Annotated in this window: 55 protein-coding genes (1 of these 55 running past the window's edge); 15 read left to right on the forward strand and 40 right to left on the reverse strand. The window is 57.4% G+C overall.

Annotation, left to right across the window (positions count from 1 at the left end; all coding sequences use genetic code 11):
- Window positions 1-105: 105 nt before the first annotated feature.
- Complete coding sequence (pssA, locus tag QC816_RS17360) at window positions 106-993, reverse strand: CDP-diacylglycerol--serine O-phosphatidyltransferase (protein ID WP_085920146.1); 888 nt, start codon at window positions 991-993, stop codon at window positions 106-108.
- A 178-nt stretch (window positions 994-1171) separates the two neighbouring features.
- Window positions 1172-2188: a ketol-acid reductoisomerase gene (gene ilvC, locus QC816_RS17365; RefSeq protein WP_085920145.1), complete on the reverse strand. Its 1017-nt coding sequence runs from the start codon at window positions 2186-2188 to the stop codon at window positions 1172-1174.
- 197 nt (window positions 2189-2385) lie between these two features.
- Between ilvC and ilvY the strand changes: the two genes are divergently transcribed.
- Window positions 2386-3273 carry an HTH-type transcriptional activator IlvY gene (gene ilvY, locus QC816_RS17370; protein ID WP_085920144.1) on the forward strand — a complete coding sequence of 296 codons (888 nt, stop codon included), beginning with the start codon at window positions 2386-2388 and terminating at the stop codon, window positions 3271-3273.
- A 73-nt stretch (window positions 3274-3346) separates the two neighbouring features.
- On the opposite strand, the gene ilvN is transcribed toward ilvY, so the two are convergent.
- The 5 genes from ilvN to rluD all read right to left on the reverse strand — a co-directional run bounded on the left by ilvN (window position 3347) and on the right by rluD (window position 10427).
- Window positions 3347-3838, reverse strand: coding sequence for an acetolactate synthase small subunit (ilvN, locus tag QC816_RS17375; protein ID WP_066316765.1), 492 nt, complete (start codon window positions 3836-3838; stop codon window positions 3347-3349).
- Entirely contained in the window at window positions 3838-5562 is a 1725-nt protein-coding gene (locus QC816_RS17380) for an acetolactate synthase 3 large subunit (protein WP_085920143.1), read from the reverse strand. The genes ilvN and QC816_RS17380 overlap by 1 nt, the downstream gene beginning before the upstream one ends.
- 414 nt (window positions 5563-5976) lie before the next feature.
- Complete coding sequence (gene clpB / locus QC816_RS17385) at window positions 5977-8571, reverse strand: ATP-dependent chaperone ClpB (protein WP_309783668.1); 2595 nt, start codon at window positions 8569-8571, stop codon at window positions 5977-5979.
- A gap of 144 nt (window positions 8572-8715) precedes the next feature.
- The gene (gene pgeF, locus QC816_RS17390; protein WP_309783670.1) at window positions 8716-9471 is read right to left on the reverse strand and encodes a peptidoglycan editing factor PgeF; all 756 of its coding nucleotides are present in this window, start codon (window positions 9469-9471) and stop codon (window positions 8716-8718) included.
- On the reverse strand, window positions 9468-10427 hold the full coding sequence (gene rluD / locus QC816_RS17395; RefSeq protein ID WP_264824846.1) for a 23S rRNA pseudouridine(1911/1915/1917) synthase RluD: 960 nt from the start codon (window positions 10425-10427) through the stop codon (window positions 9468-9470). The genes pgeF and rluD overlap by 4 nt, the downstream gene beginning before the upstream one ends.
- Window positions 10428-10586: 159 nt before the next feature.
- Between rluD and QC816_RS17400 the strand changes: the two genes are divergently transcribed.
- From QC816_RS17400 to QC816_RS17410, 3 genes are all read left to right on the forward strand, one after another.
- Entirely contained in the window at window positions 10587-11399 is an 813-nt protein-coding gene (locus tag QC816_RS17400; RefSeq protein ID WP_085920139.1) for an outer membrane protein assembly factor BamD, read from the forward strand.
- A 249-nt stretch (window positions 11400-11648) separates the two neighbouring features.
- A complete protein-coding gene (locus tag QC816_RS17405; protein ID WP_309783674.1) occupies window positions 11649-13364 on the forward strand; it encodes a methyl-accepting chemotaxis protein in 1716 nt (571 codons plus the stop codon).
- Between the two features lie 104 nt (window positions 13365-13468).
- Complete coding sequence (locus QC816_RS17410; RefSeq protein WP_309783676.1) at window positions 13469-15625, forward strand: putative bifunctional diguanylate cyclase/phosphodiesterase; 2157 nt, start codon at window positions 13469-13471, stop codon at window positions 15623-15625.
- A gap of 16 nt (window positions 15626-15641) precedes the next feature.
- Here the strand turns inward: QC816_RS17410 and QC816_RS17415 are convergent, their stop codons facing one another.
- Window positions 15642-17276: an NAD+ synthase gene (locus tag QC816_RS17415; protein WP_199284001.1), complete on the reverse strand. Its 1635-nt coding sequence runs from the start codon at window positions 17274-17276 to the stop codon at window positions 15642-15644.
- 120 nt (window positions 17277-17396) lie between these two features.
- Between QC816_RS17415 and QC816_RS17420 the strand changes: the two genes are divergently transcribed.
- Complete coding sequence (locus QC816_RS17420) at window positions 17397-17675, forward strand: PP0621 family protein (protein WP_085920135.1); 279 nt, start codon at window positions 17397-17399, stop codon at window positions 17673-17675.
- A gap of 1 nt (window position 17676) precedes the next feature.
- Here QC816_RS17420 and thiO read toward each other — a convergent pair whose 3' ends face one another.
- A complete protein-coding gene (gene thiO, locus QC816_RS17425; RefSeq protein ID WP_085920134.1) occupies window positions 17677-18777 on the reverse strand; it encodes a glycine oxidase ThiO in 1101 nt (366 codons plus the stop codon).
- A gap of 124 nt (window positions 18778-18901) precedes the next feature.
- Between thiO and QC816_RS17430 the strand changes: the two genes are divergently transcribed.
- The gene (locus tag QC816_RS17430) at window positions 18902-19450 is read left to right on the forward strand and encodes a GspH/FimT family pseudopilin (protein WP_309783680.1); all 549 of its coding nucleotides are present in this window, start codon (window positions 18902-18904) and stop codon (window positions 19448-19450) included.
- Window positions 19451-19468: 18 nt separating this feature from the next.
- On the opposite strand, the gene trxB is transcribed toward QC816_RS17430, so the two are convergent.
- Window positions 19469-20422 carry a thioredoxin-disulfide reductase gene (gene trxB / locus QC816_RS17435; protein ID WP_085920132.1) on the reverse strand — a complete coding sequence of 318 codons (954 nt, stop codon included), beginning with the start codon at window positions 20420-20422 and terminating at the stop codon, window positions 19469-19471.
- A gap of 282 nt (window positions 20423-20704) precedes the next feature.
- Between trxB and acnA the strand changes: the two genes are divergently transcribed.
- On the forward strand, window positions 20705-23437 hold the full coding sequence (gene acnA, locus QC816_RS17440) for an aconitate hydratase AcnA (protein WP_085920131.1): 2733 nt from the start codon (window positions 20705-20707) through the stop codon (window positions 23435-23437).
- Window positions 23438-23499: 62 nt separating this feature from the next.
- Here acnA and QC816_RS17445 read toward each other — a convergent pair whose 3' ends face one another.
- Window positions 23500-25179, reverse strand: a complete 1680-nt coding sequence (locus tag QC816_RS17445) for an NAD-dependent malic enzyme (RefSeq protein WP_309783683.1) — start codon at window positions 25177-25179, stop codon at window positions 23500-23502.
- A 191-nt stretch (window positions 25180-25370) separates the two neighbouring features.
- Window positions 25371-26582 carry a YeeE/YedE family protein gene (locus QC816_RS17450; RefSeq protein ID WP_309783685.1) on the reverse strand — a complete coding sequence of 404 codons (1212 nt, stop codon included), beginning with the start codon at window positions 26580-26582 and terminating at the stop codon, window positions 25371-25373.
- Between the two features lie 252 nt (window positions 26583-26834).
- On the opposite strand from QC816_RS17450, the gene QC816_RS17455 reads away from it, so the two are divergent.
- Window positions 26835-27779 (forward strand): co-chaperone YbbN, encoded by a 945-nt coding sequence (locus QC816_RS17455; RefSeq protein ID WP_309783687.1) that lies wholly within the window; start codon window positions 26835-26837, stop codon window positions 27777-27779.
- Between the two features lie 4 nt (window positions 27780-27783).
- On the opposite strand, the gene QC816_RS17460 is transcribed toward QC816_RS17455, so the two are convergent.
- Entirely contained in the window at window positions 27784-28947 is a 1164-nt protein-coding gene (locus QC816_RS17460; protein ID WP_309783689.1) for a MalY/PatB family protein, read from the reverse strand.
- A 38-nt stretch (window positions 28948-28985) separates the two neighbouring features.
- Between QC816_RS17460 and QC816_RS17465 the strand changes: the two genes are divergently transcribed.
- From QC816_RS17465 to QC816_RS17485, 5 genes are all read left to right on the forward strand, one after another.
- Window positions 28986-29417, forward strand: a complete 432-nt coding sequence (locus tag QC816_RS17465) for a hypothetical protein (protein WP_309783691.1) — start codon at window positions 28986-28988, stop codon at window positions 29415-29417.
- Window positions 29418-29536: 119 nt separating this feature from the next.
- Window positions 29537-29944 carry an acyl-CoA thioesterase gene (locus QC816_RS17470; RefSeq protein ID WP_186253834.1) on the forward strand — a complete coding sequence of 136 codons (408 nt, stop codon included), beginning with the start codon at window positions 29537-29539 and terminating at the stop codon, window positions 29942-29944.
- Between the two features lie 39 nt (window positions 29945-29983).
- Window positions 29984-30277: a hypothetical protein gene (locus QC816_RS17475; protein WP_085920125.1), complete on the forward strand. Its 294-nt coding sequence runs from the start codon at window positions 29984-29986 to the stop codon at window positions 30275-30277.
- Window positions 30278-30332: 55 nt separating this feature from the next.
- Entirely contained in the window at window positions 30333-30854 is a 522-nt protein-coding gene (locus tag QC816_RS17480) for a DUF501 domain-containing protein (protein WP_309783694.1), read from the forward strand.
- 37 nt (window positions 30855-30891) lie between these two features.
- A complete protein-coding gene (locus tag QC816_RS17485) occupies window positions 30892-31428 on the forward strand; it encodes an LOG family protein (protein ID WP_085920123.1) in 537 nt (178 codons plus the stop codon).
- Window positions 31429-31454: 26 nt separating this feature from the next.
- Here the strand turns inward: QC816_RS17485 and QC816_RS17490 are convergent, their stop codons facing one another.
- Both QC816_RS17490 and QC816_RS17495 read right to left on the reverse strand, forming a co-directional pair.
- A complete protein-coding gene (locus QC816_RS17490) occupies window positions 31455-31955 on the reverse strand; it encodes a hypothetical protein (RefSeq protein ID WP_199284008.1) in 501 nt (166 codons plus the stop codon).
- Window positions 31956-31989: 34 nt separating this feature from the next.
- A complete protein-coding gene (locus tag QC816_RS17495) occupies window positions 31990-32478 on the reverse strand; it encodes a tetratricopeptide repeat protein (protein ID WP_085920121.1) in 489 nt (162 codons plus the stop codon).
- A 249-nt stretch (window positions 32479-32727) separates the two neighbouring features.
- On the opposite strand from QC816_RS17495, the gene QC816_RS17500 reads away from it, so the two are divergent.
- Together QC816_RS17500 and yaaA are read left to right on the forward strand one after the other, a co-directional pair.
- Window positions 32728-33759: an NADP(H)-dependent aldo-keto reductase gene (locus tag QC816_RS17500; RefSeq protein WP_264824837.1), complete on the forward strand. Its 1032-nt coding sequence runs from the start codon at window positions 32728-32730 to the stop codon at window positions 33757-33759.
- Window positions 33760-33852: 93 nt separating this feature from the next.
- Window positions 33853-34632, forward strand: coding sequence for a peroxide stress protein YaaA (yaaA, locus tag QC816_RS17505; RefSeq protein WP_264824836.1), 780 nt, complete (start codon window positions 33853-33855; stop codon window positions 34630-34632).
- A gap of 9 nt (window positions 34633-34641) precedes the next feature.
- On the opposite strand, the gene QC816_RS17510 is transcribed toward yaaA, so the two are convergent.
- The 25 genes from QC816_RS17510 to QC816_RS17630 form a co-directional block, all read right to left on the reverse strand.
- Window positions 34642-35217, reverse strand: a complete 576-nt coding sequence (locus QC816_RS17510; protein ID WP_264824835.1) for an isochorismatase family protein — start codon at window positions 35215-35217, stop codon at window positions 34642-34644.
- Between the two features lie 14 nt (window positions 35218-35231).
- Window positions 35232-36254: a tryptophan--tRNA ligase gene (locus tag QC816_RS17515; RefSeq protein WP_309783697.1), complete on the reverse strand. Its 1023-nt coding sequence runs from the start codon at window positions 36252-36254 to the stop codon at window positions 35232-35234.
- A 148-nt stretch (window positions 36255-36402) separates the two neighbouring features.
- Window positions 36403-36834: a pilus assembly PilX family protein gene (locus tag QC816_RS17520; protein ID WP_309783698.1), complete on the reverse strand. Its 432-nt coding sequence runs from the start codon at window positions 36832-36834 to the stop codon at window positions 36403-36405.
- A complete protein-coding gene (locus tag QC816_RS17525; protein ID WP_309783700.1) occupies window positions 36831-37952 on the reverse strand; it encodes a PilW family protein in 1122 nt (373 codons plus the stop codon). Before QC816_RS17525 ends, QC816_RS17520 begins: the two co-directional genes overlap by 4 nt.
- Window positions 37952-38377, reverse strand: coding sequence for a type IV pilus modification PilV family protein (locus QC816_RS17530; RefSeq protein ID WP_309783703.1), 426 nt, complete (start codon window positions 38375-38377; stop codon window positions 37952-37954). Before QC816_RS17530 ends, QC816_RS17525 begins: the two co-directional genes overlap by 1 nt.
- Window positions 38374-38880 carry a GspH/FimT family pseudopilin gene (locus tag QC816_RS17535; RefSeq protein ID WP_309783706.1) on the reverse strand — a complete coding sequence of 169 codons (507 nt, stop codon included), beginning with the start codon at window positions 38878-38880 and terminating at the stop codon, window positions 38374-38376. Before QC816_RS17535 ends, QC816_RS17530 begins: the two co-directional genes overlap by 4 nt.
- Window positions 38881-38884: 4 nt before the next feature.
- Window positions 38885-39286, reverse strand: coding sequence for a type IV pilin protein (locus QC816_RS17540; protein WP_303393820.1), 402 nt, complete (start codon window positions 39284-39286; stop codon window positions 38885-38887).
- A gap of 95 nt (window positions 39287-39381) precedes the next feature.
- Complete coding sequence (gene ispH / locus QC816_RS17545) at window positions 39382-40362, reverse strand: 4-hydroxy-3-methylbut-2-enyl diphosphate reductase (protein ID WP_085920112.1); 981 nt, start codon at window positions 40360-40362, stop codon at window positions 39382-39384.
- 62 nt (window positions 40363-40424) lie between these two features.
- Window positions 40425-40871: an FKBP-type peptidyl-prolyl cis-trans isomerase gene (gene fkpB / locus QC816_RS17550; protein WP_085920111.1), complete on the reverse strand. Its 447-nt coding sequence runs from the start codon at window positions 40869-40871 to the stop codon at window positions 40425-40427.
- A 25-nt stretch (window positions 40872-40896) separates the two neighbouring features.
- Entirely contained in the window at window positions 40897-41427 is a 531-nt protein-coding gene (lspA, locus tag QC816_RS17555; protein ID WP_085920110.1) for a signal peptidase II, read from the reverse strand.
- Window positions 41420-44251 (reverse strand): isoleucine--tRNA ligase, encoded by a 2832-nt coding sequence (gene ileS, locus QC816_RS17560; RefSeq protein ID WP_309783713.1) that lies wholly within the window; start codon window positions 44249-44251, stop codon window positions 41420-41422. Before ileS ends, lspA begins: the two co-directional genes overlap by 8 nt.
- A gap of 7 nt (window positions 44252-44258) precedes the next feature.
- Window positions 44259-45296, reverse strand: coding sequence for a bifunctional riboflavin kinase/FAD synthetase (ribF, locus tag QC816_RS17565; protein WP_085920108.1), 1038 nt, complete (start codon window positions 45294-45296; stop codon window positions 44259-44261).
- Window positions 45297-45387: 91 nt separating this feature from the next.
- Window positions 45388-46965: a murein biosynthesis integral membrane protein MurJ gene (gene murJ, locus QC816_RS17570; protein ID WP_085920107.1), complete on the reverse strand. Its 1578-nt coding sequence runs from the start codon at window positions 46963-46965 to the stop codon at window positions 45388-45390.
- A gap of 80 nt (window positions 46966-47045) precedes the next feature.
- Window positions 47046-47312: a 30S ribosomal protein S20 gene (gene rpsT / locus QC816_RS17575; protein ID WP_066316664.1), complete on the reverse strand. Its 267-nt coding sequence runs from the start codon at window positions 47310-47312 to the stop codon at window positions 47046-47048.
- Between the two features lie 265 nt (window positions 47313-47577).
- A complete protein-coding gene (locus QC816_RS17580) occupies window positions 47578-48333 on the reverse strand; it encodes an amino acid ABC transporter ATP-binding protein (RefSeq protein ID WP_085920106.1) in 756 nt (251 codons plus the stop codon).
- Entirely contained in the window at window positions 48330-48998 is a 669-nt protein-coding gene (locus QC816_RS17585; protein ID WP_233337283.1) for an amino acid ABC transporter permease, read from the reverse strand. Before QC816_RS17585 ends, QC816_RS17580 begins: the two co-directional genes overlap by 4 nt.
- A 68-nt stretch (window positions 48999-49066) precedes the next feature.
- The gene (locus tag QC816_RS17590; RefSeq protein WP_085920104.1) at window positions 49067-49837 is read right to left on the reverse strand and encodes an amino acid ABC transporter substrate-binding protein; all 771 of its coding nucleotides are present in this window, start codon (window positions 49835-49837) and stop codon (window positions 49067-49069) included.
- A gap of 141 nt (window positions 49838-49978) precedes the next feature.
- Complete coding sequence (locus QC816_RS17595; RefSeq protein ID WP_309783717.1) at window positions 49979-51640, reverse strand: methyl-accepting chemotaxis protein; 1662 nt, start codon at window positions 51638-51640, stop codon at window positions 49979-49981.
- A gap of 173 nt (window positions 51641-51813) precedes the next feature.
- Window positions 51814-52005, reverse strand: a complete 192-nt coding sequence (locus tag QC816_RS17600) for a hypothetical protein (RefSeq protein WP_199284022.1) — start codon at window positions 52003-52005, stop codon at window positions 51814-51816.
- Window positions 52006-52032: 27 nt separating this feature from the next.
- On the reverse strand, window positions 52033-52380 hold the full coding sequence (locus QC816_RS17605) for a hypothetical protein (RefSeq protein WP_309783719.1): 348 nt from the start codon (window positions 52378-52380) through the stop codon (window positions 52033-52035).
- Window positions 52381-52510: 130 nt separating this feature from the next.
- Window positions 52511-53404 (reverse strand): adenylyl-sulfate kinase, encoded by an 894-nt coding sequence (gene cysC / locus QC816_RS17610; RefSeq protein WP_422823753.1) that lies wholly within the window; start codon window positions 53402-53404, stop codon window positions 52511-52513.
- Between the two features lie 12 nt (window positions 53405-53416).
- Window positions 53417-53794, reverse strand: a complete 378-nt coding sequence (locus tag QC816_RS17615; protein WP_309783722.1) for a hypothetical protein — start codon at window positions 53792-53794, stop codon at window positions 53417-53419.
- A gap of 1 nt (window position 53795) precedes the next feature.
- The gene (locus tag QC816_RS17620) at window positions 53796-54101 is read right to left on the reverse strand and encodes a GTP-binding protein (RefSeq protein ID WP_309783724.1); all 306 of its coding nucleotides are present in this window, start codon (window positions 54099-54101) and stop codon (window positions 53796-53798) included.
- Window positions 54101-54238: a hypothetical protein gene (locus QC816_RS17625; protein ID WP_309783726.1), complete on the reverse strand. Its 138-nt coding sequence runs from the start codon at window positions 54236-54238 to the stop codon at window positions 54101-54103. Before QC816_RS17625 ends, QC816_RS17620 begins: the two co-directional genes overlap by 1 nt.
- A gap of 291 nt (window positions 54239-54529) precedes the next feature.
- A protein-coding gene (locus QC816_RS17630; RefSeq protein ID WP_309783728.1) for a class I SAM-dependent methyltransferase crosses the window boundary here: on the reverse strand, window positions 54530-57671 show its 3' portion. The gene runs 1268 nt beyond the window's last position; the window shows 3142 of its 4410 coding nt (coding positions 1269-4410); its start codon lies off the right edge, out of view; it ends in the stop codon at window positions 54530-54532.

Raw genomic sequence — 57671 nt, forward strand, 5'->3', positions numbered from 1 at the left:
GAGGTTTTTATACCTCATTCACCGCTGGCAACGCTGGGCGTCCCCGGCAGCGGATGCGTACTTTACGGCTTTGCTGACGAGGACGCAAGGGGTGTGCGGAATTTTTTAACTTTTCGGTTTTGCCTTGCGCATGACGGCCAATACAGGACCAGAGAGCACGTAGGTACCAAACAGCAAAAGCAGCATGACAGACGGCTCAACGGAAATCATCACAAAGCCCAGCACCACGGCTAGCAGGACCACGAAAGGCACTGGTTTTTTGAAGTCGAGGTCCTTGAAGCTGTAATAGCGAATGTTGCTGACCATCAGCACGCCAGCCGCCGCCACAACCACCAGCATCAACAGTTTGAAGCCAAAAGCATCTGCGTCGAAGCTATGGAATGTCCATACGCTCGCCGCCACCAGCGCCGCGGCTGAGGGGCTGGGCAAGCCGATAAACCATTTTTTGTCCACGCTACCAATCTGCACATTAAAGCGCGCCAAGCGCAGTGCCGCGCAAGCAACGTAGAGAAATGCCACCACCCAGCCTGTTTTACCAATGTCCTGCAGAATCCAGGTAAAGGCGACGAGCGCGGGTGCCATGCCAAAAGAAATCATGTCGGCAAGACTGTCGTATTCGGCACCAAAAGCACTTTCTGTATTGGTCATACGCGCAACTCGACCATCTAGCCCGTCAAGCACCATGGCAATAAAGATGGCGACGGCCGCCGCTGTAAAGTCACCATTGATCCCCGCCACCACGGCAAAGAATCCTGAAAACAGCGCCGAAGTAGTAAACAAGTTGGGCAGCAGGTAGATACCCTTGCGGCGAACCTTTTTGCCATCTTCAACCGCTTCTTCAACCACTTCCGTGTCGCGCAAGAAGGCTGCTGCCAAGTCCTCATTGCCGCCTATTTCTGATTGGTCAGCGGTATCTGGTCGCGTACTGCCTGCCTGGTTTTCGCCAGAATGATCTGAACTTGGTTGCTCTTGATCGCGAGCGTCCTGGGTCATAGGTCTCATCCATTAAAAGTAAATCACGGGAACAGTGATCACTTTCATTCTACACGCTGAAGACTTATCAGCCAGTCAATTGCGCCCGAGCGTGCCTTAAACAATCGCACCATAAAAAACGGGGCGCGCCAGTGCGCGCCCCGTTAGCCTTCCCTGTGGTGTTAATGACTTACCACCATCAGTTTTTAGACTTATCAACCAGTTGATTAGCGGCGATCCATGGCATCATGCCACGCAGTTTGGCACCCACCTGCTCAATGTCGTGCTCGGCATTAAGGCGGCGACGCGCGGTCATTGAAGGATAGTTGCTGTTACCTTCGTTGATGAACATCTTGGCGTACTCACCCGTTTGAATACGTTTCAATGCATTGCGCATGGCGGCACGCGACTGCTCATTGATGACCTCGGTGCCGGTCACGTACTCGCCATACTCCGCGTTATTGGAGATGGAGTAGTTCATGTTGGCAATGCCGCCTTCGTACATCAGGTCGACGATCAGCTTGAGCTCGTGCAGACACTCAAAGTAAGCCATTTCTGGTGCGTAACCCGCCTCTGTGAGGGTTTCGAAACCAGCTTTTACCAACTCAACGGCACCACCACATAACACTGCCTGCTCACCAAACAGATCCGTTTCGGTCTCGTCTTTGAAGGTAGTTTCAATGATGCCGCTGCGGCCACCGCCTACACCCGCCGCATAGGAAAGCGCCAATTCCTTGGCACTGCCCGATGCATCCTGATGGATAGCGATCAGATCAGGAATACCGCCACCTTTTACAAACTCAGAGCGTACAGTGTGACCCGGCGCTTTCGGTGCAATCATGATCACATCGAGATCTTTACGCGGTTCAATCTGGTTGTAGTGAATGTTGAAGCCATGGGCAAACGCCAGAGTGGCACCCTCTTTCAGGTTCGGCTCGACTTCCTGCTCATAGATAGCCTTTTGATTCTCATCCGGCGCCAGAATCATCACCACATCGGCGGTTTGGCAGGCTTCAGGAACAGTAGCGACTTTCAGGCCAGCGCCTTCTGCCTTGGCCGCCGACGAAGAACCTTTGCGCAATGCAACGGTGACATCGACACCTGATTCTTTCAGGTTGTTGGCGTGGGCATGCCCCTGAGAACCATAACCAACGATGGTGACTTTCTTGGCTTGGATAAGGGACAGGTCACAGTCTTTATCGTAATAAACGCGCATGGCAATACTCCAAAAATGGGTTGAATCAGCAGTTTGAATAGCGTGTGGTTCAGCGTTGATGGCCACCCGTGCCGTCTTCTGCAGCACTGGGATTCGGCATTGGAGTCACTCTACGACAGCATCGCCGTTGCGTAAAACGCTATGTTTGCAACATACTATTTCACTTTATGAAATATTCTAGAGGATACTGGCCTGCCATGGACTTCCGCTTACTCAAACATGTGGTCACCCTGGCCGAGACGCTGCATTATGGTCGCGCCAGCGAACTTTGCCACATCAGTCCGTCAACACTCAGCCGCTCGATTCAGCACGTTGAAGCTGAACTTGGCACTCGCCTGTTTGAGCGCGACAACCGTCATGTCACGCTGACCTCGCAAGGCTTGGCGTTTCATCACTACGCCAAAGACACGCTGGAGCAGTGGGAAACGCAAAAGCGCACCCTCGCGGCCACCACCGAACAGCTGCGCGGTGAAATCAGCATTTACTGCTCGGTCACCGCCAGCTACAGCTTTCTCTATGAGTTATTGAGCGATGTCCGCACGCGTCATCCGGGCATTGAGCTCAAGCTGCACACCGGCGACCCCGCCAACGCCATGACCCGGGTGCTGGATGGCGCTGACGATATGGCGATTACACCGCGCCCGCGCATACCGCCTGGCGCACTGGCCTTTAAATCGCTCACACGCTCGCCGTTAGTATTTATTGCGTCCAACGAGACACAGGACTGGCTACCACTCGAACCCGAAAGTTCGACCGCTGCGCAGTGGCAACGGGTGCCCATGATTCTGTCTGAAGCGGGGCTATCCAGGGAGCATACCAATACCTGGTTCAAGGCATTGGGAATCGCACCGCGGATTTATGCCCAGGTGGCCGGACATGAAGCCATCGTCAGCATGGTAGGCCTGGGTTTTGGCGTGGGCGTAGTGCCGAAAATTGTACTGGATAACAGCCCGCTGGCCGGGCGGGTTCAGGTGCTAAACGTGAAACCTGAACTCCCTCACTACGATGTTGGGTTATGCGTACTCAACCGACGTTTAAAAAATCCCATGATCGACGCTTTCTGGGCAACCGTCAGCGCCCGGTAAAAACCTTCACCCATGAAAAAGGCCGCCCAGAGAGGGCGGCCTTTCGACCAGAGGCATTCGTCAACAGAGCTGCCTACAGCGACAGCACCTTGTCGCCGCGGGCAATACCCGACACCCCGGTACGCGCCACTTCCAGAATACCCACCGGTGCCATGGCCTGAAGGAAGGCATCCAGCTTGGCGGCATCGCCGGTGATCTGTACCGTGTAAAGGCTCGGCGTGACATCGACCACCTGGGCGCGGAAGATATCCACCGTGCGCTTCACCTCGTCACGCGCGGCGCCTAGCGCTTTCACCTTCACCAGCATCAGTTCACGCTCGATATGGTTGCCTTCGGTGAGATCCACCAGTTTGACCACATCAATCAGTTTGTTGAGGTGCTTGGTGATCTGCTCAATCACCCGGTCATCGCCCACCGTCGTCACTGTAAGGCGCGACAGCGACGGGTCTTCCGTGGGTGCGACGTTAAGCGTTTCAATGTTGAAGTTTCGCTGGGAAAACAGCCCGACCACACGTGACAGCGCACCCGGTTCGTTTTCCATCAGAATCGAGATGATATGACGCATCAGGTACGCTCCGTTTTAGACAGCAGCATGTCGCGCATGGCGCCCAACGGCACCTGCATCGGATAGACGTGCTCAAAAGGGTCGACCTTCACGTCAAGAAACACCAGCTCGTGCTTGTCAGCAAACGCCCGCTCCATCGCCGGTTCCAACTCATCAATGGTTGTCACGGTGATCGCGGTGAACCCATACGCCTCAATCAACATATGAAAATCGGGCAGCGACTCCATATAGGAGTGGGCGTGGCGCGACTTGTAGTTCAAGTCCTGCCACTGACGCACCATGCCAAGCGAGGCATTGTTGAGATTGACAATCTTGACACCGACACCGTACTGCTTACAGGTCGAAAGCTCCTGCATCATCATCTGAAAGCTGCCTTCACCGGTGACGCATACCACGTCATCGTCCGGGAAGTTCTGCTTGATACCCATGGCAGCCGGGAAGCCAAATCCCATGGTGCCCAGCCCCCCTGAGGTAATCAGTCGGTTGGGTTTATCAAACTTGTAGTATTGCGCCGCGAACATCTGGTGCTGGCCCACGTCGGTGGTCACGTAGGCCTCACCGCGGGTCACCCGGCAAAGCGCTTCGATTACCTCCTGAGGCTTGAGGGCTTCCCCCGTGCTGGACGGCTCGTAAAGTTTGCCTTCACGGTCGGCGCGCCAGTCATCAATCTTCTGCCACCATTCCGTCAGTGCTTCCGGATGCGCAATTTCCTGCCCCTGCACCAGACTGATCATCTCATTAATGACACTTGAGGCCGGGCCCACAATCGGCACATCGGCGCGTACGGTCTTGGAGATGGAGCTTGGGTCGACATCGACGTGAATAATCTTCGCCGTTGGGCAGAACTTCGACGTATTGTTCGTCACGCGGTCGTCAAAGCGCGCACCAATGGCGATGATCAGGTCCGCATGATGCATCGCCATATTGGATTCATAGGAACCATGCATCCCCAGCCAGCCCAAACACTGCCGGTCACTTTGAGGGTACGAGCCAATCCCCATCAATGTGGTGGTTATCGGAAAGCCCAGTTGCTTGACCAGGTCGGTCAGACCGTCGCTGGCCTTACCCAGCACGACACCGCCGCCGGTATAGAATACCGGGCGCTTGGCCTTGAGCATCATCTCGACGGCTTTCTTTATCTGCCCTGTATGGCCCCGAGTCACCGGGTTGTAGGAGCGCATCTTGACCTTCTTCGGGTAGACGTACTCGTAACGCTCGGTGGGTGCGGTCATGTCTTTGGGAATATCGACCACGACAGGGCCGGGACGTCCAGTGGCCGCCAGATAGAAGGCTTTTTTTAGCACTTCCGGGATTTCGGACGGGTGACGAATCGAGAAGCTGTGCTTCACAATCGGGCGGGTCACACCGACGATATCGGTCTCCTGGAAGGCATCATCGCCGATCAGGTGACTCATTACCTGCCCACACAGCACCACCATGGGAATCGAGTCCATATAAGCGGTAGCAATGCCGGTCACGGCGTTGGTGGCACCCGGGCCCGAAGTGACCAGCACACAGCCGGGCTTGCCGGACGCGCGTGCATAACCGTCGGCTGCATGGGTCGCCGCTTGTTCGTGACGCACCAGAATGTGCTTCACCTTGTCCTGGCGGAAGAGCGCATCATAGATATGCAGCGCCGCACCGCCGGGATAACCATAAATGTATTCGACGCCCTCATCTTGCAAGAAGCGGGCAATCATATCTGCGCCGGAAAGCAGTTCCACAGTGTTTCTCCCCTGAAGGTCTCGAGTGCGATCCGCAGACAATTCTACGGTGTCGAGTGCGGCGGTATGCCGCTGCCAGCCATTGCTGGCACCTGATGCCAAACCCTGGCATAAGGCCCGGTTAGGGCCTGCACTCTTATCACGGCAGTTCGCCGTGTCGGGGCGTTGGCCAGGTCGGGCGGTTAGCCCAAGCCCGGAAGTCCTTCGGCGGGTAGAGGCATTCGCCTACCCTTCGCGCGGGGACTGGGGATTACCCGTTGGTTCCGCGCCCGCAAATCAGGAACCCTCAAGATTCCATTAGCATCCTCAGCCTGTCAACCTTCGATCCAACGAAAGCCGACAAACAGGTTATTTGAAAGCAAAAAAAGCCCCGCTGACATCGTCAAGCGGGGCTGATAGGCAGAGAACCTTATATTAAGAGAACACTAATTTACCATCGGCCGCATTGATATGAATGGTGTCGCCGGGCGAAAATTTGCCGGCCAGCAGATCCTGGGACAAGGGGTTCTCGATACGGCTTTGAATCGCCCGCTTGAGCGGCCTTGCACCATATACCGGGTCAAACCCCACTACGGCTAACTGTGCCAAGGCATCGTCACTGATTTCCAGACGTAACTCGTGCTCAGCAAGGCGCGCTTTCAGGCGCTCAAGCTGAATGCCGGCAATCGCCTGAATCTGCTCTTGGCCAAGCGCGTGGAACACCACCACTTCATCGATACGGTTGATCAATTCAGGCCGGAAATGGTTACCCACCACCTCCATGACGCTATTTTTCATCACTTCGTAATCACTGTCTTGATCCTCACCAGCGCCTCCGCCCATACGCTGGATAATGTCCGATCCCATGTTGGAGGTCATGACGATCACGGTATTGCGAAAATCTACCGTGCGGCCCTGACCGTCGGTCAAACGCCCGTCTTCCAGCACCTGGAGCAGGATATTGAACACATCAGGGTGAGCCTTCTCTACCTCGTCCAACAGCATTACCGAATAGGGCTTGCGGCGCACCGCTTCAGTCAAGTAGCCGCCCTCTTCGTAGCCCACGTAACCGGGCGGCGCACCGATCAGACGGGCCACGGAGTGCTTCTCCATGAACTCCGACATGTCGATACGCACCATGGCTTCCTCGGTGTCGAACAGGTAGTTGGCCAGCGACTTGCACAGCTCTGTCTTACCTACCCCGGTGGGGCCGAGAAACAGGAACGAGCCGTTCGGGCGGTTGGGGTCAGCAAGACCGGCCCGTGAGCGACGCACGGCGTTGGCCACGGCCTCGACCGCTTCATCCTGGCCGATTACCCGTTCGTGCAGCGCCTCTTCCATACGCAGCAGCTTGTCCCGCTCGCCTTCCAGCATCTTGGCGACCGGAATACCCGTCCAGCGGGAAACGACCTCGGCAATCTCCTCCTCCGTCACGTTGGAGCGCAGCAGTTGATGGCTTGAGGTATCCGTTTCGCTGTCGGCGCTTTCAGCGATTTTCTTCTCCAGCTCGGGTATCTTGCCGTACTGAATCTCCGACATGCGGCCCAGGTCACCCTGGCGGCGGGCCTGTTCAAGATCGATACGGGCCTGTTCCAGGTCGGCCTTGAACTGCGCTGCCCCCTGAATACTGGCCTTCTCGGCTTTCCAGATCTCATCCAGATCCGCGTACTCGCGCTCCAACTCGTGGATCTGGTTGTTGAGCGCTTCCAGGCGTTTTTTGGTCGCCTCGTCGGTCTCTTTCTTAAGCGCTTCGCGCTCCATCTTGAGCTGAATCAAGCGGCGGTCGAGCTTATCCATCTCCTCAGGCTTGGAATCCAGCTCCATACGAATACGCGAGGCCGCTTCATCGATCAGGTCGATGGCTTTATCGGGCAACTGGCGGTCGGTAATGTAGCGAGTGGAGAGTTTCGCCGCGGCAATAATCGCCGAGTCCGTGATATCGACGCCGTGGTGGACCTCGTAGCGCTCCTTAAGTCCACGCAGAATCGCCACAGTGTCCTCTTCCGTCGGCTCGTCGACCAGCACCTTCTGGAAACGGCGCTCAAGCGCGGCATCTTTCTCGATATGCTGGCGATACTCATCCAGGGTAGTGGCGCCCACGCAATGCAACTCACCGCGAGCCAGCGCCGGCTTAAGCATATTACCCGCATCCATGGCGCCTTCGGCCTTGCCTGCGCCAACCATGGTGTGCAGCTCATCGATGAACAGGATCACCCGGCCTTCTTCCTGGGAGAGCTCCTTGAGCACCGCTTTCAGGCGCTCTTCAAAATCGCCGCGGAACTTGGCCCCCGCCAGCAACGCGCCCATATCCAACGACAGCACGCGCTTGTCTTTCAGGCCTTCTGGGACTTCGCCATCGACGATCCGCTGCGCCAAACCTTCGACAATGGCAGTTTTACCGACACCGGGCTCACCGATGAGAACAGGGTTGTTCTTGGTGCGACGCTGCAGCACCTGGATGGTGCGACGAATTTCGTCGTCGCGGCCAATCACCGGATCCAGCTTGCCGTCCAGCGCGCGCTGAGTCAGGTCCAAGGTGTACTTGTTGAGCGCCTCACGCTGGTCCTCAGCGTTCGGGTCGTCCACCTTGGCGCCCCCGCGCAAGCTATCTATGGCGGCTTCAAGCGCTTTGCGGGTAAGCCCGACCTGCTTCATCAACTTGGTGATGGCGCTGTTCATTTCCAGCGCGGCCAGCAGCACCAGCTCGCTGGCAATAAACTGGTCGTCACGCTTCTGCGCTTCGCGGTCGGTCAAGTTGAAAAGCTTGACCAAATCCCGCGAGGGCTGCACCTCGCCATCGAACTGGCCGACCTTGGGCAAATCGTCAAGTTGCTGAACCAAGCCATCGCGCAGGCGCGAACTACTGCCCTCAGCTTTTTCGACCAGGGCCTTGATGCCGGTATCTTTGGTATCCAGTAGCGCCAGCAGCAAGTGAGCAGGCTCAAGCTGGTTGTGTCCACGGCCAACAGCCACTGATTGCGCCTCGGCAATGGCGGCCTGAAGCTTGGCGGTAAATTTATCAAATCGCATAGTTTCCTCCTGGGGGTGGCCGCGCGTTTGGACGTACGGCGTATCCCGATAACCTGTCATCATCGTGCTAATCACGATTAGATTGACTAGTTAAATGGCGTCAGCGCCAGGAGGTTTCAAGGGGAAGTGTGACCGTCTGCTGATTTACTTGATCCAGATCACGCTCGCCATTCTGCCGGTACGGCCGCCGTCTCGACGATAGGAGTAAAAGCGTGACTCGCAGGCAGTGCAGAAGTGACCGCCGCTGATGTGATGAATCCCCAACGCCTCAAGACGAAAGCGGGCCAACCGGTAGAGGTCAGCCATGTGATGCCCCAGACGATAAGGGCTGTGGTCGAACGCATCCGCCGTTTCAGGCTGAGCTGCCACAAAGGCCCCGTAGACCTCGGGGCCCACTTCAAATTGCGCGTTCGATATCGCCGGGCCCAGCCACACCAGAATATCGTCCGGATCACTGTTCATCGCTGAGACCGTGGCTTCCAACACGCCCGTGGCCATGCCACGCCAGCCCGCGTGGGCAACCGCCACCTGGGTCCCCGCTCGGTTGCAAAACAATACCGGCAGGCAGTCGGCCGTCAGCACCACACAGGCGTAGCCGCGGTCATTGGCAATCGCCGCGTCAGCCTCTGGCGCATCACATTGAAACGCCTGCTGAACGCGCGCGCCATGGACTTGATTGAGCCACAGCAATGGACGCTCATCACCGAGTTCTTTTTCAAGTAACCGACGACACAGATCAACGTGGTCAGCGTTATCACCGACATGGGCAGCCGGATTGAAGGCAGCAAAATCACCTTGGCTGGGCCCCGTTTCCCGGGTGGTGACAAACGCCCCCACGTTAGCCGGTGCCGGCCAATCAGGCACCAACAGCGTGGGCTTCAGGTCAATGGCATCGCTCATTGCATGGTCTCGCTATCGTCGCGCAGGTAGTCCAACAACATTAGTAGATCATCAGGCAGGCCTGCGTGGAAAGTCAGTGTTTCGCCGCTAACAGGGTGGATAAATCGCAGCTTGCGCGCGTGCAGCGCCTGACGGGGAAACTCGCGCAGTATGTCTTTTAATGGACCAGCAGCGCCAGGCGGCAGCTTGGCGCGCCCGCCATAGAGCTGATCACCAATCAGCGGGTAGCGGGCGTGGGCCATGTGGACACGGATCTGGTGAGTGCGCCCGGTTTCCAGCTGGCAGCGAACGTGCGTATGCGCACGAAAGCGCTCCACCACACGAAAATGGGTCACCGCCGGTTTGCCTGAGGCGTTCACCGCCTGGCGTTTACGATCTTTGGGATGGCGTCCAATCGGTGCATCGATCGTGCTGCCCGCGATCGGCTTGCCAATCACCACGGCATCGTACTGGCGGGAAACAGTGCGCGCCTGTAGCTGCTCAACCAGAGCGGTTTGCGCGGGCAGGGTCTTGGCCACCATCATTAGCCCGGTGGTATCTTTATCCAGCCGGTGGACGATGCCTGCCCGGGGGACTTCCGCCAACGCAGGATGATGATACAACAGGGCGTTCAACAACGTGCCATCCGGGTTGCCCGCCGCCGGGTGAACCACCATCCCCGCTGGCTTGTTGACCACCATCACCGTCTCGTCTTCAAAGACGATATCCAGCGGGATCGCCTGAGGCTCAAAACGCGTATCTTCCTCGAGTGTTGCTTGCAGCACGAGCGTCTCGTAACCGTGCAACTTCGCCTTGGGTTTGGCTTTTTCGCCATCGACCGTCAACTCACCGGCATTGATCCACGCTTTCAAACGTTCACGAGAGTAATCACTGAACAACTCGGCCGCCGCTTGGTCCAAACGGGCACCTGCCAATGACGTTGGCACGCGTTGCGTCGCTTCAACACTGCGAGGCATAGGATAACTTCCTTTAACGACACCCCGGCAATGTAATACGAAGCCTGCGTTTTTTGCCGAGGTGATTTATAGTGGGCTGACTGTGACTTATTCTACCATTTCTACTCATGGCCATCGTCGCTTTTCGGTGATTGAGGCTTGTTTGCAACGAGGATGATGATGCGCGCTTTTTCCGCTGCCAACCGCTTTGGCGTGTTTGCTTTAAGTTTTGCTCTACTGGCTGGGTGCGCCAGCAATGGCAACAACGACACAGCCTACGACGATGACGAATACGCTGGCGTTGCCGAGCGTGAACTCTACGAACGGGCGCGCGATGCTCTTGATGCGAACCGCTTCAATATCGCGGTAGAACGCCTGGAGGCGCTGGACACCCGCTACCCGTTTGGCGAGCACGCTGAACAGGCCCAGTTGGAGTTGATTTACGCCTATTACGAGAATGGCGACTGGGAAGAAGCGCGCGCCGCCGCCAGCCGATTCATTCGCTTGCACCCCGATCACCCTCAGGTCGATTATGCCTATTACCTGCGGGGCTTGTCTGCCTGGCAGGCAGGGCGTTTCAGCCTTGAGCGCCTGCGCTTGATTGATATCTCCAAGCGCGACTTAGGGGCCACACGTGATGCTTACAGCGATTTCCGTGAGCTGATTCAGCGCTACCCACAAAGCGAGTATGCACCGGATGCTCAGCAGCGAATCGTGTACCTGCGTGAATTGCTCGCTCGCCATGAACTCCATGTGGCCGATTACTACCTGCGTCGCGGCGCCTATCTTGCCGCCGTTAAGCGCGGTCGCTGGGTGATCGAAAACTACCCTGAATCCAACGCCACTCACGATGCACTTGCCACCATGATAGAAGGCTACCAGGGTCTGGAGATGGACGACCGCGCCAACGAAGTGCTCGCGGTTCTGCGCGACAATGCGCCCAACCATGACCAGCTAGAAGGCAATCGGTTTGTACCCAAGCATATCGATTAGCGTATCGCGTATTCGCCATGTCAGGCGTTGACATGAGCTAGCAAGAAAGCTGTACAAGTTTTCTTGCTAAACCGCCATTTTAAAAGCCACGCATTCGCGTGGCTTTTCTTTTTATGCTTATATTTATCAACTAGTTAACAAAAAACCACGCTAAATCCGCCGCCAATAGTTGTACAAAAGCTATATAAATGACTAATATCCCCGTACCAATATGATCAAGCATCTAAACGGTGCCTAAGGAGAAACTCAATGCTTTTGTCAAACTCACGGTTCACGGGAACCAAGATCAGTACGCGTCTTACCCTGGGGTTTTCGGCACTCCTTGCGCTTCTCGTGATATTGACGGGCATTGGTATCTACCAGGTCAACCAGATTGACCGCGACCTCGCAGTCATCAACGACGTCAACGGCGAAAAGCAGCGTCACGCGATTGACTGGCGAGGCAGTGTCCATGACCGCGCCATCGCGCTGCGCGACATTGTGCTCACTGGCGACGGCAACATTGCTGCGCTTCAGGACACCATGCAGCGTTTGCAGGACAACTACACTAGCGCCTCAGCAGGCATGCAGAGCGTTATCGCCAACAACGCCAGCCTACAGGGCCAAAACAACAGCGAAGAGCAAAACATACTCAGCCGTATTGAAGAGCAAGCCGAGTCGACCCGTGCGCTCACCGACGAAGTACTGGATGCCCATGCGCAAGGAAATTATCAAGCGGCTGAGCAGTTACTGCTGGCTGAAGCCGGGCCTGCCTATGCCGAATGGCTCAACCGCATCAACCAGTTCATCGATTATCAGGAACAGCTGAATAACGCTACCACTGCGTCCGCTCGCGATACCGCATCCGGCTTCCAGATGCAGATGCTCGGCCTGACTGTATTCGCCTTGCTTGTAGGCGGCTTTATTGCGGTCTTCATGACCCGTCAGCTGATGCGTGAGCTGGGCGCCGAGCCCCATGAAGTCAAGGCGTTTGCCGAAGCCATTGGGCGTGGCGAGCTGGATAGCCAAGGGCGCTTGAAGAAGGGCGACAAGCGCAGCATCATGGCCTCTCAGGTGGAGATGGCGCGTCAACTGCAGGGCATCGTCGCTGACGTTCGGGCATCAGCCCAGGCGGTCGCCAGCAACAGCGAGCAAATTGCCGAGGGCAATAACGACCTGTCATCGCGTACCGAGCAACAGGCCAGCGCACTGGCAGAGACCGCCTCGGCCATGGAACAGCTCAACAGCACCGTCAAACTCAACGCCGACAACTCCGAACAGGCCAGCCAGGAAGCGACCAGTGCTTCCCGTACAGCGACACAAGGCGGTGACGCCGTGCGTCAGGTGGCTGACACCATGAACGATCTCAACAAGAGTTCACAGGAAATCGCCGGGATTATCTCGACCATCGATGCCATCGCCTTCCAGACCAACATCCTGGCGCTGAACGCTTCCGTTGAAGCGGCCCGTGCTGGCGAACACGGCCGCGGCTTCGCCGTGGTGGCCGAAGAAGTTCGCAAACTTGCCCAGCGCAGTGCCGACGCCGCCCGCGAAATCAATGATTTGATCTCCAGCAATCTTGAGCGCGTCAAGCACGGCAATGAACGTGCCGCCGACGCCAACAAGTCCACCGAAGAGATCGTGGCGGCAATTGGCCGGGTCACCGACATCATGAAAGAAATCAGCCATGCCAGTGCTGAACAAAGTGCCGGGGTGCAGGAAGTCGGCCAAGCGGTTACCGAGATGGATCAGGTCACCCAGCAGAACGCTTCCCTCGTACATGAAAGTGCCACAGCTGCCAACAATTTACGTCAGAATGCCCATAAACTGATCGACTCCATGTCCATCTTCAAGCTGCCTACTAGCGGCTCAGACCACACGATGGCCTTGGCCTCGTCTCAGACCACCGCTAACACTATGCCAGCCGCCTCTCGACCCGCATTGCGTCAGCAGAAACAACCTCAGCCAGAGTGGGAAAGCTTCTAGGCAAAGGCCCCCTGTCTTCATTGCCACGGATAGGCACTCACCAAAAGAAAGGCTCCCAATGGGAAGGGAGCCCACTATTCAAGGCCCTCTGTGCTGAGGCGAATATGAAACCCACCCAAAATCTTATCGTGTTTTTCCTGCTGCCCGTCTTGATGTTCGTTGTTCCTGCCGTTGTGTTGGGCATGCTTGCCCTGGGCATTGCCCGTGAACAGTTCCTCGACCGTCACCAGACGCAATCAAACGATCTTGCCAGCCTGGTTGAAATGGCAACCTTCGAGCGCCGTCTCGGCGCCCTTCACGAACGCCTTAGCCACGTTCTCGTTGAAGCCGACAACGACCAGCTCAGTGCGTTTGATAGCTATAGCGAATACAGTCAAATTCACCTCAAGCTGAACGAAATGGGCGAGCGTATCGAGCATTTGGCGTCTTCGGGCCTGATTGATGGCATGCATGCCGAAAGTGCTGAAACGCTACTGGTCGCTTTTCAAAAATATCGGCGTTTTATCCAAATGGCCAACGAAGCCGCCACGCTTAATCAAGCAGACATCGGTTTTTTGATGCAGGAGGCGGAAAGCAACTTCAATCGTTTCATGATCCTCACCCAAGGTACCTTTGAAACACTCACCGAACGCGCCAGTGAACGTCATCAACAAACCTTCCATAACCTGAGCCGATCTATAACTACCCTTGCCTGGCTGGGATTAGGATTATTGAGCATACTGGTCGTCGCCGCTGTCTTTGCCGCTTGGCGTATCAACCGTCGACTGGTGATGGTTGGTGACGCCATCCTGGCGCTTTCCAACACGCACCAAGCATTACCTAACTTTGCCGATATCCAACACCTGAGCCAACGTCAGCGAGGGCCACTGAAGCGCATTGCCTCAGCACTGCTATCGTTTCGAAAAACCGAGCAGCAGCGTCGTGAGGCCGAACGCAAGGTACACCGACTGGCCTACTACGACAGCCTCACCCAACTGCCTAACTGGCAGCTAATGAAAGAGCACCTTCAGCATTCCCTGGACACCAACCAGCAGACAGAGACCTACGGCGCGTTGCTATACCTGGACGTGGACGACTTCAAACGCATCAATGACAGCTGCGGTCACCGGGCAGGCGATAGCCTGCTTCAAGAACTTTCCCGGCGGTTATCGGCCCTTGGTATCGAAGGCGCAACCATTGGACGAATAGGCGGTGATGAATTTGTCATGATTGTGGATGGATTACCGGCGGATCAACTGAAGGCCGCCGAGAAAACCGAGCTGCTTACCGAGAAGCTCCATCACGCTCTCGGCCAGCCTTATCTTTGGGAAGAAAAAGAGCACTTCCTGAGCACGAGTATTGGCGTAGTACTGTTTGGCGACGCAGCGCATAGCGTCGACAACCTTTTTCAATACGCCAACGCGGCTGCCCACCTTGCCAAACAGTCAGCTCCCAACGGCCTGAGGTTTTATGACCCGGCGGTGCAAGCTGAACTAGAAGCCAGGACCGAGCTGGAGCGCGACCTGCGCTTGGCCATTGAACGTCAGGAATTCATACTCGTTTATCAAACGCAGGTCGACAGCACAGGGCGTGCGATTGGCGCGGAAGCGCTGATTCGGTGGAAACATCCGCAGAAAGGCATGGTATCGCCAGGGACTTTTATCCCCTTGGCCGAAGAAACCGGACTGATCGTACCGATGGGCCAATGGGTGCTCGAAACCGCTTGTGAGCAGCTCGTTGCCTGGGCCGACCATGAGAGCACCGCGCATCTGACGCTTGCGGTCAACGTCAGCGCCAAACAGTTTCAGCAGCCCGATTTTGTCGATAGCGTACGTTGCGTACTCGCCAGGAGCGGCGCTCTGCCACAACGGTTAAAGCTGGAACTCACCGAAAGCATGATAATTGGTAACGTGGACGATACCATTGCCCGCATGCATCAGCTTAAAGCGCTGGGGATCAGTTTCGCCATGGATGATTTTGGTACCGGTTATTCATCGCTCCAGTACCTTAAACGACTGCCGCTGGACCAGATCAAAATCGATCAGGCGTTTGTCCGCGACCTGCATAAGGACGCGGACGATATGGCGATTGTGCAAACCATTATTGCCATGGGGCAGGCACTGGGTTTGAACGTGATCGCCGAAGGCGTAGAAACCCAGGAGCACTGGCGCCACCTCAACGATCACCAGTGCCATGCCTACCAGGGTTACTATTTCAGCAAACCGGTCTCCGCTGTCGAAATGGTAAAGCGGAGTCTGGCACCACCGCCGATGCTTGACTAGGTCTCGGAATGCCCGGCTATTCGCCGGGCTGCCAGCCATTAACGATCGGGTAGCGCCGGTCGCGGCCAAAGCCACGCGGGGTGACCCGCACACCAACTGGTGCCTGTCGCCGCTTGTATTCGCAGCGGTCAACCAGCTTGACGACCTGATAGACATCCTCCCGGGCAAAGCCCGCCGCAATGATCGCTTCGGCACTCATATCGCCTTCGATATAGCGAGCCAGAATGGCGTCGAGTACGTCATAATCGGGTAACGAGTCGCTATCCTGCTGATCAGGTGCCAGCTCGGCGCTGGGCGGGCGTTCTATGACGCGCTCGGGTATCGCCGGTGACTGGGTATTGCGCCAGCGCGCCAGCCGGTACACCCAGGTTTTGTATACGTCCTTGATGGCGTTGTAGCCGCCCACCATATCGCCGTAGAGCGTGGCATAGCCCACGGCCATTTCGCTTTTATTGCCGGTGGTCAGGACCATCAAGCCCTTTTTATTGGAGATCGCCATCAGCAGCACACCACGGCAACGCGACTGCAGATTTTCCTCGGTAGTATCCCGCTCGGTGCCCGCAAAGCTTTCCGCCAGTGTGCCCATGAACGCCTCCACCATGGGCTCGATGGGCATGATGTCATAATGCACGCCCAATAAGCGGGCCTGCTCGGCGGCATCCTGCTTGGAGATGTCAGCGGTGTAGTGGTAGGGCATCATCACCGCCTGGACCCGTTGCGGCCCCAGTGCATCCACGGCAATCGCCAATGAGAGTCCCGAATCGATACCACCGGAAAGGCCCAGCACCACACCATCAAACCCGCTTTTATTGACGTAATCGCGCACGCCGGTTACCAGGGCACAATAGAGACTTTCTTCGGGCTCAACTTCAGGCTCTATCTCCCCGGGTTGCGGCTCCCAGGTCGCGGCACTGGTTTGCAGTAACTGCACCGGCATCAAGCCGACCTCCCAGTAAGGCGCCAACACCTGTAGCTGCCCCTGGGCGTTGAAGCAACAGGATCCGCCGTCAAATACCAGCTCGTCCTGGCCGCCAATGGTATTGACGTAGACGATGGGCCGCTCGACATCCTGAGCACGCTGCTCGAGCAGGCGAAGACGTTCACTGGGCTTATCCTGATGATACGGCGACGCATGCAAGGTGATCAGCACTTCAGCGCCAGCCGTTGCCGCGGCTTTGATCGGCGCGCCATCCCACAAGTCTTCACAGATGGCGATGCCCAGTTTCACCCCTTTGTGCTCATGCACCAGCGTCTCGGTGCCCGGTGTGAAATAGCGCTGCTCGTCGAACACCTGATAGTTGGGCAGCGCCTGCTTGGCGTACTCGGCCTCCCATTGGCCGTTGTACAACAACCCCGCCAGATTATAACAGTGGCCTTCCCGTACACCGGGATACCCAATGATCACCAGCACGTCCGGCGACATCTTCTCGGCCATGCGGGCACGCGCTTCACGCAGACGCGTTTCCATGGACGGACGCAGCAGCAAATCTTCCGGCGGATAACCCGACAAAAATAACTCGGGAAACACCACAATGTCGGCACCGTGCTCAATGCGCGCTTCTCGCACGGCTTCAATGGCGCGTGCGGCATTGCCGGGAATATCCCCCACCAAGGGGTCGAGTTGAGCCATGACCAGCGTTAAATCTTGCATGGGCGATAAAATCTCTTGAGAATCTTTTAGAATGGAGACACACCATCAATACGCATTGTCCCGCAAGGGCCGCTCGCAGGCAAAGGCCGCGCTTGCAAATTGCATGAGGGCGCTAACAGGATGAACCTTTTGATTATTCGGCTACTCATTTTCGCGGTGTTGTTCTACGCCGGTCTCAAGCTTTTCAGCATGTACCGCCAATGGCAGCGTGAACGTCTTACCCAGCAGCATGACCAACAGCACGACGGCGGCCATATGGTACGCTGCCGCTGGTGCGACGTGCATTTACCCGAAGAGGAAGCACTGCGCGAGGCTGAGCAATGGTTTTGCTCAAGCGCCCATCGCGACCGTTTCCTGCAGGAGCAGCAGAGCCAGCGTGATAACGACACCGACCCATAGCCTACCCGGCAGTTAATCGTTCTGGCGTCATCTGATACGGCGCCGGATCGATCAACGGTGGGCGCCCGAGCAACTGATCCACCAGCAGGTGCGTTGACGCTGGGGCAAGCACCAGACCATTGCGGTAATGCCCCGCATTCACCGATATATTCTTCCAGCCGGGCAGTTCGCCGATAAAGGGTACGCCATCCGGCGACCCCGGTCTCAACCCTGCCCAATGATACGCCACCGGATAGTCGGCAAGCGCTGGCACGATGCCCTCCGCACTCCGGCGAAGCGACATCAACGCTTCCTGATCAGTCGCCTTGTCGAACCCACACTCCTCGAGTGTCGAGCCGACCAGCAGCAGACCGTCGGCCCGCGGAATCACGTAGCGCCCGTCCTTGAGCACAACGCGCTTTACCAAGCCAGGCGGCGTTTGATAAGCAAGCATCTGGCCTTTTACCGGCCTGACGGGCAGCGAGACCTCAAGCGTTTCCAGCAGCGCCCCGGCCCAGGCGCCGCCACATACAATCGTATGCGCCGCGGTCAGCGTCCGCTGGGCAGTGCTTACACCCTCAATGCGCTCGCCGCGACGTACAAAGCCATTCACCTCACACTGCTCATGCAGCGTCACGCTGGGCATCGCCGATAACCGGGCACGCAGCGCCTTGCCAAGGCGCGGGTTACGCACGCTGCCCAGCGTCGGCATCCAGAGTGCTCCCTCGGTCGGTGGCAGGCAATGTTCTTTGGCACGCACCATATCCGCACTCACACGCTCAAGCGGCTTGCCCATTTGCCGCGCCCAGGACAGCGCGGAATCCGGATCATCCACGCTCAGGTACAGCAGCCCTTTTTGACGGTACTCCGGGTCGATACCGGTCTCTTCCAGCAAACGCAGGGCGAGGCTTGGATAGGCGCCTTCCGACCAGCGCGACAGTTGGGAAATCGCTGGAGCGTAACGCCATGGATACAGCGGCGAAACGATGCCGCCCCCCGCCCATGAGGCTTCTTGTCCACAGTCGCCACGCTCGACCAGACTGACCTTTTGCCCTGCATCGGCTAGCTGCAGCGCGGTCATCATGCCGATGACGCCGCCACCCACAATTAAGAAATCGCTCACACACTTTGTCCGCTTTGGCTTACATAAAAAAGTATCGGCAGCCCCTAAGGTAAGAGTTTCACCACCTGCCGCTTGCTCACGAGCATAACGGTGGGCGCCAAGGGGTCAAGTGCAAGGAGGCGACATGTATCAACCAGAATGGCGCATGAACGTTGCCAAGGCTCGGGGATTTACCCTGCTGGAGCTCTTGGTCACCCTGCTGGTCATGGGCATCATCGCTGTCTGGGGCATTCCCAGCTTTCAGGCGCTGGGTGAACGGACTGCGCGCACCGGCGAAATCAATCGACTGCAAACGGCGCTGGGCTTTGCCCGGCAAACCGCCATTACCCAGCGTCGGTCGATCACGCTATGCCCCATCGCCGACTCACAGACTACATCGCGCTGCGGCGATAACTGGAGCCAGGCTCTGATGGTGGTCCGTGGAGATCAAACCGAGGATATTGCGACAATCGACATACTACGCACATTTCCCGCCAGCGAACGCATCGACGTTCGCTACAGTCGGGGCTGGCGGCGAATACGCTACGATGCGCTGGGCCACAGCAGCGGTTACAACGGACGATTTATCCTCTGCCCCCAGGGCGAAAAATCCCGCTCTAGGGGCAGCACCCTGATCTTGAGCCAACTTGGACGCTGGCGAGTGGCGCCCTCACCAACCCAATGCACCCACTAGCCTGGCCAGTGGCGTCTGTCAGCCTGTAATGCCGTCCAGGTAACGCTCAGCGTCCAGCGCCGCCATGCAGCCACTTCCCGCAGAGGTGATCGCCTGACGGTAGACATGATCCATTACATCGCCGCAGGCAAAGACACCAGGCACACTGGTCGCTGTGGCATTGCCTTCCAGACCCGACTTCACCTTGATATAGCCACCGCTCATATCCAGCTGACCGTCAAAAATGCCGGTATTCGGGCTATGCCCAATGGCAATGAACAGCCCCGGCGCGTGAATATCCTTCAGAGTGTCGTCTTTTGTCGATTTCACCCGCACGCCGGTCACCCCGGTGTTATCACCGAGCACTTCTTCCACCTGCTGAAACCACTCCAGCACGATCTTGCCCGCATCGACTTTTTCAAACAGCTTGTCCTGGAGAATTTTCTCTGCGCGAAGGGTGTCACGACGATGCACAAGGGTCACCTTGGAGGCGATATTCGAAAGGTAAAGCGCTTCCTCAACCGCGGTGTTGCCGCCGCCGACGACAACGACCTCTTGATTACGATAGAAGAACCCGTCACAGGTGGCGCAGGCCGACACGCCCTGCCCCATGAACTGCTGTTCGCTGGGCAGGCCCAGGTAACGCGCGCTGGCTCCCGTCGCCACGATCAGCGCATCGCAGGTATATACACCATTGTCGCCTTTCAAGGTAAAGGGTTTATCGCTTACGCTAACCTCGTGGATATGATCAAAAAGCACTTCGGTATTGAAACGCTCGGCGTGCAGCTTCATGCGCTCCATGAGCTCAGGGCCTTGTACGCCTTGCGCATCACCGGGCCAGTTATCCACGTCGGTGGTGGTCGTTAACTGGCCACCTGCTTGCAGTCCGGTAATCAACAGCGGCTTCAAATTGGCGCGCGCCGCATAGACCGCTGCCGTGTAGCCTGCCGGGCCAGATCCCAGAATGATTAAGCGCTCGTGACGTGTTTGCATGACACCACCTTGTAAAGAGTCGGCTGATAATTTTGCACAGAGTCTGCCTGAAATGGCGTCAAGTACAAGGGATTGCAAGGCCAGTATTACCCAAAAAGGTCGCTGCGACTTGAAACCGCAGGCGTACAGACCCACCTCTAATAACAACCATGGGCCATGATGCTCGGGTGTAACGACCCGGATGAGCCATACTGATAGTCGTCATATCAAGATCAGCCAGAGGAAAGGAAGACAGTGACCGGCGCGCATCGCGCAACGCCAAGCAATAGAGAGGAGAATCGCATGAGCAAGCTTTCTGACACGGAAAAAACATTAACGGTAGGCAACACGTCCTACCACTATTTCAGTCTGCCAGACGCAGCAGACACTCTTGGCAACATCGACCGGCTACCCAAGACACTCAAAATTCTGCTCGAAAACCAGCTGCGTTTTGCCGACGACGAGAGCGTTTCCCAGGATGACATGCAGGCCCTGGTCGACTGGCAAAAAGAAGGCAAATCCAGTCGTGAGATCGGCTACCGTCCCGCCCGCGTGCTGATGCAGGATTTTACCGGCGTGCCGGGCGTGGTCGACCTGGCGTCCATGCGCGCCGCTGTTGAAAAGCTCGGCGAGGATCCTGCCAAGATCAACCCGCTGTCGCCGGTGGACCTGGTCATCGACCACTCGGTGATGGTCGATAAATTTGGCAACCCAGCCGCTTTTCAGGAAAACGTCGACATTGAAATGCAGCGCAACCGGGAACGTTACGAGTTCCTGCGCTGGGGGCAACAGGCCTTCGATAATTTCCGCGTGGTGCCGCCCGGCACCGGCATTTGCCACCAGGTCAACCTGGAATACCTGGGCAAAGCCGTGTGGACCAAGCAGGAAGATGGTCGCACCCTTGCCTACCCCGACACGCTGGTCGGCACTGACTCCCACACCACCATGATCAACGGGCTTGGTGTCCTTGGCTGGGGTGTTGGCGGCATCGAGGCCGAAGCGGCCATGCTCGGCCAACCGGTTTCCATGCTGATCCCCGAAGTGATCGGTTTCAAGCTCACCGGCAAGCTACGCGAGGGCATCACGGCAACCGACCTGGTACTCACCGTCACCGAGATGCTGCGCAAGAAAGGCGTCGTGGGTAAATTTGTCGAATTCTACGGCGATGGCCTGAAAGACCTGCCGCTGGCCGACCGGGCAACCATTGCCAACATGGCACCGGAATATGGCGCCACCTGTGGTTTCTTCCCGGTTGACGACGAAACGCTTAACTACATGCGCCTGACCGGCCGTGAAGATGAGCAGGTTGCCCTGGTCGAAGCCTACTCGAAGGCTCAAGGCCTATGGCGCGAACCGGGCGACGAGCCTATTTTCTCTGACAACCTGCATCTTGACATGACCGAGGTCGAAGCCAGCCTCGCAGGCCCCAAGCGTCCCCAGGACCGTGTAGCCCTGAAAGACATGGCGTCGGCCTTTGAAAAATTCATGCAGGAAGATACCAACGCGGAACCGACCGCCAACGGAAAACTTTCCTCTGAGGGCGGCCAGACTGCCGTGGGGGTTGAGCGCAGCTTTGAACATGACACCAGTCAGGCCGTTAAGCTCAATGACCACGATTTCAGCCTCGACCCCGGTGCCGTGGTGATTGCCGCCATTACGTCGTGTACCAACACGTCCAACCCCAGCGTGATGATGGCAGCCGGCCTGCTCGCCCGCAAAGCGCGCGAAAAAGGTCTCACCACCAAACCCTGGGTCAAGACATCCCTCGCACCGGGCTCCAAGGTCGTCACCGATTACCTGGAGGCCGCCGATTTGAATTATGACTTGGACGCGCTGGGCTTCAATCTGGTGGGCTACGGCTGCACCACCTGTATCGGCAACTCCGGTCCACTGCCCGATGAGATCGAAAAGGCTATTTCCGACGGCGACATGGCCGTTGCCTCGGTACTGTCGGGTAACCGTAACTTTGAAGGTCGCGTTCACCCGTTGGTCAAGACCAACTGGCTGGCATCGCCCCCCTTGGTCGTCGCTTACGCGCTGGCGGGCAACGTCCAGTGCGACCTGAGCAAGGATCCACTGGGTCAGGACAGCAACGGCAATCCGGTTTATCTCAAGGATATCTGGCCAAGCCAGGCGGAAATCGCCACCGCTGTCGAGCAGGTCAATACCGCGATGTTCCATAAAGAATATGGTGAGGTGTTTGAAGGCGACGATATATGGAAGGCCATCAAGGTACCCGAAAGCAAGGTCTATCAGTGGCCTGAGTCGACCTATATCCAGCACCCGCCGTTTTTCGAGGGCATGGGCCGTGAACCCGACGCCATCGAGGACGTCCACAACGCCCGCGTACTCGCCATGCTGGGCGATTCGGTGACCACCGACCATATCTCCCCGGCCGGCGCCATCAAACCCGATAGCCCCGCCGGGCGCTACCTTCAGGAGAACGGCGTCAAGCCGGTGGACTTCAACTCCTACGGCTCGCGCCGCGGTAACCATGAAGTCATGATGCGTGGCACCTTCGCCAACGTGCGGATCAAAAACGAAATGCTCGATGGCGTGGTTGGCGGCGAAACCCGTCATGTGCCAAGCGGTGAGCAGATGGCGATCTACGACGCCGCGATGAAGTACAAGGAAGAAGGCAAGCCGCTCGTCGTGATCGCCGGCAAAGAGTACGGCACCGGCTCTTCGCGTGACTGGGCGGCCAAAGGCACCCGCCTGCTGGGCGTTCGCGCCGTGCTCGCCGAGTCTTACGAACGCATCCACCGTTCCAACCTGATCGGCATGGGAGTGGTACCGCTGCAGTTCCCCGAAGGTGAGAGCCGCAAGACGCTGGGGCTAACCGGTGATGAAGAGGTATCGATTGCCGGACTCAGCGATTTAACACCTGGAGGTAGCGTCAAGGTGACCATCAAAACTGCTGATGGCGAAAAAACCGTTGATGCCAAGTGCCGGATTGATACTGAAAACGAACTGGCTTACTTCCGTCATGGTGGTATCCTACATTACGTGCTGCGTAACATGATTGGCGCAGCCTAATCGGGAAACCGACCAATGCTTGCTGGCCCCCACCTTGTGGGGGCTTTTTTTTGCACGTAAGCCTAGAAAGCGCGCCGCCGGTAGGTGCGGTATTCCGGATTCCATGAAGCACGATCGATGGCAGTGCGCAGTTCGGTACCTCCGGTCTTGAGGGCCACACCGTTCTGTTGCGCCTGGGCCGCCACTTCAAAGGCGATGGACTGACTGATGTCACGGATACGCGACAGCGGTGGCAGCAGCGCGCCCTTGCCCTCCTTGACCAATGGCGCCTCCCGCGCTAATGCCCGCGAAGCACTCATCAACATTTCATCAGTGACGCGCGATGCCCTGGCAGCCACGACCCCAAGCCCGATGCCGGGGAAAATATAGGCGTTGTTACACTGCGCAATCGGATAGGTGCGGCCGTTAAAGACCACCGGTGGAAACGGACTCCCAGTTGCCACCAACGCCTGGCCTTCCGTCCAACGAATGACATCCTCGGGCACCGCTTCCGCCTGGGAGGTCGGGTTGGATAACGGCATGATCACAGGATGCTCACACCCCGCGTGCATGGTGCGCACCACCTGCTCGGTAAAAATCCCACGCTGGCCGCATACGCCAATCAGCACTGTCGGCTTGATCTGCGCAATCGTCTCTTCAAGCCCTTGCCCGTTCCAATTGGCGACCAGGTCTGCCTCGTGGGCCAGGCGGCGTTGAAAATCGCGCTGCCAGGGCTGATCGTCAGTCATCAGGCCTTCTCGGTCCACCATGTAGATGCGCGCGCGGGCTTCGCTTTCGGGCAAGCCCTCCGTCTGCATGGCCACCACCACCTGCTCGGCAATGCCGCAACCGGCAGAGCCGCCGCCGACGAAAACCACCCGCTGATCAGCAATGGTTTGCCCGCGAGCCTGGCACGCCGCCAGGAGCGTCCCTACGACTACCGAGGCGGTACCCTGAACATCGTCATTAAAGCAGCACAGCTGGTCACGATACTGCTCCAGCAAAGGCATGGCGTTGGCCTGGGCAAAATCCTCAAACTGCAGCAATACGCTGGGCCAGCGACGTTTGACGGCAGCAATGAAGGTGGCCATGAACTCATTGTATTCCTCCTGACCGATCCGCTCGTGCCGCCAGCCCATGTACATCGGGTCATCCAGCAGCGACTTATTGTTGGTACCCACATCAAGCATGATCGGCAGCGTGTACGCGGGGCTGATGCCGCCACAGGCCGTATACAGGGCCAGCTTGCCAATGGGAATGCCCATCCCGCCGATGCCCTGGTCGCCCAGGCCGAGAATCCGCTCACCGTCAGTGACAACGATCACCTTGACGTTGTCCTTGGTGGCGCTGCGCAGGATGTCGTCCATGTGCTCGCGGTCAGGGTAGCTGATAAACAACCCGCGGTGGTTGCGGTAGATATTGGAAAACTCCTGACACGCCTTGCCCACCGTCGGCGTGTAGATGATTGGCAGCATTTCTTCGAGGTGCTGTGACACCAGGCGAAAATACAGTGTTTCGTTATCATCCTGGATGGCACGCAGGTGAATATGGCGCTCCAGGTCACTGTGGCACTGCTGATATTGCCGATAGGCGCGCTCAAGTTGTTCATCGATCGTCTCCACCTTCTGTGGCAAGAGACCGATCAGGTTGAACGCCAGCCGCTCCTCCTGAGTAAACGCACTGCCTTTATTCAATAGCGGCATTTCAAGTAGGGAAGGACCGGCATAAGGAAGGTATAAGGGGCGTTTGCTCGCGGTGGTCATAAGCAGTCTCGTTTTTTAGCAAATTTCTATTGCAATGCAGCAACATAGCGCGTCTGCAGCCGTTGAGCGTAATGTAACATGCCCACCCTACAAAGGTAGCAAACAGGCGTTTTAAAGCGACAAAAAAGCCCCAACCAACGTTGAGGCGTAAATAGAAAAGTAGCCTGAAAATGGCGCTAGCTAATGACTTCTTAGCATGTTTTGGCCGTCGGCTTACGCGCAGCTTCCCCGGTGAAAAATAACGGGCGCAGTTTGACGCCTGCCATATTGCCGACAAATGCCGCCACTAACCAAAGCCAGCCATGGAGGCTGCCGGACGCAATGCCACTGAAATAGGCGCCGATATTGCAACCAAAGGCCAGTCGCGCCCCATAACCCAGCAAAAGGCCACCGATGATCGCCGCCAGTATTGAGCGTAGCGGAATCCTGAAGTTAGGCGCAAAGCGTCCGGCAAGGCTGGCCGCCGCTAACGCCCCCAGCATGATGCCCACATTCATGACAGTGGTCACGTCGCCCCATACGCTTGCGTCAAGCGCTGCCTCATTGCCTGGCGACTGCCAATAGCCCCACTGGGATACATCGCCACCCATCAGCTCGAAGCCTTTAGCGCCCCACAGTGCGAACGCCGAGGTAATCCCCCACGGACGCCCAGCCAACGCCAGGGTGGCAAAGTTCAATACCGCAAGGCCAATGGCGCCTGCCACCAGCGGCCAGGGACCCGCTAGCCAGCGCTGATAACCATGCTTGTCTACTGGCGTGGCTTGTTCGAGCCTGCCATGGCGGCCTTTTTCCATCACCACGGTAAACGCTGCAATGGCGGCAAACAGCACCAGGCTAATGGCGATACCGCCACCGGCGCCTGCCACCCTCACCAGGGAAACGGGCTGAAAGGCGGGCAGGCTTTGCCACCAGCTAAAGTGCGCGGTGCCGATCACCGACCCGACGATGAAAAAGATCAGCGTGATGACCATGCGGGCATTGCCGCCACCGGCCGTGAAGAGGGTCCCCGAGGCGCAGCCACCGCCTAGTTGCATACCCACGCCAAACAGAAAAGCGCCGACCAGCACCGAGATACCTATGGGCGCCACAAAGCCGTACACCTCTTGACCAAACAGCGTACCCGCGCCCAATGCGGGGAAAAACAGCACCACGGCCAGCGCCAGCATGATCATCTGTGCCCGCAGGCCGCGTCCACGCCGCTCTTTGATGAACACCCGCCACGCAGACGTAAAGCCAAACGCCGCATGATAAAGCACCATGCCAAATAGCCCACCGACGATCATCAGCAGACCGGTATTGGCCTCAAAGACCACACCGATGACCAGTGCGCCCAGCACAACCGCCGCTGTGGCGATAAGTGGCACACGATACGGGGCGGAGGGGGTTTCAGTCGTTGTCGACATACAGTCACCTTGGCAACACCAAAAGCGCCTGGCGGGGAAACCGGCGCTTTTGGTCGATATAGATAATAATGATGATGAGCCTACCGATTGCTCACGATAGCGTAAAATGCTTTATCGGGCATCTTCTATATCATTAAAGAATATAAACGCACCGTCCGGCGACAAGCACGCTTTTTTAGCCGATTCACCTTGAATCCGCGCCGATGCGGCTGCATATAAGGAGTCAAATTTCCTTATATCGCGAGTCCTTTTATGTCATCCATCATTGATCCTCGCACCGGTGAAGCATTAACCAGTCCTGAATCTGGCCAGGACGGCCAAGCCAGCGGCGACCAGCCACCGGTTCGCCCCGAAGACGTCATCATTGACCTCAACGCCGGTAATATCCAGCAAGTCCTGGAAGCCTCCATGAAAGTCCCGGTACTGATGGACTGCTGGACGCCTGACTCCGAGCCATGCAAACAGCTCATGGCGGTATTGGAGCGGCTCGCGGTCGAGTACGGAGGGGCCTTCCTGCTCGCCAAACTGGATACTCAGGCCAACCCTGAGATTGCCAGTCAGTTGGGCGTGCAATCAGTACCCGATGTTAAACTGATCAGCCAGGGTGGTCTGGTCGATGGTTTCCAGGGCGCGCTACCTGAAAAACAGATTCGTGAGTGGCTCAATCGCTATTTCCCAGCCCCGGAAGACGCGCCACCCAGCCCCGAGGAGCAGGCTGAAGCGGCTCTCAACGAGGGCGATCACGCTGGTGCACGGGACATTTACCAAAACCTGGTCAGCCAATACCCGGACCACTACCCCTACCAGATCGGCCTTGCCCGGGCGTTGGTCAGCGAAGGGCGCCGCGATGAAGCCCGCAGCCTGTTGGACAACCTGCCCCCGGAAGAGCGCGACGCCCCGTCTGCCCGCGGCGTTCGGGCTAGCATCGAGTTCGGCGAACAGGCACTTTCCAGCGACGAAATTGCCGCCCTGGGTGACCGCACCGATAGCGAAGCGCAATACCAACGCGCCCTGCGTCAGGTAGCGGATGGCCAGTACGAAGCCGGACTGGAGGCGCTGCTGACGCTCATGAAGCAGGACCGCGCCTACAATGACGATGCCGCACGCAAGACACTGCTGCAGGTATTCGACGCCCTGGGAGCTGACCACCCGCTGACGGTCACCTATCGCCGTAAGCTGTTTGCCCTGCTCTACTAATCGCTCAACCGGCCAATAGCGTATCCATACGAGCTAACGCCGCCTCCAACTGCGAGGCGGTGGTGCCAAAGTTGAGCCGCACAAACCCCGGGTGGCCAAACGCCGCACCGTCTGAAAGAGCGACACCCGCCTGCTCAAGCAGTGACGCCTGCGGCGATTCACCCAGGCCAGCCCGGCGCATATCCAGCCACGCCAGGTAGGTTGACGCGGGTGGGCTCATCTCGACCCCCGGCCACGTCGCGACCCTCGCCTTGAGCGTCGCGCAATGCTCGCGTAGAACCCCCAGCAAGGCCTGACGCCAAGGATCTCCGTGGCGGTAAGCCGCTTCCGCTGCCACCAACCCCAGCACGTTGCCATCGGGCAACAAGCCTTTGGCGGCCTGGGCGAAACGCTTGCGCAGGCTTTCGTCGGGGATCACCGCGCAGGCAGTGGTCAAGCCCGCCAGGTTGAACGTCTTCGACGGTGCCCAGAGCGTAATGGTGCGTTTGGCAAGTGCCGGGAAAGCCGCGACCAGCGGCTGGTGGTGCGCCCCTTCGTCAAGCAGCAAATCGCAATGCAGCTCATCGGACACCACCCAAAGATCATGGCGTTCGACAAATGCCGCCAGTGCAGCCAGCTCGCCATGCGACCAGACGCGGCCAGTGGGGTTATGCGGGTGACACCACAGTAGCAGGCGCGTTTGCGGGGTCACCGCAGCTTCCAGTGCACCGATATCCAGCCGCCAGCTATCGTCGGCGCTGACCGGCGTGGCCAATGCCGCCTGCTGAGGCAACCGGCCGGTACGCTCGGCCACCGCCAGAAAAGGCGGGTAGATCGGGGTCACGGTCAACACGCCGTCACCCGGGGCCGTCAGCGCCAGGGCCGCCAGATGCAGCGCGGGCACCACGCCCGGCAGCCACTGTTGCCACTCGGGTTGTATAGGCCACAGATAGTGGTCAGCGCTCCACTCGCACAAGGTTTCTGTTAACGTATCAGGCACTTCACCGTAGCCATAAACACCGTGAGATACCCTGGCGTGTAGGGCCTCTATCACCGCGGGCGGTGAGTGAAAGTCCATGTCCGCGACCCATAGGGGAAGCACATCATCGGCGTACCGGTGCCATTTTTGCGATGCCCACCCCCCGTTGGGGTGGCGTCGTTCAATGGGCGTGGCAAAATCAAATGCCATTATGTCTCTCACTTATCTAATCGGGGGTGCTATAGAGCATGCCGCAAGATGACTTTTATACCAAGGTCCGCGCAGGATGCCCGGCGCTATTACGCCAATGGCGTTCGCTCGGCCAGGCTGATGCCGACCGCCTCGCACTGATTCTCGCCGAGACGGCGCGGGTCGCCAAGCTCGGCGAACCCAGCGAGACGCCGACAGGCGCCACGCTGGATGCCTGGAGCCATGCTCAGGACACCGACATTCCGCTATGGGCACCGCGCACAGCGGTGTTCCTGCTTAACCAGATGCCCGCACGCCCCGTGCCCAAGAGCGAAGCCGAAGCCTGCGCCTGGGCATACTGCTGGCTGCGCAACCGGCATTTTGACCACCTGGAAGACGCGCATCTGGCACTTCCAGCTCATTTAAAAGCCCCGCTGAAAAGCGCCTTGGCAGCCGCTTGGCGTGACCAGCAAGGGCTTCGCCTGGTGTGAACCAGCACCGCCGACACTTGACCAAGCGCTTGCTTGGGGTAATCCTGAAGCAGGTCGTCCATCGACTGTTTGATGCTCCGCGCCACTAACAACCTGTTACTACCAACAAGGATAGCGCCATGTTTACCCGCACCATCGAGCCGGCGTTTTACGACACCGATGCTCTGGGCCACATCAACAACACTCGCCTTCCCGCCTGGTTTGAGTTGGCCCGCAACGACCTATTCAGGTTATTCACCCCCGACCTGAACCCCAAAGCATGGCGGCTGATCATGGCGCGGATGGAGGTCGACTACCGTGCTGAACTGTTTTATGGTCACGATATCGAATTACGTACCTACCTGACGCGCCTGGGCAACAGCTCCTTTACTGTTACCCAGGAAGCGCGTCAGCATGGCAAGTTAACCAATGTCGGGCACACCATTCTCGTGCAGTACGATCATCAGGCTAAATGCACTGTGCCCATCGAAGGCGAGTTGCGGGAAGCGCTCTCCGCCCATCTCCAAGACGCGCCCGCCCCCGCCTGAACCGCGACGCCCCGGCAACGGGGCGGCCAGGAGTGCCCCATGGCGATCCGCTATAACCTTTGGCTAGACCCGGACAACACCGCCCAACACCGCGCCGTCGAGGCCGACCTTGAGCGCTACTTTATGGAACGCTTTGCCGATTATCCGCATATTCGCTTGTTCGGCGCCGACCCCTACGATTATGATGCGCCGTTCAACCGCCTGTACGATGTACTGATGGCGCGAGCGGCTGAATATTGTGAGCGTACCTGGCATTATGTGGCCTCTCCGGAACAGCTCAATCGCTGCTTTTTTCGCGCCGTTGGCCGCTCCACCAAGTTTGTCCGGGATTAATCCTGCGCACTACCACTTCCCTTACACCCGATGACTGCCTGCAAGAGACTCGCCCATGGTGATTCGCACTAATCAAGCGCCCGACGAACGCCAACTGGCGATTATTACCCAGCAGCTCGGCCGCCCGCCAAAGGGCATTGAGGCCGTGACGGCTACCGACGGTAATGGCACCCCACTGGTGCTGCGCATGGCCCCGATTGTCGAGGGCAAACCTTTCCCGACGCTCTACTGGCTGTGCTCCGACGTGCTCAAAGTCGAGATATCGCGCATTGAAGCCGTCGGCGTTATCAAGTCGCTGGAACAGCAGCTACAGGACGACCCCGCTTTTCTCGCCGCCTACCAGCAAAGCCATCGTGACTATGTGGAGACTCGCTGGGCACTGATGAACGATGCTCAGCGTGCCGAGGTCGTTGAGCGCGGCTACACCGACGTACTCACCCAACGCGGTATTGGCGGCATCAGCAACTGGCAGCAGGTTCGCTGCCTGCACACCCAGTACGCCCACCACCTTTGCGGCAACAATGTGATTGGCCAATGGATGGATGCTCACTATCAGGTCGACGCCTGTCTGCCTTGAGCCTTCATCTCGGCCCCCATCAGTACAAGGAAGCAAGATGTCCCGAATCTGCGTTTATCTTGGCTCTCGGGAGGGCAATAGCCCTACCTTTCGTCACGCCACCCATGAACTGGGGCACACCCTGGCAGCTCGCGGTCATACACTGGTCTACGGCGGCGCCCGGGTCGGTTTGATGGGCGTACTGGCCAATGCGGCACTTGACGCCGGGGGCGAGGTGGTTGGCGTGATGCCGGATCATCTGGTCGAGCGCGAGCAGGCCCACTTTGGCCTTAGCGAGCTGATACGCGTGCCCAATATGCACGAGCGCAAGGCAACGATGGCCGCCAATGCCGATGCGTTCATTGCCCTGCCCGGCGGTATCGGTACCTTTGAAGAACTGTTTGAAATCTGGACCTGGGGGTATCTGGGCCTGCATGAAAAGCCGCTGGGACTCCTCAATGTCGACGGGTTCTACTCGCCGCTGCTGACGTTTTTGAACAGTACCGTCCAGCAGGGATTCATGGCACAAGCAACGCGAGACATGCTGCTCGACGCCGAAACACCCAAGGCAATGCTTGAGGCGCTTGAAAGATAAGGGGGATGGTTAAATAACGCCTACGCTTACTGACAAAGCTGCTGGGTGCGCTGGTAAGTCAGTTGCAGTAACCGCGCGTCTTCACCGGCACGATGGCGATGAATGCCGCGCTCGGCGATGACCGCTTCCTTGGTATCGCTCCATAGCGCCTGCTGATCTTCACTCAGTAGAATTCTCAGCGCTTCCAGACGAAAGCCCGGCAGCATGCCCGCATGATGAAACAACAACGATAGCCAGGTATTGTCATATCCCCAGCTATCGCTATACGCCTTGCCCTCGTCACTTAATTCGTCGTTCAGCCAGCGTGCCACCTGACGTACCGGAAAGCCCTCGCGGCACAATCGATCGCGGGAGATGCCGTGCAGCAACTCAGCCTTCGGGTCCCAGTGGGTCCATTCATCAAGCGGTTGAATAAGGAACGCACAGGTGGACCCGTCGGCACGGGCAATGCCTACCTCGATCGGGTAGCTACCGCGCCCGAAACCGGACGCTTCAATATCCAACACCGTCGGTAGCGTCTCGGACACGGACGACCTCACTTGCGAAAAAAGGGACGGCACATCATGCCGCAACAGGGTCGGACGGCTCACTTACCAGGCTCTGCCAATAGGCAGCCTGGTCGGCATCCACCGCTAGGCCCAGCTCGCCGACCCGGTAAGCATGCGCCAGGCGTTCAGCCGCTAGTGAATGACCGGATTGTGCCGCACGTGCATACCAGGTCACCGCGTAATCATCGCGGCTCGGGTACTGCGCACAGCCGGTCTCATAAATTTTCGCCGCCTGATACTGCGACTTTACATCGCCTGCATGGGCGGCTTCCATGACATAGCGCGCCCCGCGTGCTTTATCGTGGGGCGACAGGCTTCGCTGTAACAGCATGTTGCCATAAACGGAAAGCGCGTCGGGATGGCCCGCCTCAGCGCAGCGCTTGAACAAGTTCAGCGTCAACCGCTGAGTACGCGGTGAGCGTGGCAACAGCCAACGATTTTGAAACAGCCTTTCGGCCAGACGAAACTCAAGCCGAATGAACAAAGATGATGCCTGTGGCATGGCCAACCACCCTGCCTGTTTGTGAAACCTTGGGCCAGCCGTCACTCTCTATGAGACAACCAACCACGCGACAAACCGGCCCTTGGCCGGTCAATGGGCTGGCAAGCATACGCCTGCCATGGCGACGACTCAACCCCTCTTATTTGCTGCCTGGCGAACGCCTCGCTAACATGCCCAACAACCCCGACGCGATGCGCTGGAAATACCGCGCATTCCGCAGGTCATTGTGTTCATACTAGGAGACCCATCATGCAAACGCGACCACTGGGCAGAACCGGAATGCAAGTCAGCCGACTTTGCCTGGGCACCATGACATTTGGCGAACAGAACAGCGAAGCCGAGGCCCACGAGCAGCTTGATCGAGCTGTCGCTTTTGGGATCAACTTTATTGATACCGCCGAAATGTATCCGGTACCGCCCAAGGCCGACACCCAGGGGCTGACAGAGCGCTACGTGGGTAGCTGGCTCAAGCAGCGTGGCGAACGCGACGATGTCATCCTGGCCACCAAAGCTGCAGGCCCTGGGCTTGACCACATACGCGGCGGGCCACGCCTGACCCGCGAACACCTCTTCAAGGCGGTCGACGCAAGCCTTGAGCGCCTACAGACCGACTATGTGGATCTTTACCAGTTGCACTGGCCCGATCGCAGCACCAACTTTTTCGGCAAGCTCGGCTATACGCACAACGAAGAAGAAGATGCCACACCGCTCGAGGAAACCTTGAGCGCGCTGAAAGAGTTGGTCGACGCCGGTAAAATCCGCGCCATCGGCCTGTCGAACGACACCCCTTGGGGCACCATGCGCGCCCTGCAGCTCGCCGACCAGCTTGACCTGCCGCGCGTGGCTTCGATCCAAAACCCCTACAACCTGCTGAATCGCTCCTTTGAGGTCGGCCTGGCGGAAATTGCCCACCGCGAAGACGTCGGGCTCCTAGCCTACTCGCCGCTGGGCTTTGGCGTGCTCTCGGGCAAATACCTGAATGGTGCCAAACCGCCCAAGGGCCGCCTTACCCTGTTTGAACGCTTCAAGCGCTACACTTCGCCGGAAGCCGACGCCGCCACCCACGCCTATGTGGCGCTGGCCCGCGATTACGGTCTCGACCCCGCGCAGATGGCACTGGCCTTCGTCAATTCGCGCAGTTTTCTGACCAGCAACATCATCGGTGCCACCACCATGGAACAGTTGGAAAGCAACCTGGCCAGCGAAAGCCTGAAGCTCGACGACGAACTGCTGGAGGCGATCGACGATATCCATCGCCGCATGCCCAACCCCTGCCCTTGATGGCAGACAACGCTATCGACCTTATAGCCTCGGCCAACGCCGAGGCTTGGTATAATACGGATCATTATTTCTGCGACGTCCAAGGAATCTGCCATGTTGAGCGTTATTTCGCCGGCCAAAACACTGGATTTTGAAACCCCATCAACCACCCGAGACGTCAGCCAGCCGGATTTTCTGACCGACAGCCAAGCACTCATTGATATTCTGCGCGACTATTCGCCTCAGCAAATCAGTGACCTGATGGGCATCAGCGATAAACTGGCAGGGCTGAATGCGGCACGCTTTGCCGACTGGCAGCCGCCGTTTTCGCTGGAAAACGCCAAACCTGCCGCACAGGCTTTCCAGGGCGATGTCTATACCGGGCTTGAAGCCGATACCTTTAGCGACGCTGAAAATCGCTATGCCCAGCAGCACCTGCGCATTCTCTCGGGGCTTTATGGTCTGTTGCGCCCGCTGGATTTGATTCAGCCCTACCGGCTGGAGATGGGCACCAAACTGCCCAACCCGGCGGGCAAGGACCTGTATGCCTATTGGAAGCCCACGCTGACAACAGCGCTGGACGCGGCGATTGCCGAGAGCGGTTCCAAGGTACTGGTGAATCTTGCTTCCAACGAGTATTTCAAAGCCGTGGATGCCAGGAAGCTGGATGCCCGAGTCATTACGCCGGTGTTTAAAGACGAGAAAAACGGCGCCTTCAAAATCATCAGCTTCTACGCTAAAAAAGCGCGCGGCCTGATGAGTGCCTGGATCATTAGACAGCAGGTCAATGACCCAGACGCGCTAAAAGACTTTGATGTCGCGGGATATCGCTTCGATGCCGCTGCGTCCCAGGGCGACACCTTTGTCTTCACCCGCCGCGAATCGGATCGTTAAGGGTTCCCGCTAGAAAAACCGGACGGCCCTATCGGCACGCGGTTTCAGGAACTGGCGATGCACGGCGCTGAAAGACGCGGTATCGCAGCGATGAAGCCACTCATAAACCACCATATCCGCCGAGACCGCCTGCGCCCCCAGGGCGCAGGCCCGCTCGCGCGCCAAGACGGCCTCCTCGACCCGGCGGCTGGCCGTTGCTTCCGTCAGCCAATAGACCGCATAGCCTTCGTCCAGCAGCCCCATCGCCGTTTGCAGGACACAGATATGCGCCTCGGTGCCACACAGAACCACCTGCTGCCTGCCCGAGGCGCTCAGCGCTTCACGAAACGCCGTCTCTTCCATCGCCCCGAAGTGCTGCTTCTGCCAAATCGTTGGCGCTTGCCGCGCTTCCAGCAGCGCCGGTGCCGTGCCGCCCAGCTTTTCAGGCATCTGTTCGGTCAGCCATACGGGGACTTCAAGCGCATCCGCCACGCCATACAGCCAATGGGCCTCGGCAATGGCCTGGCTACCGCCATCAATCACCGGCACTAAACCAGCTTGAAAATCGACCATCAGCAGTAAGCTTTTATCGCGTTGCAGGCGCACGTCATCACCTCGTTCTAGTTGAAACGGCCGAGCCCCACGGCGGCTCGCAGTCTATCCATGGTCACCGCCGTTCCTTCCCGCGCTCTTTCAGCCCCTTTCTGCAGAACCGCTTCAATATGACCCGGGTCTTCCATGAGTGCGTTATAGCGCTCGCGGGGTTTTTCCAGGTGGGCGTTGAGATACTCAAACACCTGGTTCTTGGCATCCCCCCAGCCAATGCCGTCGGCATACTGCTGGCGCATGGTCGCTGTTTCCTCGGTTGAGGCAAAGGCGGCGTAGATCTGGAACAGCGTGCAGGCATCCGGGTCTTTAGGCTCGCCGGGTTCCAGCGAGTTGGTCTTGATCTTGCGCACCAGCTTCTGCAGCTTTTTCTCGGCGACAAAGAGCGGAATGGTGTTGTTGTAACTCTTGGACATCTTGCGTCCGTCCAGCCCACCGAGCACCTGGCTCTTTTGGTCCACCACCGCATTGGGCAGCGTGAAATAGTCGCCTTTGTACAGATGGTTGAAACGACCCGCGATATCCCGCGCCATCTCGATATGCTGGATCTGGTCGCGCCCGACCGGTACCTTGTTGGCGTTGAACATCAGGATATCCGCCGCCATCAACACGGGGTAGCCGAACAGCCCCATGGTGATGCCTTTATCCGGATCCTGGTTGCCCGCTTCTTCGTTCTCGGCCACAGCGGCCTTGTAGGCATGGGCACGGTTCATCAGTCCCTTGGCACACACGCAGGAAAGCATCCAGGTAAGCTCAGGGATTTCCGGAATATCCGATTGGCGATAGAAAATGGCGTTGTCGGTATCCAGTCCCAGCGCCAGCCAGGTCGCGGCAATTTCCAGTCGCGACTGCTGCACGCGCTTGGGGTCCTGGCACTTGATCAGCGAGTGGTAGTCGGCCAGAAAGTAGAACGACTGTACGTTGGGGTCCTGGCTCGCCTCAATGGCGGGTTTGATCGCCCCGACGTAGTTGCCCAGATGGGGCGTCCCGGACGTGGTGATACCGGTAAGAACACGGGTTTTGGGTGACTGACTCATGGTTTTTGGGCTCATCATTGAACGTACATAGCAATATGATACGTGCATAATCATAGGGATGCGACAAACGTGGTTTAGTTTTATCACCAATATCAAGGCAAGCGCCAGTACTGATAAAATAAACAACCTCAAGATTACTTAAAAATACTTATTCTAGAAACATGAAGTAAGGGTCACTGACAGCGACACGTTCTTCTCGGTTATTATATAAAGCCCCGAAAGCTACCAAGCAATTGCGACCATCCACCACCAAAGGAAAATAAAAACACTCCGATTCTTCTGTCGCACACCGGTCAACGACTTCCCCAAGCTGATTGATCTGCTCCCATTTCATTTCTTCTATTGCTTCTCTCTCATATTCATCCCCCCAAATAATCGCCCCTATACCTTCATTGACAACGTGTGAGTAAGCAGATTCAGCATTCATATTAGCTTGCACAACTGCTCGATAGTTACCTGACATGTACTCACCAACTACTGCAGTCTGCATAGCAGTCAGCCCTAGCAAGCTAGCTCCAGTCAGCAATGCCATTACAATTATCAAAGCAGCGCCATTTTGTTTTTGACATAAAAGCTTCATTCGTCACCAAAATTTATATTTTCAGACAGTCGCTCTAGCTGTCGGCGCATTGAAAATTCGTAGCCATAGATCGAAAGCAAATCCCAAACGCTAAAATCTGCATTAATACCGCTAACATTATTAAATGCAACCGAGCCACTAGAAATAATGCTTCCGACAAAACTAACGCCTGAAACACTTATATTGGCGCTTCCACCGCTCCATATGAGGCCTCTAAATAGAGCATCGGAATTACCACTTCCATTAAAATTAACTACCCCACCTGCGACAATCGCAACATCAAATACTGATTCGTTATTATTTTGCGACATTGAAATACCATTTTCAGCTACGATCACTTTCCCACTTAGCTTAGCTACATTTAAATTATTTATATTACCGTTACAGTAAAAAGCGTCACGAGATGAATTCATTATTTCGTCCGCTCTACATGTGGCCACAACGTTTTCCAGCTTACTAAACGCATTGATGTAATCCGTATAGAAATCATGCGAAGCGCCCTGTTGTGGAGAAGGCACACTAGCCAACCCCAGGTTTGAATTAGCCGTTGATTCAGCAACAAGAATATTGTCTGCTCCACTTAACGCACCACCGGCAATCACAACATCCCCCTTGCCTTCTTGGCTCACCGGCGCCTCTGCAAACCACTTATAAACTTCAGGCCGATTCATAATATGAAAAACAATCGGTTCACCGTTATTTTCAATTGGTAGTGACACACGATAAAGCGCGCCGTTATCCGGTACAGGCTCTCCCAACTCGTGCTCTTCCACGGAACAATCCGACAAATCGTCACTGGAAAGGTCTTTGCGGAAACTGACCAGCGGCTGGTTCCCTTCTTCGGTATCCGCCACGGTGCAGGTGCACTGATTTTTTTCCTGGACTAGCTCTGACTCGCATTCAAGCGTGTAGCGCCCAGGTCCATACTGTCGAATCTCGCGGGTAATGCGCTGGGCGATAAATACCAGGTTTTCCTGCTTTCGGCTGATCTTGTCGACGTTTTGAAAGGTTTGAAAAGTGGTCAGAAACAGTTGCCCCGCGCCCAGGATGATGATGGTGCCGATCACCATGGCAACCATCAGCTCTACAAGCGTGAACCCGCGTTGGCGCTGTTGCATCATTGCACCTCAATCTCGGGAAGGCGGAAGGTGTAATCGAACTGGTCATTATCGTCTTCACTTAGCGCCAGGATCACCGTAAATCGGCACCTATCTTCACCGTTGCCGTTGGTAATGTGGCTGTCGCTTTTAATCACATTACGCAAAGGGGTGTTATCGTTATTCTGGAACCAGTGGTTTGCCCATGCCTGTTCGACTGCATCAACGTTGATATCCGCACAGGTTTCGCTAGGCTCAAGCATTGCCAACCGCCCCCAAAGCCGCTCCTGAGCATCGACGGCGGCAACGCTGGCTACGGAGCGCTGATAACCTTGGGTCGCGCTTTGCAACGCTTTTAACTGCATGGCAGCGACGCCCACCAGACCCAACGACAACACCAGCAGTGCAATCAGCGCTTCTACCAGACTGAAGCCACGCTGCATCATTGAGCGGCCTCCTTATGCAGGCTGCCTGTTACGCGAACGGTGAGCGTCACCGGGTCGAGATTGTCTTCCGAGAGCGTAATCTCGCACTGGCCATCAACGTCATCGCAGTCGCTGATATCCGCATCACCCAGGCTTTCAAACACTAAAGAGAAGCTGCCTTCGGGCTGGGTAATATTGTCGGTTTGCCCTACGCGCATGACGTTCGCCTCTCCGTCGCCTTGAGCACTTTCGGCCCAGTAACACCACGGGGCGTCGTTGCATGCGTCAGGGCGGCGCGCAGCGTTGAGTTCGTTGGGCGGGGAAAATTCCACCGTGATGGGCTGACGCTGCTTGATCGCTTCGCTGCGGGCAAAGGTCAGCACCGATTGCATCTGGTTAACATCACCAGCCAGCTGTTGGCGAGCCACAAACGTGGAAAAGGCAGGCGCCGCGAGAAGCATCAACAACGCCGCGATGACCAGCACGATCATCAGTTCAATGAGGGTAAAACCGCGTTGAGGCATCGTCCTACCAGCACTCATCGGGTGCTTGCGTGCCCTTGGCATTCAGGGTCAACGGCGCATCGCAGCCATCATCCTGGCCATTCCTGGCCGTTGCCGTCAACGTATAACCGCCGTCTCCATCCTCACTGGAAAAACCAATGGTATAGTTTTGCTCAGGTGACTGTGTCGTTTCCAGACAGCTAGCGGCATAGGCAAAAGTGCGCGTGTAACACTGCTCCAACTCAGACGATGCCTGCATGAGCCCGGCGTGGGCGTCGGTGCGCAGCGATTTTTGCGCGTAGCGGGTATAGCTGGGGTAGGCAATGGCCGCCACGATCCCGATGATGGCCAGCACAATCATTAATTCAATAAGGGTAAAGCCGCGCTGGCCGTGGCGTAACGAGGGCGGATGAGAAACGTAATGCACGCGGCGTTACTCCTGTATTGGTTGGCTCATACCATTTCAGTATGTCGCAAACCCATACGCTTTGCATTACGTAGCCTTAGATTAGCTTCTAGGAATTAGCCGCTGGCGATCACCTGCTCGCGCAGCTCCCGAGGCATCGAGAAGGTGATCGTTTCTTCGCGGCCAAGCAGTTCCTGGGGCGCGGTGGCCCCCATGGTCTGCAGGCGTTCGATGACGCCCTTGACCAGCACTTCCGGCGCGCTCGCCCCGGCCGTTACGCCGATGCGGTTGATGCCATTCAACCACTGGGGCTCGATCTGCTCGGCGTTGTCGATCAGGTAAGCAGGCGTGCCCATACGCTCGGAAAGCTCGCGCAGGCGATTCGAGTTGGAGCTGTTAGGGCTACCCACCACCAGCAATAGATCGCTATCAGCGGCCAGTTCACGCACGGCATCCTGACGATTCTGCGTGGCGTAGCAAATGTCGTCCTTGCGTGGCCCCTGAATCTCGGGGAATTTATCGCGCAGCGCATCGATGACCTTGGCGGTGTCATCCATCGACAGGGTGGTTTGCGTCACAAAGGCCAACTGAGTCGGGTCTTTAACGTCCAGCTTAGCCACATCATGCTCGTCTTCCACCAGGTAAATGTGCCCGCCTCTGGCCGTATCGTAACGCCCCATGGTGCCCTCGACTTCCGGGTGACCCTGGTGGCCGATCAGGATGCATTCCTGGCCGCGCTTGGCGTAGCGCAGCACTTCAAGATGCACTTTGGTGACCAGCGGGCAGGTGGCGTCAAAGACTTTCAAGCCGCGCTCTTCGGCTTCCTGCTGTACCGCACGAGAGACCCCGTGGGCAGAGAAAATCACGATCACGTCATCGGGCACTTCGTGCAGTTCCTCGACGAACACCGCGCCGCGCTCGCGCAGCGTTTCCACCACAAAGCGGTTATGGACCACTTCGTGGCGGACATAGATCGGTGGCCCAAACACATCCAGCGCCCGGTTGACGATATCGATTGCACGGTCGACCCCTGCGCAAAAACCGCGCGGGTTGGCCAGTTTGATCTCGATAGGGTGTGTTTGCTGCTGTGATTGCATAAGTCGCGCCTTGATGCTGAGCACCGTTGGATAAATATCGTCGCCTGTCAGTAGGTGGTCTCTCAGTGCGTCGTGACCGGCTTCACGTCGAGCACTTCCACCTCAAACGTAAGGGTACGCCCCGCAAGAGGATGATTAAAGTCGACCTCGATCCGGTCGCCCTCAATCGTTTTGACCACGCCAGGCAATTCCGTTCCCGCTTTATCGGCAAAAGACATCACCATACCAATCTCGGGTGTTTCATCACCGAAGTCGTCACGCTTCAGCGTTTGAATATTCTGTGGGTTGTGCTGGCCAAACGCATGTTCAGGGGTAATCTCGAAACTGCCCTCTTGCCCCGCGGCCATGCCCTTGATCGGGTGCTCGAAGCCGGGCGGCAGATTGCCATCGCCATACTGAAAGGTAGCGGGCACTTTCTCTTTGGTCGAATCGACCACCGTGCCGTCTTCCAGCTTGAGCGTGAAGTGCAAGGACACTTCCATACCGTCGTCAATTAAATAGTCGCTCATTGCGTTACTCGCTTTTGAAGGGAGGTTAGGACTGCTGGGCTTTTTTGCGTCGCCGCTCGCCCACCACCGACTCCCAGATTAGCCCGGCAGCCCCCAGGGTAATGCCGATATCCGCCACGTTAAATGCCGGGTAGTACCAGCCCGCCGCGTGAAAAGACAGAAAGTCGACCACATAGCCGTGGACGAGCCGATCAAAGAGATTGCCCAACGCCCCGCCGATAATCAGCGGCAGCGCCACGGCCAGCAGCTTTTCATCGGCCTTGATCCGCGACAGCCAAATGCTCAGCCCGATGCTTGCGCCAATCGCGATAATCGCAAAGAACCAGCGCTGCCAGCCGGGATGGTCAGCCAAAAAGCTGAACGCCGCCCCTGGGTTATGCAACAGCGTAAGGTTGAAAAACGGCAGCACTTCCACCGGCTGGGCGTAGCTCAACAAACTGCTGGCCAGATACTTGGTCGCCAGGTCCAGCACGACCACCGCTGCCGCCAGCCACAGCCAGCGCAGCGGCCGGTGCATCGGCGGCCGCTGTGGACGCGTGTTGGTCGCGTTAGGCATAGTAACGAATCTCGCCGCTGCCTTCGGGAAGGTTGCTGATGCAGCGGCCGCATAAATCGGGATACGCCGCATGAGTACCTACGTCGGGGCGATGGTGCCAGCAGCGCTCGCACTTGGTGTTCTCGCTTTGCGCCACCGCCACCTTCAGACTTTCAAGCTCGGTGGTTTCAGCATTCTGGGCCTCAGCCAGCGGTTTAAGCGTTACCTCACTGGTCAGCATCACAAAGCGCAGTTCATCGCCCAGCTTGGTCAGCGTCGCGTTGAGCTCGTCGCTCACGTAGAGCGTCACCTCGGCGGCCAGGCTTCCCTTGATCACCTTGGCATTACGGGCATCTTCCAGGCACTTGTTCACTGCGTGCTTGACCTCCAGCACCTGCTCCCAGAAATCACGCCCCATCGCGGCGTTATCATCCAGCGTTTCAAGGCCGGTGTAATAGGTTTCCAGCAGGACGCTGTCGCCACGCTCACCGGGAATGTGCTCAAAAATCTCTTCGGCGGTGAACGACAGGATCGGCGCGACCCAGCGGGATAGCGCTTCCACCACGTGGTAAAGCGCGGTTTGCGCGCTGCGCCGGGCCAGCGAATCCACCTGAGTGGTGTACTGGCGATCCTTGATCACATCCAGATAGAAGCCGCCCAGCTCACGGGCACAGAAACCATGCACCTGCTGGTAGACATCCAGGAAACGGTACTCGTCATAGGCGGTGTCGATACGCCCCTGCAACTGCGCGGCGCGATCGACTACCCACTGATCCAAGGCCAGCATGTCACCAAAGGCCACCTTATCCGTCGCCGGGTCAAAGCCGTTGAGGTTGGAAAGCAGGAAGCGCGCAGTGTTGCGAATACGCCGGTAGACGTCCGCGGTGCGCTTGAGGATCTCGTCCGAGACCGCCATTTCGCCGGAGTAATCGGTCGAAGCTACCCAGAGGCGCAGAATGTCAGCGCCCAGCTTGTCCATGACCGTTTGCGGAACGACCACGTTGCCAATCGACTTGGACATCTTGCGGCCCTGGGCATCCACGGTGAAGCCGTGGGTCAGCAACTGGCGATACGGCGCGTGGCCGTCAATGGCTGAACCGGTCAGCAGCGACGAATGGAACCAGCCACGGTGCTGGTCGGAACCTTCCAGATACAGATCCGCCCGCGGGCCGCTTTCATGGCCGTGAGGATGCGATCCACGCAGCACGTGGCGGTGGGTGGTGCCAGAGTCGAACCATACGTCCAGCGTGTCGGTCACCTTGTCGTAATCAGCGGCTTCGGCACCCAGCAGCTCCGCCGGGTCGAGCTTGAACCAGGCATCGATACCTTCCTGCTCGACGCGCTTGGCCGCTTCTTCCATCAGCTCAACGGTGCGCGGGTGCAGCTCGCCGGTCTGCTTGTGCAGGAAGAACGGAATCGGCACGCCCCAGTTGCGCTGGCGGGAAATACACCAGTCCGGGCGATTGGCGATCATGCTGTGCAGGCGCGCCTGACCCCAGGCAGGGGTAAACCTGGTCGCTTCAATGCCTTCCAGGGCACGCTCGCGCAGGGTTTTGCCATCTTTGCCCTTGATATCCATGCCCACAAACCACTGGGCGGTGGCACGGTAGATCACCGGCGTTTTATGCCGCCAGCAGTGCATGTAGCTGTGGGTGATCGGCGTGTGGGCCATCAGCGCATTCACCTCGCGCAACTTTTCGACGATATGCGGATTGGCCTTCCAGATCATCTGGCCGCCGAAGAACGGCAGGTCGTCCGCATAAACGCCGTTGCCCTGCACCGGGTTGAGCATGTCGTCAAATTCCATACCGTGCTCGCGGCAGGTAATGAAGTCATCCATGCCGTAGGACGGTGCGGAGTGGACAATACCCGTGCTGCCGACTTCCGCCTCGACGTAATCGGCAAGGTACACCGGCGACAGGCGGTCATAGAACGGGTGACGGAAATTGATCAGATCCAGCGCCGCGCCCTTGGCGGTGGCAATCACCTCGCCGGTTAGGGCATAGCGCTCCAGACAGCTTTCGACCAGATCTTCCACCAGCAGCAACAGGCGCTCGCCGGTATCGACCAGCGCGTAGGTGAACTCGGGATGGACGTTCAACGCCTGGTTGGCGGGGATGGTCCAGGGGGTCGTCGTCCAGATCACCACGGCAGTGGGCTTGGGCAGCGTGTCTAAACCGAATGCGGCCGCCAGCTTGTCGGCGTCTTCCACGGGGAAGGCAACGTCGATAGCGTCGGACTTCTTGTCGGCATACTCGACTTCCGCCTCGGCCAGCGCCGAGCCGCAGTCGAAACACCAGTTCACCGGCTTCAGGCCCTTGAACACATAGCCCGCGTCGACCATATCGGCCAGAGCACGAATCTCGCCCGCTTCGTTGGCAAAATCCATCGAGCGATAGGGGTGATCCCAGTCGCCCACCACGCCCAGCCGTACGAAATCGGTCAGTTGGGTTTCAATCTGCGCGGCGGCGTATTCACGGCACAGCTCCCGGGCGGTGTCCGGCGCCAGGTGCTTGCCGTGGGTGGTTTCCACCTTGTGCTCGATGGGCAGGCCATGGCAGTCCCAACCCGGTACATAGGGCGCGTCAAAGCCTGCCAGGTTCTTCGACTTGACGATAATATCTTTAAGGATCTTGTTGACGGCGTGACCGATATGAATGCTGCCGTTGGCGTAGGGAGGGCCATCGTGGAGCACGAACAGCGGCGCCCCCGCGCGTTCTTCGCGCAGGCGCTGATAGAGGTTCATATCCTGCCATGTCGACACCCGCCCTGGCTCCTGCTTGGGCAGCATGCCGCGCATGGGAAAGTCGGTTTCTGGCAAGTTTAGCGTGTGCTTATAATCCATAGTCCGGTCAGCCGTCGTTATCTTCGGCGGAATCGCCCGCCAAGGAGGAATCAGAAGATGCGGTCTCTCGCCCGAGCGGGGCCGAGGCCAGCGGGAATGTTGCGTTGTTGCCAGCAGCGGCGGTCGCAAAGTAGCGCCGCGCCTGACGCTGATCGCGCCCAATCTGCGCTTTCAGCGCCTCGATATCGTCAAACTTGACCTCGCCCCGCAGCCTCGCACAGGGCACCACCGTCATGCGCTGGCCATACAGATCACCTGAGAAGTCGAACAGGTGAACCTCCAGGGTCGGCCGCGTGGCACCCACCGTGGGCCGAAAGCCGACATTGGCCACGCCCAAATGGCGCTCGCCGTTTTCCAGCTCGCCAACAACGGCGTACACCCCGCGCAGCGTGAGCGGCTGGGGCAACATCGGCAGATTGGCAGTGGGTACGCCAATGGTGCGGCCCAGTTGCTGGTCACGCACCACCCGACCGTCCACCGAATAGGGGCGACCCAGCAGGCGGGCGGCGGCGGTGAAGTTGCCGCTGGCCAGCAGTGTACGCACCCGCGAGCTGGAAACGCGCTCGTCGTCTACCGTAAAGGTGCGGGTATGCTCAACGCCGAAGCCCTGTTCGCGGCCCACCTCCTCCAGCAGGGTAAAGTCGCCGCGCCGGTCGCAGCCGAAGCGAAAGTCGTCGCCGACCACCAGGTGCTTTACGTTCAGCCCGTCGATCAGTACCTGGTCAATAAACTCACGCCCGGTGAGGCTGCGCAGCGCATCGTTAAACGGCAGGCACAGCACCTGCTCGGCACCGTGGTGCCCCAGCAGGCGGACCTTTTCACGCAGCCGCGTCAGCCGGGGCGGCGCCTGGTCACCGGCAAAAAACTCGCGCGGCTGGGGTTCAAACACCACCACGGTCAGTGGGCCGCCCAAGCGCGCGGCGTGCTCGCGGCATTGCTGCAAGATCGCCTGATGGCCGCGGTGTACCCCATCGAAATTACCGATGGTCGCCACGCAGCCCCGCGAAGACGCCGTTAAATTGTGCAAACCTCGAATGACCCGCATGGCACCTCAGCCGTTGCTAGCCCGCTCACCCGCTCAAGAAGCAGGCAGCAAAGCCACCGATTATAACGAACCTGGCCGCTGTCGTGCAGCGTCAGGCGCGCATTTTCAAATGCCGCACCCGCAACCCCAGCGCGCCCAGCCAGGCAAAGTAAAGCCCTGCGCCCAGCGCCACCAGCCCCGACACCCAGGCGACCCGCTGCCACAGGCTCATGGCAAGCCAGGTTGTCCACTCGGGGGCAATGGCGTACAGCGCAATACTCATCAACGCGCAACCGCCTAAAAGCTGCACCGCAAAGCGCCCCCAGCCCGGCTGAAACACCAGCACGCCTTCCTTGCGCAGCAGGTAACCGAGCAGCCCGGCATTCAGGAAAGCCGACAGCGCCGTGGCCAACGCTAACCCGGCGTGGGCCAGCGACCAAACCAGCATCAGGTTGAAGGCCATATTGGCGACCATGGCAAAGATGGCCACCTTCACTGGGGTCTTGGTGTTCTGGCGGGCAAAAAAGCCCGGCGCCAATACCTTGATCAGCATAAAGGCCACCAGCCCAACGGCGTAGGCGCGCAGGCTCATCGCCGCCATCTGGATATCGGTATCGGTCATCGCGCCGTAATGGAACAGCGTGATCAATAGCGGCTCCGCCAATACCACCAGCGCCAGCGCGGCGGGCAGCCCCAGCAGCAGCACCATGCGGATTGCCCAGTCGAGCATGGCGGCAAAGTGCGCGTTTGACTGGTCAGCGTGGCGCTTGGAAAGCGCGGGCAAGATCACCGTGCCAATCGCCACGCCAAACACACCCAGCGGGAGCTCCACCAGCCTATCGGAATAATACAACCACGACACGCTACCCGCGGCCAACAGCGAGGCCAGCACGGTATCCAGCAGCAGGTTGATCTGCGATACCGACACGCCAAACAGCGCCGGCCCCATGAGCTTCAATATTCGCCGGACGCCTTCATGGGCCAAGTTGGGCCATGGGGTGGGCATCAGCCCCAGGCGCAGCAAAAACGGCACCTGAAACACCAGTTGCGCCACCCCGGCGATCAAAACCCCCCATGCCAGTGCCATGGCGGGTTCTTGCATCAAGGGCGTGAGCAACAAGGCCGCGCCGATCAGCGACAGGTTCAACAGCACCGGGGTAAACGCCGGGACCGCAAAACGGTTCCAGGTGTTCAGCACGCTACCGGCAAAGGCGGTAAGCGAAATCAGCAGTAAATACGGGAAGGTCAAGCGCAGCATGTCCGCGGTCATGGCGAGCTTTTCCGGGTCGCGACCAAACCCCGGAGCAAACAGCCAGATCAACCAGGGCGCACCCAGCATCGCAAGCGCGGTAATCAATGCCAGAATCGCGGTTAAGCTCCCCGCCACGGCATTGAGCAGCTCGCGAATTTCCTGCTTGTTGCGCTGGGTCGAGTACTCGGAAAGCACCGGCACAAAGGCCTGGTTGAACGCACCTTCGGCAAACAGACGGCGCAGAAAATTGGGAATCTTGAAGGCCACGAAAAACGCATCGGCCCCGTCCCCCGCGCCCAGTAGCGCCGCCACCACCACGTCGCGCGCAAGCCCCATGACCCGCGACAGCATGGTCATGGCACTGACAATCAACCCCGAGCGCATCAACCCTCTTCCCGGGGGCTGCTCCTGACCTTCCTGCTGCGAATTCGTGGTCATCGCCTTCGCTATCCTTCCCTTGGCAATCCACAGACACAAAAAAACCGGCCGCAGCCGGTTTTTTTAAGGCGCCTGCCGGCTTACGCCGCCAGTGCTTTAATACGCTTGTTCAAGCGGCTTTTCAGACGTGCGGCTTTCTTCTTGGAAAGGACGTCTTTATCAGCGATGCGGTCGATGACCGGCTGCGCCACCTTGAACTCTTCCATCGCCTTGCCATGGTCACCAGTCTTAACCGCTTTGAGTACGCGCTTAATATAGGTACGGACCATGCTGCGTTGGCTGGCTTTCAGGACACGACGGTTCTCGGCCTGGCGGGCGCGCTTGCGAGCTTGCTTGCTGTTCGCCACTGGTATCTCCTTGGAGAATAAGGTTGCCACTAAAGGGCAACGGATTAACTATGTGTTCGTCGCGAGCCGAGACGGCCAATGCGACGCTTCCGTAACAACCAATTGTTTTGGCGACAAATTTTGTGCAATAAGCCGACCAAAATAGTGTAGCGAGCAGTTCAATTCAGCTGCCCGCTCACGGGTCTTGTCTGAGAGGATGGCATAGTCTATCACGCAGAATGCGGCCTTGCTAGCAGTAGTCACTCGGCACGATAGCGCAGCCGCCTTACGGCGCTGACTGTCCCATGGGCGCCAAAATCTTGCGCAGAAAGTGGCGCGTCCGTTCATCCCTTGGCGCGGTAAACAGTTCCTCGGGTGGAGCCTGCTCGACGATACCGCCCTCGTCCATGAACACAACCCGGTCGGCTACCTCCCGGGCGAACTGCATTTCATGGGTGACCACGATCATCGTCTGGCGCTCAACCGCCAACTGCTTCATCAGGCTCAAAACTTCCTCTACCCACTGAGGATCTAGCGACGACGTGGGTTCATCGAACAGGATCACGTCAGCGTTAGCCGCCATGGCTCGGCCAATGCCCACGCGTTGCTGCTGGCCGCCTGACAGCGACGCGGGGTAAGCATCCGCCTTATCAGCCAGGCCGATGCGCTCCAGTATTTCTCTGGCCCGCGCGTGCGCCTTGGCTTTCGGCAGCTTGTCCACCACGATCATCCCCTCACTGATATTATCCAGCGCGGTCTTATTGGCAAAAAGGCCGTAGTTCTGGAAGACAAACGCCGTGCGGCGACGCAGCGCCAGAATATCGGCCCGGCTGGCGCGTTGGGTATCAACGTTTAAATCGCCCACCTGCAAATGCCCGGCATCCGGTTTTTCCAGGAAGTTAATACAGCGCAGCAGCGTTGACTTGCCCGTTCCGGAAGGGCCGATAATCACGATAATCTCGCCCTGCGCGAGGCTCAGGTCAATGTCCTGGAAGACGGTATGTGCTCCAAAGCGCTTGGTAATCCCTTGCAGCGAAATCATCGTTGGTAGGCCTTATTAAGATAGCTTTCTAACCGACGCTGCCCCCAGGACAGCATTTCCACAATGACCCAGTAGATCACCGCGACCAGTAAAAACGCCTCTAAATAGAGAAAGCTGCCCGACGCTTCTTTTTGCGTGGCGCCCATCAATTCTGTCACCCCCAGCGTAAAGGCCAGTGAGGTCGCCTTGATCATGTCAATGAAGTAATTCATCAACGTCGGCGTCGCCACACGGGTTGCCTGGGGCAGAATAATGCGGCGCATCAGTTGTGACTGGGTCATGCCGATGGAAAGCGCGGCTTCGGTCTGGCTGCGATCAATGCCCACAATCGCCGCGCGAATCGACTCGGCCATATAGGCCGAGAAGTGCAGTGTCAGCCCCAACACGGCGGCAGCCACGCCGGTAATCGCGATCAACGAACTAAACAGCTGCGGCAAGCCATAGTAGAAAAGAAACAGCTGAACCAGCAGCGGTGTACCGCGGAAAAACGAGATAAACAGCAGCGAAAGCCCATTTAAAAACGGCACTTTCGACACGCGAATCACCGCCAGCAGACACGCCAACACCAAGGCAAACAGCATGGCAATGGTCGCCATTTGAAGTGTGAGCGGCAGATAGCGCAGCAGAACCGGCAGCAATCCCCACATATACTCAAGGTCAAGCATAGCAATATCGCTTATAAGCAAACGGCCGTGGCAATGCCACGGCCGCGTTACACGGAGTCACCCGGCCGTTACGGCTGAGTGATATCAGTATCAAACCACTTTTCCGATATCTTGCGCAGCTCACCGCTCTCGCGTAGCTCTGCCAGGGCATCGTCTACCCGGTCGCGTTGCGCACGACCCACTTCGTCATCACGGAACGGCAACGCATTCTGGATGGTCGAGAAAGGCTGGCCCGCCAGCTCTAAAGGCAGGCCTTTCTCCTTGATGACCTGGGTCGCACTCACGCGATCCATCACAAATGCCTCTACCCGCCCCAAGGCCACATCCTGTTCAATGTTGGACTCATAGGTGCGAATATCGATTTCATCGGCATTGGGCTGTTCACGCAGCAGTTGCTCGTAGTTAGAACCCAGGTTCACCGCCACGCTTTTGCCGGATAAATCTTCGACACCTTCAATAGTGTCATTCCCGGCCTTTACCACTACCTGTGCACCGTCATACACATAGGGTTCCGTGAACACATACTTGGCTTCACGCTCTGGGGTAATGGTGATCTGGTTGGCGATCGTATCAATACGCCCCGACTCCAGCATGCCCGCCAGACCCGAGAAGCTAGCCGTCACGAACTCGATGTCATCACCGGTAATCTCGCCAACGGCATTCATGACATCTACCTCAAAGCCCTTGAGCTCGTCCTGCTCCACAAAGGTAAAGGGGAAGTAACCGCCCGACATGCCAACGCGGAGCGTATCGGCCTGGGTCGTGGCGGCAAACACGCCACTGGCAATGCTCAGTGAGAGTGTGGCAAGGGTAATCGTCAGTTTGCGTGTCAGTCGCATGGTGGTAATTCCTGTTGGATAGCTAAAAGCACTAATGACGTTATCTTACCCTTGCATCAACAGCGAATAAAAGAATATAAAAGCTGTTTTTTATTCCCCAATAATCTTTTGTGATGGCAGGGAACGTCTTCGACAGTTCATCTAAAAAGCTTCCCACTCAGGTTCGTTTCTTTTCTTGTTGCGTTGGGGCGCCTGCTGAGAGGCAGGCGGCTTAGGTAGTGACGGCGACGCAGTACCTGTGGCATCACCACTGAGCTTGAACGCATCCACCAGGCGGGTGAGACGGTTGGCTTCCTGCTGAAGCGACGCCGCCGAGCCGCTGGTTTGCGATACCAGCGTGACGTTCTGCTGCGTGGCGGAGTCCATCTGCGTCAGCGCCGTACCCACTTGCTGAATGCCGGACTCCTGCTCGCGCACGGCCAGTGAAATCTCGTTCATCAGCCCTGACACCTGGCGGATGGCCTCTACCGTATCCTGAATCCCCTCGCCGCTGCGTACCGCTTGCTCGGCACCGCTGGCGATACGCTGGCTGATATCCGTTATCATCTCACGAATCTTTTTGGAGGAATCCGCGCTGCGACTGGCGAGATTGCGCACCTCGCTGGCCACCACCGCAAAACCGCGGCCATGCTCACCCGCGCGCGCCGCCTCGACCGAGGCATTGAGCGCCAGAATGTTAGTCTGAAAGGCAATCGAGTCGATGACTTCGACAATTTCGCCCACCTTGCGCGAACTGGTCTCGAGTTCACGCATCAACTCCACCGAGTGCTGAACCTCTTTGACGCCTTTCTCGGCTTTTTCGGCGGCTTGACTGGAAAGCGTATCGGCATTGCTGGCCGACTCACTGTTCTGACGCACGATCGAAGACATCTCTTCCATGCTGGACGCCGTCTCTTGCAGGGCAGACGCCTGCTCCTCGGTTCTGGACGCAAGGTCCTCGCTGCCGGAGGCAATCTCGTCCGACGCCACATTGACATTGCGGGCACCGTCGCGCACCGCCTGGAAGCTTGTATCCATGCGCGCGATAAAGCCATCGAACTCCCGTGCCAGCTCACCAATCTCGTCGCGCCGCTGGCTATCAATACGCGCGGTGAGATCGCCCTCACCCTCGGTAATATCGCGAATGCGCCCGCTGACCTGGCGAAGCGCCCGGGACATCAGGTTCGGCCCCATCAAGGCAATCACCAGCGTGGCCAATAACACCAGTGCCGTGAAACCCATTACCCAACGCTGCTGAACGGCGACTGCCGCCAGTGTTTCTTGCTCCAGCGCCAGGCCACGCGCATCGGCGCTTTCCCCGGCAATGTTGTAAAGCTCCCGCAACGAATTAAAGGCCGCTAACGAGTCGCCTTCCAGTTGCGCCTCAGCGGCGTCAAGCTCGCCGTCTGCATGCAGGTCGAAAACACGCTGAGACGCCGCCTCCCATGCCGCGTAACGATCCTCGAACGGCTCAAGCCCCTCGCTTACCTGTGGATACGCCTCCAGTAGCCCGAGGAAGTCATGCATCCGGTCATACGCCTGCTCGGCATTTTCGCGGTAATCGTTGTACTGAGCGCTTGCCCCCTCACTGCCCGGCGCTTCACGCAGTACTTCAAGTTCGGCCACCCGTGCCTGGTAGAGGTCGCGGTCCGCATTGAGCACCGCTGAAACGGCCGGGTTAAAGGAGCCACTGAACGCCGTCATGCGTTCACGCATCGACTGGACAAGCAGACTATCGACCACCACGACGCCCAGCAGCGACAGGGCCACCAGGATAAACGCCAGGGTGTATTTCACATTGATCTTGTGGAGTTTTTCCAGCATCGCATCAGCCTTTGAGTTGTCATCTTTATTATGGTGATAGCCAACCCTGGCAGAATGTTGCTGTGTCCTGTCTTTCTACTATCGGCTGCGGGCGGGCGGGCTTTAGCACATGGCGTCGAGAAATGTTGCTTTCAATAAACGTTGTATCCGCCGGGGGAAGCGCAGCGGCTTTATCAGCCTAACATCGCCTGAGTATGCTCGCGCTGCTGCTTCACGGCGCTGTCGACAATATCCAGCAGGGCTTGAAAGTCTTCGGGGGATGTTTGGTCTAGACCGTGGTTTTCGGCACGCTCAATTGTCGCTTGGGTATCGCGGATTAGCGATTCAAGTTCCTGCGCGACGCGTTGGTGTTCATCGGGACTCATGGTTGGCTCGCTTGTTTAGCCTTGGCGCTATTGGCCTTGCTGTAAACGCTGCACGCGGTCGAATAACGCCTTGGCACTTTCCACCGCAACGGTTTCGTGTTTATCCAGAGCAAGCATGCCATCTCGTCGCTCGTCACTGATGACGGCTTCCAACTCCGTTTGGTAGCGGCTTAGCAAGTGCTGAAGGTTCATGCGAATCATCGTCAGCTCTAACTCGAACTCTATTTTCAGGTTTTTGTTTCGATGCTTCTCATCAGGTGATTGGCTTGCCGTGATCATGGCTTCAAAGGTGTTGTTAATCTGCCTTTCCAGAGCGTTGAGCCTGGGAATTAAATCGTGCACCACCTCATGGGCAGAAATGCTTTTTTGAATCATTATATATAGACCTTACCACTTATTATTGAATAACCCAGTATTCGCAACGTGTATAAAACATACAAACCGCAATATGGTTTTCATCATTGAAAGTCACGACCAGATCATATGTGCACATGCTGCCACCCGTTTAGCGAATTGCTCCACGCTCGCATAGCGCTTGTATCACCGTTTCAGCGGCATTTTCAGGGCTCATGTGCTCGGTCTTGAGATGAATATCCGGCGAGTTTGGCGCCTCGTATGAAGAGTCAATACCCGTGAAGTTCTTGAGCTCGCCACGGCTGGCTTTTTTGTACAGCCCTTTCAGATCGCGCGCTTCCACCACGCTTAGTGAGGCGTCCACATAGATTTCGATAAACTCGCCTTCCTCCAGCAGATCACGCACCAATTGTCGCTCGCTACGAAAGGGGGAGATAAAGGCCGATAATACAATAAGCCCTGCATCGATCATCAGCTTGGCAGTTTCGGCGACGCGGCGGACGTTTTCAACGCGTTCGGCATCGGTAAAGCCCAGGTCACGGTTGAGGCCATGACGCACATTATCCCCATCCAGCAAGTAGGTGTGCTGGCCGTGGGCAAACAGCTTTTTCTCGACGAGATTAGCGATAGTCGATTTGCCCGCACCGGATAGCCCGGTGAACCATAACACCGCTGGTTTTTGGCTTTTCACCATGGCACGCGCTTGTTTATCAATATCCACGTGCTGGCGATGGATATTCTGACTCCGGCGCAGCGCAAAGTTGAGCATTCCCGTTCCAACGCTGCGGCCCGTAACGCGGTCAAGCAACATAAAACTACCGGTTGGCGGGGGTTCGTGGAACGGATCAATCGCCACTTCACGATTCAAGCTCAGGTTGCATACCCCTATGCCCCCACACGGTAGCTGCTTCGCTGCCATATGCTCCAGGGTATTGGTGTTGATTTGATACTTGATGCTGGTCACCGTAGCGACCGCTGATTGCGAGCCCAATCTGATGTCGTAAGGGCGCCCGGGTAATGGGGGCTCATTGCTGTTCCATATCAACCCTGCCTCAAACTAATCCGCCGTATGGGCGGGCTGATCGATGCCGGAAATGAGATCACCACGGGAAACCACCAGATCGCCTTCCAGCATGAGCCTCCCGGTCTGACCCGCGTCAGCCCTGTCGACTCCAGCCCCATCGGGCGTCAACACCTGAGCGACCCTGCCAGTACTGCCGGAAGGTTGTACGCGGACATCATCACCCGGGCGGATTACCCCGCTGACGATGCTGCCTGAAAAGCCCCGGATACCCGCCTCAATGTCGGCAATGCGCGCCACTGACAAACGGAAAGGAAGCGACAAAACATCATCACTATTTGCCCCCTGGGCCTTTAGAAAGCCAAGCACTGACATACCGGTATACCAGGACGTATTATCACTCGACTTCAGCACATTATCGCCCTGCATCGCCGCGACAGGTATATAAGGTGGCCTCAGGCAACGGCAGTGACGCCGAAAACGCCCGAAACTCCCTGACGACCTCATCAAAACGCGCCTGGGAATACCCCGTCGCGTCCATTTTGTTGACCACTACCCCAAGACGACGCACCCCGATCAACGACAGCAATAGACAGTCGCGGCGAGCCGTAGCCATCACCCTCAGCTGAGCATCCACCACCAGCAGGGCCACAGGCACCGCCCCATAGGGCGGCCGATCCGCTGGTGGCTGTCCAAAGGCGTCAGCTTCCAACTGACTCATCAGCGTGCTTTTACCAGCCCCTGACTACCACCGATGCTGCAATGGAATGATGGATTGGTGTGCTGGGCTTGCAGGTAGTGCTCGATATCGACGATAACCAGTTTGGTGACGTCAGGAATATAGCAACTTGGCAGCATAGTCAGGCCACCCGATACCGTAATGGGTTAATAGCACGCCATCTGATGATCAGATGAACTATAGACGTTACCTTTTATTGGCCACTAGAGAACTCTTTACAGCTCATCCTAAAGTATAGTTTTCAGCTTGATATGCCACCTTGAAAGCGCTCTGATTTTAAAGGCCGAGTAGAAGTAACTAACGAACTGATTACTGAGCAATATACAAGCGAATATAATTTCCTCAGATCCTGCATCCTTGAGGGAAAAGCACCTACTCATAGATGATTAGGTGCTTTTTCCAATAGCGAGTTAAGGTGCGATAGCTAACTGCTGCGCAACCTGCTCAATGAGAGAAAGGCTGTGTCGACATAGCTGTTGCGCGGGGTGTGTTTCGGGAAGGTGGGCAACGTCTTTAGCAAAGGCTTGCCACCATGCATGGTTTTGCTCGATTACTTGCCGTTCCAGCACGGCCACCTGCTGTTGCGCCACCAGCTCGGTATGCGCCAAGCCAAGTTGATAGACCAAATACGTGAGCACGCGGCGCAGGCTAAATGGTTTTTGCGTACACAGCATCAGCTTGGTAATGCGTGTCAGGTTCTGATTTTGCGGTGCCACAATGGGTACATAGTGGCGTAAATCGACTATATCAAACGGCAAAGCATTTTCATTGAGAACCTTGTTTGTTTTGACGTCAATTTGGTGGTTGCCGACTTCAAGTGTCATCGGTGCTGATGCGATCCAATAGCTAGCCGCGTCCATAAAACCGTAGGTCAATAGGGTATCCACGGCATCGTAATAGTTGTAACGCACCAACAGCTCACCATTATCCTTTGCCGGCTGATGGAATGTGCGCATCACCGGCTCTCCACCATCTGTCAGCGTGGTAAAACCATCCGTATCTAGATGGTGGTTCAAGCAATCGATCACCGGGAGCAGTACATTTCGTTTACCTTGGATACCACGCACGTCCAGTGTCTGAAGGTGTTGTTTACGCAACCTAAATTTACGTGAGCCGATAAAGCTTTCTACCAACAACGTCTCGTTATCCCCTTCTGCCGCAAGTCGCTGGTAGCGTGGAAAACGTTGATCATGGCTACGTAACGTTATCAGCCTTTGCAGTGCAGGCTCCCCCTGCCACGCCAGAAACGGCAGGCTGTCGCGCCACAGCGCCACTTTATCGGTAACGTTATACAATTCAATCATTGATTCCATCATTTCATGATGATGGGAAAGCAACGGTTTACCGTTAGGTTGACAGTGGAAGGCGTTACCCTTGATCGTGACATCGAAGCATTCTAGGTGCGGCATTAGCGCCATGGGCACACGCAGATAACTAGCGCGGGGTGTGCCTGGATCACCGTGCAATGAAAGACTGCCGCCTTCGGCATGAATACGCAGCTGCGGGTGAAACCAAGCCCCTTGTTGGCTAAGCACCTCGCAAATGTGGCGCATCGGGGCCAGTGTCGCGGCTTCCCCTTCCATGATTGGCAAACGTGCTTTGTATGGTTGTGGTGTTTGTTTTGCTTCCACTGGGCGCTTCAATAGCCAAAAACGCCGCTGGCTCTGACCATCATCACATTGGCTACCGTCATTTTGCGTAGTAAACCCAGCACTTGCCACTGCCGTGGCAGAATCTTCGATCCCGCCTTCAGGTCGATGAGGATCACGGCTGCCAGCACTTTCAAACAAGACTACTCCGCCGGGCTTGCACAGTGCGTACAGCCGCTCTCCGATATCTTCCTTCGGCAACTCCATCCAGGGGTGGACATCGCTAGCGATAATCAGATCAAAAGTCTCGCCGGTTTGCCATTGAGCAAAGCTGCCTTGATGTAGCTGGATATGCGAATGCCCCAGGTGCTGCGCCACGGCATTACCGATGGAAACACAGGTTTCACTGGTATCAATCCCTACGCCTTTTATAAGCGCATCCGCCAGCCCCAGCAGTAGATAGCCGTGGTTACAACCGATGTCCAGTGCGGTGGCATTATCAGGTAGCCAATCCTTCAGCCCGTAGGCCTCAATACGTGCCATGGTGGGACGGCTACCGGGTAGCAGTAGCGGCTCTAAGGCCTGATAAGGCAAACCGAAATCGTTGAAACAATGGGCTAAGCCTTTATCGGGGTAGTGCTGCCATAACGAGTAAATTTGCTGATGCAGCTGCGCCAAAGCTTGATGCGACGCCTCTTTGCTCTGACCAAGCGTTTCACGCAGCTGCGTATAAGCATTCACGGTTTCCAAGGAGTGTGGATATGTTGCGCACCCCTGCCAAAACGCGTCAATAGCCGCTTGCGTATTGCCCAAGGCACGCTGTGCTAATCCCAACCCAACGAACAAGCGCGTGCGTCGCGCCCCTTGCTGACCACCCAGCTTATCGAACGCTTGCAGGTAGAGTGCCAACGCTTCGCTTCGCTCATCCTCCTCCGTAGTAAGTGCCAGCAGCAGACGCGCTTTGGCATCGATAAGCTCAGCGCGCACATCAGAAGGTGCGCCGATATCGGCTAGGCGAAGGACATGATCATCGTGGTCGAGTAGCGCAACACATTCTTCCTGTGCTGCCTTTAGCTCGCGTGGTTTTTGACTGCCGAGCCACAAGAAAACACCGAGATGTTGTACCGCAAGTGAGTCCGCAAACAAGGAGGCCAGAGCTTCATGGGTACGTTTAGCCAGCTTGGTTTGCCCGGCACGCCATTGCGCCCAGCCTAGTGCCAAACGGTAACGTAGATCACGCTCGGTGCCGGTTTTCACTTGGCTACACAACGTGGCAAGCTCATTCATCGCGTCTTGATGCTTACCCCAGTGCGAAAGTGCTTGTCCCAGGTAATAACGCGCTTCGCTTTCGTTTTCCTGCTTTTCTAGCTGTTGACGCGCCAAATGAATGGCAGGCAAGAAGCGATGTTCTGCCAGCATGTTGGCCAACGTTTGCAAGGGACGCGGTGTTGGGTCATTAAAGGTCAAGAAGGCTGGCGCCTTACCCATTTCGATATCGCCCGGCGCTTGGGTATAGCCACGGATATACAGGTAACGCTCTGCAAGTGCCTTATCAATATCAACCAATAGCTGGTAGGGCAAATCATGAATACCGAAGTGAGTATCCAGAACAAATGCCAGCCGCTGGCGCTGCTGCGGGCTCAGTGCGGCCAACCGCTCAGTTGACGGAATGAAGAGCGCATCGCCATTGGCGAGCTGTGTCGCCTGCGGGTGGGGAATATCCTCTCGTGGTGGCAGCAAACTACGGTGCACAGGGTTGTGTAGCCGATAAAAGGCGAACCCATGGCGGCTCGCCCAATGGCTGACCTCGGTCAGCGTGGGTTGGCCTTCGTGGGTAGGCTGAAAGACCACCCGTACTTGCAGCAACAGGGTATCCGCTAAAGCGCGTGTGCCATTTTCCAGCACCGCCAAGGCATCGGCGCGTTCATCGAGTATCAGCCAGTCAAGGCTCGCCAAGCCTTCA

The organism is Vreelandella janggokensis, assembly GCF_031451615.1.
Lineage (GTDB): Bacteria > Pseudomonadota > Gammaproteobacteria > Pseudomonadales > Halomonadaceae > Vreelandella > Vreelandella janggokensis.

What these genes read in the sequence shown, in the direction of transcription:
- lspA (WP_085920110.1), bottom strand. Translation starts at nt 41,427, where the DNA reads ATGCCTAACGCGACCAACACGCGTCCACAGCGGCCGCCGATGCACCGG.
- ribF (WP_085920108.1), bottom strand. Translation starts at nt 45,296, where the DNA reads ATGCGGGTCATTCGAGGTTTGCACAATTTAACGGCGTCTTCGCGGGGC.
- clpB (WP_309783668.1), bottom strand. Translation starts at nt 8,571, where the DNA reads ATGCGATTTGATAAATTTACCGCCAAGCTTCAGGCCGCCATTGCCGAG.
- QC816_RS17535 (WP_309783706.1), bottom strand. Translation starts at nt 38,880, where the DNA reads ATGCCTCAACGCGGTTTTACCCTCATTGAACTGATGATCGTGCTGGTC.
- QC816_RS17605 (WP_309783719.1), bottom strand. Translation starts at nt 52,380, where the DNA reads ATGATTCAAAAAAGCATTTCTGCCCATGAGGTGGTGCACGATTTAATT.
- trxB (WP_085920132.1), bottom strand. Translation starts at nt 20,422, where the DNA reads ATGCAAACACGTCACGAGCGCTTAATCATTCTGGGATCTGGCCCGGCA.
- QC816_RS17580 (WP_085920106.1), bottom strand. Translation starts at nt 48,333, where the DNA reads ATGATTTCGCTGCAAGGGATTACCAAGCGCTTTGGAGCACATACCGTC.
- murJ (WP_085920107.1), bottom strand. Translation starts at nt 46,965, where the DNA reads ATGACCACGAATTCGCAGCAGGAAGGTCAGGAGCAGCCCCCGGGAAGA.
- QC816_RS17455 (WP_309783687.1), top strand. Translation starts at nt 26,835, where the DNA reads ATGTCATCCATCATTGATCCTCGCACCGGTGAAGCATTAACCAGTCCT.
- QC816_RS17485 (WP_085920123.1), top strand. Translation starts at nt 30,892, where the DNA reads ATGTCCCGAATCTGCGTTTATCTTGGCTCTCGGGAGGGCAATAGCCCT.
- ilvC (WP_085920145.1), bottom strand. Translation starts at nt 2,188, where the DNA reads ATGCGCGTTTATTACGATAAAGACTGTGACCTGTCCCTTATCCAAGCC.
- QC816_RS17515 (WP_309783697.1), bottom strand. Translation starts at nt 36,254, where the DNA reads ATGAGTCAGTCACCCAAAACCCGTGTTCTTACCGGTATCACCACGTCC.
- fkpB (WP_085920111.1), bottom strand. Translation starts at nt 40,871, where the DNA reads ATGAGCGACTATTTAATTGACGACGGTATGGAAGTGTCCTTGCACTTC.
- QC816_RS17415 (WP_199284001.1), bottom strand. Translation starts at nt 17,276, where the DNA reads ATGCAAGATTTAACGCTGGTCATGGCTCAACTCGACCCCTTGGTGGGG.
- QC816_RS17420 (WP_085920135.1), top strand. Translation starts at nt 17,397, where the DNA reads ATGAACCTTTTGATTATTCGGCTACTCATTTTCGCGGTGTTGTTCTAC.
- QC816_RS17585 (WP_233337283.1), bottom strand. Translation starts at nt 48,998, where the DNA reads ATGCTTGACCTTGAGTATATGTGGGGATTGCTGCCGGTTCTGCTGCGC.
- QC816_RS17595 (WP_309783717.1), bottom strand. Translation starts at nt 51,640, where the DNA reads ATGCTGGAAAAACTCCACAAGATCAATGTGAAATACACCCTGGCGTTT.
- QC816_RS17470 (WP_186253834.1), top strand. Translation starts at nt 29,537, where the DNA reads ATGTTTACCCGCACCATCGAGCCGGCGTTTTACGACACCGATGCTCTG.
- QC816_RS17480 (WP_309783694.1), top strand. Translation starts at nt 30,333, where the DNA reads ATGGTGATTCGCACTAATCAAGCGCCCGACGAACGCCAACTGGCGATT.
- QC816_RS17450 (WP_309783685.1), bottom strand. Translation starts at nt 26,582, where the DNA reads ATGTCGACAACGACTGAAACCCCCTCCGCCCCGTATCGTGTGCCACTT.
- QC816_RS17400 (WP_085920139.1), top strand. Translation starts at nt 10,587, where the DNA reads ATGCGCGCTTTTTCCGCTGCCAACCGCTTTGGCGTGTTTGCTTTAAGT.
- QC816_RS17430 (WP_309783680.1), top strand. Translation starts at nt 18,902, where the DNA reads ATGTATCAACCAGAATGGCGCATGAACGTTGCCAAGGCTCGGGGATTT.
- QC816_RS17500 (WP_264824837.1), top strand. Translation starts at nt 32,728, where the DNA reads ATGCAAACGCGACCACTGGGCAGAACCGGAATGCAAGTCAGCCGACTT.
- QC816_RS17410 (WP_309783676.1), top strand. Translation starts at nt 13,469, where the DNA reads ATGAAACCCACCCAAAATCTTATCGTGTTTTTCCTGCTGCCCGTCTTG.
- QC816_RS17625 (WP_309783726.1), bottom strand. Translation starts at nt 54,238, where the DNA reads ATGCTGCCAAGTTGCTATATTCCTGACGTCACCAAACTGGTTATCGTC.
- QC816_RS17475 (WP_085920125.1), top strand. Translation starts at nt 29,984, where the DNA reads ATGGCGATCCGCTATAACCTTTGGCTAGACCCGGACAACACCGCCCAA.
- acnA (WP_085920131.1), top strand. Translation starts at nt 20,705, where the DNA reads ATGAGCAAGCTTTCTGACACGGAAAAAACATTAACGGTAGGCAACACG.
- QC816_RS17405 (WP_309783674.1), top strand. Translation starts at nt 11,649, where the DNA reads ATGCTTTTGTCAAACTCACGGTTCACGGGAACCAAGATCAGTACGCGT.
- QC816_RS17460 (WP_309783689.1), bottom strand. Translation starts at nt 28,947, where the DNA reads ATGGCATTTGATTTTGCCACGCCCATTGAACGACGCCACCCCAACGGG.
- QC816_RS17530 (WP_309783703.1), bottom strand. Translation starts at nt 38,377, where the DNA reads ATGATGCAGCGTGGCTTCAGTCTGGTAGAAGCGCTGATTGCACTGCTG.
- QC816_RS17620 (WP_309783724.1), bottom strand. Translation starts at nt 54,101, where the DNA reads ATGAGTCAGTTGGAAGCTGACGCCTTTGGACAGCCACCAGCGGATCGG.
- QC816_RS17525 (WP_309783700.1), bottom strand. Translation starts at nt 37,952, where the DNA reads ATGCAACAGCGCCAACGCGGGTTCACGCTTGTAGAGCTGATGGTTGCC.
- pssA (WP_085920146.1), bottom strand. Translation starts at nt 993, where the DNA reads ATGACCCAGGACGCTCGCGATCAAGAGCAACCAAGTTCAGATCATTCT.
- QC816_RS17600 (WP_199284022.1), bottom strand. Translation starts at nt 52,005, where the DNA reads ATGAGTCCCGATGAACACCAACGCGTCGCGCAGGAACTTGAATCGCTA.
- QC816_RS17520 (WP_309783698.1), bottom strand. Translation starts at nt 36,834, where the DNA reads ATGAAGCTTTTATGTCAAAAACAAAATGGCGCTGCTTTGATAATTGTA.
- ilvY (WP_085920144.1), top strand. Translation starts at nt 2,386, where the DNA reads ATGGACTTCCGCTTACTCAAACATGTGGTCACCCTGGCCGAGACGCTG.
- QC816_RS17590 (WP_085920104.1), bottom strand. Translation starts at nt 49,837, where the DNA reads ATGCGACTGACACGCAAACTGACGATTACCCTTGCCACACTCTCACTG.
- rluD (WP_264824846.1), bottom strand. Translation starts at nt 10,427, where the DNA reads ATGCCTCGCAGTGTTGAAGCGACGCAACGCGTGCCAACGTCATTGGCA.
- ispH (WP_085920112.1), bottom strand. Translation starts at nt 40,362, where the DNA reads ATGCAATCACAGCAGCAAACACACCCTATCGAGATCAAACTGGCCAAC.
- pgeF (WP_309783670.1), bottom strand. Translation starts at nt 9,471, where the DNA reads ATGAGCGATGCCATTGACCTGAAGCCCACGCTGTTGGTGCCTGATTGG.
- QC816_RS17465 (WP_309783691.1), top strand. Translation starts at nt 28,986, where the DNA reads ATGCCGCAAGATGACTTTTATACCAAGGTCCGCGCAGGATGCCCGGCG.
- QC816_RS17495 (WP_085920121.1), bottom strand. Translation starts at nt 32,478, where the DNA reads ATGCCACAGGCATCATCTTTGTTCATTCGGCTTGAGTTTCGTCTGGCC.
- ilvN (WP_066316765.1), bottom strand. Translation starts at nt 3,838, where the DNA reads ATGCGTCATATCATCTCGATTCTGATGGAAAACGAACCGGGTGCGCTG.
- ileS (WP_309783713.1), bottom strand. Translation starts at nt 44,251, where the DNA reads ATGGATTATAAGCACACGCTAAACTTGCCAGAAACCGACTTTCCCATG.
- yaaA (WP_264824836.1), top strand. Translation starts at nt 33,853, where the DNA reads ATGTTGAGCGTTATTTCGCCGGCCAAAACACTGGATTTTGAAACCCCA.
- QC816_RS17445 (WP_309783683.1), bottom strand. Translation starts at nt 25,179, where the DNA reads ATGACCACCGCGAGCAAACGCCCCTTATACCTTCCTTATGCCGGTCCT.